At 46.0% G+C, this 57,671-nt stretch carries 49 protein-coding genes and 1 pseudogene (1 of these 50 running past the window's edge); 22 read left to right on the top strand and 28 right to left on the bottom strand.

Features of this window, described 5'->3' with window-relative positions:
- Positions 1–1,319, bottom strand: partial view of an anaerobic C4-dicarboxylate transporter gene (locus BLS03_RS10030; protein WP_093272976.1) — the 5' portion only. Its footprint begins 7 nt before the window's first position; only the first 1,319 of its 1,326 coding nucleotides appear in the window; the start codon lies at positions 1,317–1,319; its stop codon lies beyond the left edge, outside the window.
- 521 nt (positions 1,320–1,840) lie between these two features.
- On the opposite strand from BLS03_RS10030, the gene BLS03_RS10025 reads away from it, so the two are divergent.
- Positions 1,841–3,082 carry an MDR family MFS transporter gene (locus BLS03_RS10025; RefSeq protein WP_093272974.1) on the top strand — a complete coding sequence of 414 codons (1,242 nt, stop codon included), beginning with the start codon at positions 1,841–1,843 and terminating at the stop codon, positions 3,080–3,082.
- 55 nt (positions 3,083–3,137) lie between these two features.
- Here BLS03_RS10025 and BLS03_RS10020 read toward each other — a convergent pair whose 3' ends face one another.
- Positions 3,138–4,235 (bottom strand): mechanosensitive ion channel family protein, encoded by a 1,098-nt coding sequence (locus tag BLS03_RS10020; protein ID WP_093272972.1) that lies wholly within the window; start codon positions 4,233–4,235, stop codon positions 3,138–3,140.
- Positions 4,236–4,434: 199 nt separating this feature from the next.
- Here BLS03_RS10020 and BLS03_RS10015 point away from each other — a divergent pair, with 199 nt between their 5' ends.
- Positions 4,435–5,097 (top strand): potassium channel family protein, encoded by a 663-nt coding sequence (locus tag BLS03_RS10015; protein WP_093272970.1) that lies wholly within the window; start codon positions 4,435–4,437, stop codon positions 5,095–5,097.
- A complete protein-coding gene (locus tag BLS03_RS10010; RefSeq protein ID WP_093272968.1) occupies positions 5,097–6,461 on the top strand; it encodes a TrkH family potassium uptake protein in 1,365 nt (454 codons plus the stop codon). Before BLS03_RS10015 ends, BLS03_RS10010 begins: the two co-directional genes overlap by 1 nt.
- Here BLS03_RS10010 and BLS03_RS10005 read toward each other — a convergent pair.
- Positions 6,458–6,889: a DUF2850 domain-containing protein gene (locus BLS03_RS10005; RefSeq protein WP_093273260.1), complete on the bottom strand. Its 432-nt coding sequence runs from the start codon at positions 6,887–6,889 to the stop codon at positions 6,458–6,460. The two genes, BLS03_RS10010 and BLS03_RS10005, sit on opposite strands and share 4 nt — an antisense overlap.
- Before the next feature lie 446 nt (positions 6,890–7,335).
- Here BLS03_RS10005 and ppnP point away from each other — a divergent pair, with 446 nt between their 5' ends.
- Entirely contained in the window at positions 7,336–7,620 is a 285-nt protein-coding gene (ppnP, locus tag BLS03_RS10000; protein ID WP_093272965.1) for a pyrimidine/purine nucleoside phosphorylase, read from the top strand.
- 124 nt (positions 7,621–7,744) lie between these two features.
- Here the strand turns inward: ppnP and BLS03_RS09995 are convergent, their stop codons facing one another.
- On the bottom strand, positions 7,745–8,590 hold the full coding sequence (locus tag BLS03_RS09995; protein ID WP_093272963.1) for a pirin family protein: 846 nt from the start codon (positions 8,588–8,590) through the stop codon (positions 7,745–7,747).
- 198 nt (positions 8,591–8,788) lie between these two features.
- Between BLS03_RS09995 and BLS03_RS09990 the strand changes: the two genes are divergently transcribed.
- Complete coding sequence (locus BLS03_RS09990; RefSeq protein WP_093272961.1) at positions 8,789–9,067, top strand: hypothetical protein; 279 nt, start codon at positions 8,789–8,791, stop codon at positions 9,065–9,067.
- Between the two features lie 19 nt (positions 9,068–9,086).
- Here BLS03_RS09990 and BLS03_RS09985 read toward each other — a convergent pair whose 3' ends face one another.
- Positions 9,087–10,241, bottom strand: a complete 1,155-nt coding sequence (locus BLS03_RS09985; protein WP_093272959.1) for a GGDEF domain-containing protein — start codon at positions 10,239–10,241, stop codon at positions 9,087–9,089.
- 241 nt (positions 10,242–10,482) lie between these two features.
- The gene (locus BLS03_RS09980; RefSeq protein WP_093272957.1) at positions 10,483–11,373 is read right to left on the bottom strand and encodes a LysR substrate-binding domain-containing protein; all 891 of its coding nucleotides are present in this window, start codon (positions 11,371–11,373) and stop codon (positions 10,483–10,485) included.
- 91 nt (positions 11,374–11,464) lie between these two features.
- Here BLS03_RS09980 and BLS03_RS09975 point away from each other — a divergent pair, with 91 nt between their 5' ends.
- Complete coding sequence (locus BLS03_RS09975) at positions 11,465–12,412, top strand: DMT family transporter (protein ID WP_093272955.1); 948 nt, start codon at positions 11,465–11,467, stop codon at positions 12,410–12,412.
- A gap of 106 nt (positions 12,413–12,518) precedes the next feature.
- Here BLS03_RS09975 and BLS03_RS09970 read toward each other — a convergent pair whose 3' ends face one another.
- Both BLS03_RS09970 and BLS03_RS09965 read right to left on the bottom strand, forming a co-directional pair.
- A complete protein-coding gene (locus BLS03_RS09970) occupies positions 12,519–13,619 on the bottom strand; it encodes a DUF3541 domain-containing protein (RefSeq protein ID WP_093272953.1) in 1,101 nt (366 codons plus the stop codon).
- A 186-nt stretch (positions 13,620–13,805) separates the two neighbouring features.
- Entirely contained in the window at positions 13,806–14,396 is a 591-nt protein-coding gene (locus BLS03_RS09965) for an alpha-ketoglutarate-dependent dioxygenase AlkB family protein (RefSeq protein ID WP_176765570.1), read from the bottom strand.
- 191 nt (positions 14,397–14,587) lie between these two features.
- On the opposite strand from BLS03_RS09965, the gene BLS03_RS09960 reads away from it, so the two are divergent.
- Positions 14,588–15,946 (top strand): diguanylate cyclase, encoded by a 1,359-nt coding sequence (locus BLS03_RS09960; protein WP_093272949.1) that lies wholly within the window; start codon positions 14,588–14,590, stop codon positions 15,944–15,946.
- Positions 15,947–16,304: 358 nt separating this feature from the next.
- On the opposite strand, the gene BLS03_RS09955 is transcribed toward BLS03_RS09960, so the two are convergent.
- Positions 16,305–17,819: a DUF3612 domain-containing protein gene (locus BLS03_RS09955; RefSeq protein ID WP_093272947.1), complete on the bottom strand. Its 1,515-nt coding sequence runs from the start codon at positions 17,817–17,819 to the stop codon at positions 16,305–16,307.
- Positions 17,820–17,975: 156 nt separating this feature from the next.
- Here BLS03_RS09955 and BLS03_RS09950 point away from each other — a divergent pair, with 156 nt between their 5' ends.
- Positions 17,976–18,533 carry an aldolase/citrate lyase/malate synthase family protein gene (locus BLS03_RS09950; RefSeq protein WP_093272945.1) on the top strand — a complete coding sequence of 186 codons (558 nt, stop codon included), beginning with the start codon at positions 17,976–17,978 and terminating at the stop codon, positions 18,531–18,533.
- Between the two features lie 69 nt (positions 18,534–18,602).
- On the opposite strand, the gene BLS03_RS09945 is transcribed toward BLS03_RS09950, so the two are convergent.
- Entirely contained in the window at positions 18,603–18,857 is a 255-nt protein-coding gene (locus BLS03_RS09945; RefSeq protein WP_093272943.1) for a Rho-binding antiterminator, read from the bottom strand.
- A 44-nt stretch (positions 18,858–18,901) separates the two neighbouring features.
- The gene (locus BLS03_RS09940) at positions 18,902–19,315 is read right to left on the bottom strand and encodes a VOC family protein (RefSeq protein ID WP_093272941.1); all 414 of its coding nucleotides are present in this window, start codon (positions 19,313–19,315) and stop codon (positions 18,902–18,904) included.
- A gap of 521 nt (positions 19,316–19,836) precedes the next feature.
- Here BLS03_RS09940 and BLS03_RS09930 point away from each other — a divergent pair.
- On the top strand, positions 19,837–20,676 hold the full coding sequence (locus tag BLS03_RS09930) for a substrate-binding periplasmic protein (RefSeq protein WP_245696647.1): 840 nt from the start codon (positions 19,837–19,839) through the stop codon (positions 20,674–20,676).
- A 65-nt stretch (positions 20,677–20,741) separates the two neighbouring features.
- Here the strand turns inward: BLS03_RS09930 and BLS03_RS09925 are convergent, their stop codons facing one another.
- The 4 genes from BLS03_RS09925 to BLS03_RS09910 all read right to left on the bottom strand — a co-directional run bounded on the left by BLS03_RS09925 (position 20,742) and on the right by BLS03_RS09910 (position 23,861).
- Positions 20,742–21,293 (bottom strand): MSHA operon transcriptional regulator, encoded by a 552-nt coding sequence (locus tag BLS03_RS09925; protein ID WP_093272937.1) that lies wholly within the window; start codon positions 21,291–21,293, stop codon positions 20,742–20,744.
- 281 nt (positions 21,294–21,574) lie between these two features.
- Entirely contained in the window at positions 21,575–21,712 is a 138-nt protein-coding gene (locus BLS03_RS09920; RefSeq protein ID WP_245696648.1) for a DUF3012 domain-containing protein, read from the bottom strand.
- 422 nt (positions 21,713–22,134) lie between these two features.
- Entirely contained in the window at positions 22,135–22,488 is a 354-nt protein-coding gene (locus tag BLS03_RS09915) for a DUF3316 domain-containing protein (RefSeq protein WP_093272932.1), read from the bottom strand.
- A 152-nt stretch (positions 22,489–22,640) separates the two neighbouring features.
- Entirely contained in the window at positions 22,641–23,861 is a 1,221-nt protein-coding gene (locus BLS03_RS09910; RefSeq protein ID WP_093272930.1) for an MFS transporter, read from the bottom strand.
- A gap of 91 nt (positions 23,862–23,952) precedes the next feature.
- Between BLS03_RS09910 and BLS03_RS09905 the strand changes: the two genes are divergently transcribed.
- Positions 23,953–25,665, top strand: a complete 1,713-nt coding sequence (locus BLS03_RS09905; protein WP_093272928.1) for an ABC transporter substrate-binding protein — start codon at positions 23,953–23,955, stop codon at positions 25,663–25,665.
- 87 nt (positions 25,666–25,752) lie between these two features.
- On the top strand, positions 25,753–26,592 hold the full coding sequence (locus BLS03_RS09900; protein ID WP_093272926.1) for a DUF6279 family lipoprotein: 840 nt from the start codon (positions 25,753–25,755) through the stop codon (positions 26,590–26,592).
- Between the two features lie 107 nt (positions 26,593–26,699).
- Here BLS03_RS09900 and nfsA read toward each other — a convergent pair whose 3' ends face one another.
- Complete coding sequence (gene nfsA / locus BLS03_RS09895) at positions 26,700–27,422, bottom strand: oxygen-insensitive NADPH nitroreductase (protein ID WP_093272924.1); 723 nt, start codon at positions 27,420–27,422, stop codon at positions 26,700–26,702.
- A gap of 319 nt (positions 27,423–27,741) precedes the next feature.
- Here nfsA and BLS03_RS09890 point away from each other — a divergent pair, with 319 nt between their 5' ends.
- Both BLS03_RS09890 and BLS03_RS09885 read left to right on the top strand, forming a co-directional pair.
- Positions 27,742–29,478: a methyl-accepting chemotaxis protein gene (locus BLS03_RS09890; protein WP_093272923.1), complete on the top strand. Its 1,737-nt coding sequence runs from the start codon at positions 27,742–27,744 to the stop codon at positions 29,476–29,478.
- A 146-nt stretch (positions 29,479–29,624) separates the two neighbouring features.
- Positions 29,625–30,506: a LysR family transcriptional regulator gene (locus tag BLS03_RS09885; protein WP_093272921.1), complete on the top strand. Its 882-nt coding sequence runs from the start codon at positions 29,625–29,627 to the stop codon at positions 30,504–30,506.
- Between the two features lie 143 nt (positions 30,507–30,649).
- Here BLS03_RS09885 and BLS03_RS09880 read toward each other — a convergent pair whose 3' ends face one another.
- From BLS03_RS09880 to zwf, 4 genes are all read right to left on the bottom strand, one after another.
- Positions 30,650–31,747, bottom strand: a complete 1,098-nt coding sequence (locus BLS03_RS09880; protein WP_093272919.1) for an alkene reductase — start codon at positions 31,745–31,747, stop codon at positions 30,650–30,652.
- Between the two features lie 206 nt (positions 31,748–31,953).
- The gene (gene gnd / locus BLS03_RS09875) at positions 31,954–33,402 is read right to left on the bottom strand and encodes a decarboxylating NADP(+)-dependent phosphogluconate dehydrogenase (RefSeq protein ID WP_093272917.1); all 1,449 of its coding nucleotides are present in this window, start codon (positions 33,400–33,402) and stop codon (positions 31,954–31,956) included.
- Between the two features lie 23 nt (positions 33,403–33,425).
- Positions 33,426–34,145, bottom strand: coding sequence for a 6-phosphogluconolactonase (pgl, locus tag BLS03_RS09870; protein ID WP_093272916.1), 720 nt, complete (start codon positions 34,143–34,145; stop codon positions 33,426–33,428).
- Positions 34,142–35,644 (bottom strand): glucose-6-phosphate dehydrogenase, encoded by a 1,503-nt coding sequence (gene zwf, locus BLS03_RS09865; RefSeq protein WP_176765576.1) that lies wholly within the window; start codon positions 35,642–35,644, stop codon positions 34,142–34,144. The genes pgl and zwf overlap by 4 nt, the downstream gene beginning before the upstream one ends.
- A gap of 496 nt (positions 35,645–36,140) precedes the next feature.
- On the opposite strand from zwf, the gene BLS03_RS09860 reads away from it, so the two are divergent.
- Both BLS03_RS09860 and BLS03_RS09855 read left to right on the top strand, forming a co-directional pair.
- Positions 36,141–37,079: an AraC family transcriptional regulator gene (locus tag BLS03_RS09860; protein ID WP_093273256.1), complete on the top strand. Its 939-nt coding sequence runs from the start codon at positions 36,141–36,143 to the stop codon at positions 37,077–37,079.
- Between the two features lie 102 nt (positions 37,080–37,181).
- Entirely contained in the window at positions 37,182–39,374 is a 2,193-nt protein-coding gene (locus BLS03_RS09855) for a TonB-dependent siderophore receptor (RefSeq protein ID WP_093272912.1), read from the top strand.
- A 44-nt stretch (positions 39,375–39,418) separates the two neighbouring features.
- Here the strand turns inward: BLS03_RS09855 and BLS03_RS09850 are convergent, their stop codons facing one another.
- Positions 39,419–42,286 (bottom strand): HD domain-containing phosphohydrolase, encoded by a 2,868-nt coding sequence (locus tag BLS03_RS09850; protein WP_093272909.1) that lies wholly within the window; start codon positions 42,284–42,286, stop codon positions 39,419–39,421.
- 208 nt (positions 42,287–42,494) lie between these two features.
- Between BLS03_RS09850 and BLS03_RS09845 the strand changes: the two genes are divergently transcribed.
- From BLS03_RS09845 to BLS03_RS09825, 5 genes are all read left to right on the top strand, one after another.
- Positions 42,495–42,941 carry an SRPBCC family protein gene (locus BLS03_RS09845; protein ID WP_093272908.1) on the top strand — a complete coding sequence of 149 codons (447 nt, stop codon included), beginning with the start codon at positions 42,495–42,497 and terminating at the stop codon, positions 42,939–42,941.
- 50 nt (positions 42,942–42,991) lie between these two features.
- Positions 42,992–43,735: a phosphatase gene (locus BLS03_RS09840; RefSeq protein ID WP_093272905.1), complete on the top strand. Its 744-nt coding sequence runs from the start codon at positions 42,992–42,994 to the stop codon at positions 43,733–43,735.
- Positions 43,736–43,883: 148 nt separating this feature from the next.
- The gene (locus tag BLS03_RS09835; RefSeq protein WP_093272903.1) at positions 43,884–44,270 is read left to right on the top strand and encodes a cytochrome b562; all 387 of its coding nucleotides are present in this window, start codon (positions 43,884–43,886) and stop codon (positions 44,268–44,270) included.
- A 152-nt stretch (positions 44,271–44,422) separates the two neighbouring features.
- Entirely contained in the window at positions 44,423–44,707 is a 285-nt protein-coding gene (locus BLS03_RS09830; RefSeq protein WP_143015611.1) for a hypothetical protein, read from the top strand.
- 139 nt (positions 44,708–44,846) lie between these two features.
- Positions 44,847–46,265, top strand: coding sequence for a PepSY-associated TM helix domain-containing protein (locus BLS03_RS09825; RefSeq protein WP_425445108.1), 1,419 nt, complete (start codon positions 44,847–44,849; stop codon positions 46,263–46,265).
- Between the two features lie 76 nt (positions 46,266–46,341).
- Here BLS03_RS09825 and gloA2 read toward each other — a convergent pair whose 3' ends face one another.
- The 6 genes from gloA2 to BLS03_RS09795 all read right to left on the bottom strand — a co-directional run bounded on the left by gloA2 (position 46,342) and on the right by BLS03_RS09795 (position 54,666).
- Complete coding sequence (gene gloA2 / locus BLS03_RS09820) at positions 46,342–46,725, bottom strand: SMU1112c/YaeR family gloxylase I-like metalloprotein (protein ID WP_093272894.1); 384 nt, start codon at positions 46,723–46,725, stop codon at positions 46,342–46,344.
- A 104-nt stretch (positions 46,726–46,829) separates the two neighbouring features.
- Positions 46,830–48,146 (bottom strand): DUF1501 domain-containing protein, encoded by a 1,317-nt coding sequence (locus BLS03_RS09815; RefSeq protein WP_093272891.1) that lies wholly within the window; start codon positions 48,144–48,146, stop codon positions 46,830–46,832.
- A gap of 4 nt (positions 48,147–48,150) precedes the next feature.
- Positions 48,151–49,740 carry a DUF1800 domain-containing protein gene (locus tag BLS03_RS09810; RefSeq protein WP_093272888.1) on the bottom strand — a complete coding sequence of 530 codons (1,590 nt, stop codon included), beginning with the start codon at positions 49,738–49,740 and terminating at the stop codon, positions 48,151–48,153.
- Between the two features lie 434 nt (positions 49,741–50,174).
- Positions 50,175–51,506 (bottom strand): DUF1501 domain-containing protein, encoded by a 1,332-nt coding sequence (locus BLS03_RS09805; RefSeq protein ID WP_093272885.1) that lies wholly within the window; start codon positions 51,504–51,506, stop codon positions 50,175–50,177.
- Between the two features lie 4 nt (positions 51,507–51,510).
- Positions 51,511–53,352 carry a DUF1800 family protein gene (locus tag BLS03_RS09800; protein WP_093272883.1) on the bottom strand — a complete coding sequence of 614 codons (1,842 nt, stop codon included), beginning with the start codon at positions 53,350–53,352 and terminating at the stop codon, positions 51,511–51,513.
- Positions 53,353–53,733: 381 nt separating this feature from the next.
- Positions 53,734–54,666 (bottom strand): LysR family transcriptional regulator, encoded by a 933-nt coding sequence (locus BLS03_RS09795; RefSeq protein ID WP_093273254.1) that lies wholly within the window; start codon positions 54,664–54,666, stop codon positions 53,734–53,736.
- A gap of 203 nt (positions 54,667–54,869) precedes the next feature.
- On the opposite strand from BLS03_RS09795, the gene BLS03_RS09790 reads away from it, so the two are divergent.
- A complete protein-coding gene (locus BLS03_RS09790) occupies positions 54,870–56,066 on the top strand; it encodes a glycine C-acetyltransferase (protein ID WP_093272881.1) in 1,197 nt (398 codons plus the stop codon).
- Positions 56,066–57,097, top strand: a complete 1,032-nt coding sequence (tdh, locus tag BLS03_RS09785; protein ID WP_093272878.1) for an L-threonine 3-dehydrogenase — start codon at positions 56,066–56,068, stop codon at positions 57,095–57,097. The genes BLS03_RS09790 and tdh overlap by 1 nt, the downstream gene beginning before the upstream one ends.
- 369 nt (positions 57,098–57,466) lie before the next feature.
- Here the strand turns inward: tdh and BLS03_RS25820 are convergent.
- A pseudogene (locus BLS03_RS25820) lies at positions 57,467–57,671 on the bottom strand (LysR family transcriptional regulator); the annotation flags it as partial.

Here is a 57,671-nt window from a genome sequence, read left to right as displayed (position 1 = left end):
AACATTTGCGCCAGCACATATCCTAGGCAACATGAACCAATGACAGCAATCAAACCGACCGCCATAAAGGAGTGGTTAAAGTACCATTTACCAATTTTGGTGGTACCTGAGGTATCAAAGTTCACGGTCGCGATATCCGATGGGTAATTCGGAATAAAGAAGTAACCGTATACGGCAGGCATAATACCAATCAGCAGCGCAGGGTCTAAGCCCAGACTGAGTCCGACTGGCAACATCATACGCGCGGTCGCGGCTTGAGAGTTAACGACCACAGAAACAATGAATAATGCCAAAGCAAACGTCCAAGGGTAGTCGGTCACCATTTCAACGATACCGCTTTTGAATTGTGGCATCGCATATTGGAAATAGGTGTCGGACATCCAAGCGATACCATAAATCGCTATCGCGGCGACCATACCGGATTTAAACACCACGCCATTCGGCACTTTACGCGGGTCGGTTTTGGTGACCAGCAAAATAATACCGCCAAAACACAGCATCATCATTTGAATCACAACCGCCATACTGACTGGTTTTTGGCCTTCAACGATAGTACGGCTTTCAGGCAGCATCGCGACTACGACGATAGTCAGGAGCGCCAGTAAGAAGATCAAGACGGAGTTGCGAGCAGCGGTTGGCAAGTTTTCATCAAGAGATGTTGCTGTGGTGCTTTCAATACGCTCACGCCATTCTGGATCTTGCAAACGTTCTTGATAGATAGGATCGTCATTGAGTTCTTTACCGCGTTTCAGGCTGTAAAGCGCCATTAACAAAGTACCAAATAGTGTTGCTGGAATGGTGACAGACAAAATCGATACTAAGGTAATATCGTGCTGAATATTAGATAGCTGAGCGAGGTAATACACCACAGCGGCTGAAATTGGCGATGCGGTAATGCCCAGTTGCGAGGCCACTGAAGCCGAAGCCATTGGGCGCTCAGGACGAATGCCATTTTTCAGTGCGACATCACCGATGATCGGCATAATTGAATAGACTGCATGACCCGTACCGAGCAGGAATGTCATCGAGTAGGTGACAAAAGGGGCAATTAAAGTCACTCGTTTGGGGTTTTTACGCAGCAATCGTTCTGCGACTTGAAGCATGTATTTCAAGCCGCCTGCGGCTTCGAGTATCGAAGCACATGTCACAACAGCAAGAATAATCAGCATCACACTGACAGGAGGGGAGGTCGGTGGCATCTTGAACACAAAAACTTCAATTACCAAGCCGATACCCGACACAACACCAAGCCCGATACCACCATATCGTGAGCCGATGTAGAGCATTAAGAGTAGGAACAAAAACTCCAAATACAGCATATTAATAGTCCTAATGTTTATTATTAACTAACAATATTTTCCCGCTAGGTTTATAAAAAAGCTGACGTACAGTTCACACTCCAAAATGCCAACAAACTGCAAACGTTCTTATTGGTAATGGATCACAGAAAAAGCCGATTAAGTTTCTAGGTTGAAAATAAATTGTAAAGATTATGTTTGTTGGTGGTTTATGAATTTGAGTGCTTTTTGTTCTTAGGATAGCTAATGATATTAGTGTTATTTAAATCAGAGCGTTACAAACGGATTTGCACCTAATTTAAGCGATATTATCACCTGTTTTAGATGTGATTACTTGCCCATAAACTGTGAGTTTATGGCGGCTAGGTCGCTCAGCTTTAAGTACAAATTCAACGCAATTATTCATTGTTAACGGTTGATAGCTTGAATTAACTGAACGCTATCTTTTTGTATCAAAACTCATATACTCGCTAGTCTTAATAACAATAATCGTTATTAAACTTGCCAATAATTTAAACAATAAAAATAATAGGAACGAGTGAGTGAGCGAAGGAAGTTTATTTCAATGGAGTCGAATACGGCGTTTTAATTTCTCAGTGTGGACCGTTCTCATCGGTGTACTGATCGCCAGAACCAGCTATTTCATGGCGTGGCCATTTTTAGTGGTGTTTCTGTATCGTGATTATGGTGCATCGGCAACGCAAGTTGGTGGAATGCTCGCACTGTCGGCGTTGGTAGGCGCGTTTACTGGGCTTTATTCGGGGTATTTATCGGATAAGTTTGGCCGAAAATGGGTGATGGTCGCCGGCAGTGTGATTGCCGCATTTGCATACAGTGGTATCGCAATGGCCAACCAAATTTGGCAATTTTATCTGTTAATCCTTGCCACTGGGTTAATGAGGCCGATGATCGAAGCGCCCGCTAAAGCGGTATTGGGCGACAACCTCAGCGATGCCAAAGATCGTGAGCTGGCGCAGAACGTGCGCTATTTCATGCTTAATCTCGGTGGTGCGATCGGGCCCTTAATTGGGGTTACCCTTGCGCTGGCCGAGCCACAAAAGCTTTTTTATGTTGTTGGTTGTACATATTTGCTTTATTCCCTTTGGCTATTTTTTGGCATTGAACGTTCGCAGCGCGGAGCCGATAAAATCAAGCCACAGACGCCAAACTTTAGCGCGACACTGAATGTGATTCGCCAAGACGGCTTGTTCGTTAAGCTTATTATCGCCAACTTCTTTATGATGTTTGTTTATGCGCAAGTCGAGTCCTCGTTACCTCAAGTTATCGTTCGTTCTGGGGCAGAAAGCGCCGCGCAAATTATTGCCTCACTGGTGCTGATTAATACCGTGACTGTGATTGTGTTTCAATTTCCGCTCCTTAAGTGGCTGGAAAATGTGGCTTTAATGTGGCGCGCAAGACTTGGGGTGATGCTGATGGCGCTGGCTCAGTTGGGATTCGTTTTCACTCCGGAGCATTGGCCGATGGGGTGGGCGATCAGTTGTTTCGTGTTGAGTCTTGGGGAAGTGATCGCCTTCCCGACACTCAACGTGCAAATCGACCGAATGGCGCCTGAGCATCTACGTGGTTCTTATTTTGGCGCCGCAGCGTTGTATTCGTTGGGATTCGCTTTTGCGCCGCTTGTTGGTGGGTTAATGATTGAACACGCTTCACCCACTTGGCTATTCGGGCTGTGTTTCTTACTCTGTTTGCTGATGATGTGGTTATATACACAAGCGCAAAGTGCTAATCAGACAAGTGCTAAACAAGCCGCGAGCACCGCTTAGATATCATTGCTCATTAGTGGTCAAAAAAGCCCTGCGCATGCAGGGCTTTGTGGTTTTAACGGCTTGATAAAACTTCGCTCATTCCCGCATGTTCCGGCGCGAGTTTGATGGTTTGGGTCGGGTAGGCAATCGACGCGTTATGCGCATTAATGATGTCCATAATTTTTATCAGTACATCTTGCTTCACTTCGTGGTAACGAATCCAGTTAACGGTCTTGGTAAAGGTATACACCATCATATCCAGAGATGACGGTCCAAATCCGTTGAAGTTGACGATCAAGGTTTGCTTGGTGTCGATATCAGGATGGTTTTTAAGCATTTTTTTAATCTCGTGAACAATATCGCTTAGCACTTCGCTGTCGTCGTAGCGAATACCTATGGTTTCGTAAATGCGGCGATTGAGCATTCGCGAAGGGTTTTCGACCACGATGTTACTGAATACTGAGTTGGGCACATACAGGGGGCGCTTATCAAAAGTGCGAATGATGGTCATACGCCAGCCAATACGCTCAACGGTGCCTTCGATGTTTCGATCGGGCGAACGTACCCAATCGCCCACTTTAAAAGGACGGTCGAAATAGATCATCATGCCGCCAAAGAAGTTAGACAGCAGATCTTTAGCGGCTAAACCGACAATCAAACCACCGACGCCGCCAAAGGTTAACAGTCCAGATAGGCTTAAGCCAAAGGATTGCATGATCGTCAATACCGCGATGGTGACGAAGAATAATCGAATCACTTTCGATACCGCTTGAACGGTGGTCTCATCGCGTTTTTGCTGGGCAATCACATGACTTTCAACATTGGTGACTAAACGCAGCACAAACCACACACAGACAGCAATCACCAACAGTAATTTCAAGGTGCTAAGCCAATCGAGTGTGGTTTTAAAATGGCCTTCTAATAGGAAACCAAGCGAAATGATGCCTGGCCAGCCCCAGATTAAGGTACTAATGGGGGTCTTGAGCGCCTGAATGACTAAGTCATCCCAGCGCAGTTTGGTTTTTTCAGCCAGCGCTTCAAGACGTCGGTAAACCACACACCAAATTAGCCAAACAACGAAACTGGCGGCGGTGATGAATAGGACATTGCTTTCCCATTTGTCGACGAATTGCGAGGCTTCGTTAGCCAGTTGAGCGATCTCTTCTTGCATAATTGAGCGTTCTTGTAATTGAGAATAAAGGTTGGACTAAAACCCCTATACTACGTTATAAAAATCAGACAATTAAGTCTTGGCTGACAGGAATGTCCGACGATGTCGTAAAAATACTGTCAGGATCGACTCGTGGTGTTTGATTGCACTATCTCTTAAGCGCAAACTTTGCGCGTTTTAACAACCAGAAGGTAAAACCATGAAACTTGCTGATAAGCAATTTGCCGTTATTGGTCTAGGCCGCTTTGGCATGTCGGTATGTCAGGAGCTCCAAGATTCGGGCACTCAAGTATTAGCCATCGATTTAAATGAAGAACGAGTGCAAGCCGCGGCAAGTATCGTAACGCAAGGTTTGATTGCTAACTGTACCAGCGAAGAGGCAGTAGCCGAGCTGAAATTAAGCGATTATGACATGGTGATGGTTGCGATTGGTTCCGATATCAACTCAAGTATTTTAACCACCTTGGTATTGAAAGAGGCAGGGGTTAAATCGGTGTGGGTAAAAGCCAACGATAAGTTTCACGCCAAGATTTTGCAAAAAATCGGTGCCGACCACATCATCATGCCAGAGCGTGATATGGGGATTCGCGTCGCAAGAAAAATGCTGGATAGGCGAGTGCTGGAGTTTCAACCTTTAGGTTCTGGTATCGCGATGACCGAAATTGTCGTTGGCGCCAAGTTAATGACCAAACAGTTGAGCGAGTTGTCATTTTACGGCGCAGAGGGTGTGCAGATTCTTGGCTTTAAGCGAGGTTCCAGTGTTCAAGCATCACCAAGCGGCGACCAAAGGTTGGAAATTGGTGATGTTGTTATTGTGGTTGGCCCAGAGGCGACCTTAGTCTCTAAGCTGAAGTCGTTGTAATGGATATTCACAGCCCAGGGCTATTTCAACTGCCCGTTAAAGAAAAGAAAAAGCATAAAGGCTCAGAGCCTTGGGTCATTTTGGTGAGCTTTCTTGCCATGCAGATCCCAGCGGCATTGTTGCTGATGTTTCCGATGTTCTCGGTGACGGGATTGTCATTTACCGATGCGCTGTTTACGGCGACATCGGCGATAAGCGTAACAGGGCTTGGCGTGGTCGACACTGGTACTCATTTCACGTTGGCAGGTAAAATCTTGCTGATGGTGCTGATGCAGGTCGGTGGGCTTGGGCAGATGACGCTCTCAGCGGTGTTGCTTTATCTGTTTGGGGTACGCCTTAGCCTCAAACAGCAAGCTCTGGCGAAAGAAGCGCTCGGTCAAGATAGCAAAGTGAACTTGCGTAAGTTGGTATCAAAAATCATCGCGTTTGCTCTGATTGCTGAAACGATTGGTTTTGTGATTTTGGCGTATCGCTGGGTGCCTGAAATGGGTTGGAGTACTGGTTTATTCTACGCCTTGTTTCATGCTATATCGGCATTTAATAACGCTGGTTTCTCGCTGTTCTCCGATAGCATGGTGGGGTTTGTTAGCGACCCTCAAGTGATTTTCACCCTTTCAGCATTGTTTATTTTTGGTGGTCTAGGTTTTACCGTTATCGGTGATTTGGCTGCCAACTGGCGCAGAGGCTTTGGTGGTTTTCAGCTTCACACCAAAATTATGCTGGTGGCGACACCGTCTCTTTTGCTGTTTGGGACTGTGGTGTTTTGGCTACTTGAACACAAAAATCCGGCGACCATGGCGAATTTGTCGAGTACCGGGCAGTGGATGGCGGCCTTTTTTCAATCGGCCAGTGCGCGTACTGCGGGTTTTAATAGCGTCGATTTAGCGCAATTTGGCCAGCCGGCACTGCTGATTATGATCGTGCTGATGTTGATCGGTTCTGGCTCCACATCCACTGGTGGCGGGATCAAAGTGTCGACTTTTGCGGTCGCGTTTGTCGCAACGTGGGCGTTTTTGCGTCAAAAACGTTTTGTGGTGATGTTTAAACGTACCGTCAGTTGGCCAACGGTAACTAAAGCGTTGGCGATCATTGTGGTTAGCGGCGCGATTTTGACCAGTGCGATGTTTTTATTGATGCTGACCGAGAAAGCTAGCTTTGAGCAGATTCTGTTTGAAACCATCTCTGCATTTGCCACTGTTGGCGTTTCTGCGGGCTTGACTGCAGAATTGTCAGAGCCAGGGAAATACATCATGGTTGTCGTGATGTTGATTGGACGAATCGGACCGTTGACGCTTGCGTATATGCTGGCAAGGCCCGAACCGTCGTTAGTGAAGTACCCAGAAGATACGGTACTAACCGGTTAATCGTCAGAAAAGTGTTCTTGCAGCGCGGCGCGGCGATTTTTAGCTGGGCCGCCGCCCTCCATATTGACGGTATCTTCATAGCCCGATTTGACCAAGCGTTGAGTCGGGCTATTGGGTACTAAGCGCCTGAGTTGCGGTGATTCGTGAGTACCTGAAATTTCATAAATACTCACTCCACGTCCGGTTTTAACCTCAATGGTACTACCATCAAATTCAAAGTGAGTCGCGATTAAACGACCGTTGCGATACACACCGTGCTCACTGAATTTTAGCCGCTCAGTGTTATACGGTGGCGCGCCAATTTCAATCCAAGTGCCATACACGTTGCTTGGGCGCACGTAGTCTTTATAGCTGAAGTACAGAATCAAGCTAAAGCTGATCGCCAATGCGACAAATGCAATGCCAAATATTGTGCGGATGATACGCATATTTTGATCCACGGTACGACGACGTTTACGCGTCGGAATGTCTTTACTCTGGGTCACTGGGGCCATAGATACTCGTTAAATGTCGATTCTCGATTCGGGCGTGCCTACTGTTTATCGTCAGCGATAGTATCTAACCAATCTATCTTTAAACTAACGTTTAGCATATTTTTTGAAGCGACATCAATTCTTGTTCATTGCAAGGATAAGTTTGCTTATCGCTAAAAGAACGAAAGATTCATAAAGCTGATTGTATCGATTATTACCTGACTCTTTGATTGCTAAACAAAAATTCACCTCCGCCAGTGACTGAATTCGCTAATTTGGTTTGAGAGTTTGGTGATTTGTGTTTTTCTCTTGAATGCAGGTCAGTGTAATTGGTCTTGCCTAAATCAGGACATTCGGCTAAAAGAAAACGGCAATTTTTTAGTTAGACAAGGACGAAATGCATGATTGAAGAAAATACATACTTTGATGGCGGCGTGAAATCTCTCGCGTTTACTCAAGATGGCGCAAAAAGCAGTGTTGGCGTTATGGCCGCCGGAGAATATACCTTTGGTACTGGTGCTGCGGAAAAAATGACGGTAGTAAAAGGCGCACTAACGGTAAAACTGCCGGGTAGTGAAGAGTGGCAAACATTTAGCGCTGGCCAATCTTTCAATGTACCGGGCGACTCGTCTTTTGATTTACAAGTGGACGTTGCGACTGCGTATCTGTGCGAGTACTTGGCATAACAATTATCCACCCTCTGGCAGGATGAAAAAATAAAAAGCCACGCGGTAACGCGTGGCAAAAACAGCAACAAATTCACAAGGCAGTGGCGTGGAGGGTTGCTAAAAATTTTTAGTTTTAAAATGGTTAATATTGATGGAATTTGCCAGCGTTGTAGTCTTCAACAGCTTGTTCAATTTCTGCAAAAGTATTCATCACGAACGGACCGTAGTGCACCACTGGCTCATCAATCGGTTGGCCGGTAAATAGCAAAGCACCGACATTGCCACTTGATAGCTGGACGTTATCACCTGCCGAAAGTAGACCAAACTGACCCTGTTTTAGCTCACGTTCACCGACGTTAAGTGAACCGTGATACACATAAATCATCATGTTGTGATGGTTTTCTGTTGTCACATCCAGCTTTGCAGACGTTTGACTACGCCAGTCAGCAACCATAGCCGGTACACCAGTATCTTGTAGTGGACCTTTTAACGTTTGCTCATTGACATTCAAGGTACCTGCGAGGACGCGAATCAACCCTGCATCATCACTTTGATATTCAGTGATGGTTTCCGGTTGGAAGTCGTGATACTTCGCTGGCTGCATTTTATCGCTGGCAGGTTGGTTTATCCAAATCTGGAAACCGTGCAGTTGCCCTTGTTCCATGATTGGCATCTCGCTGTGTATTACGCCTCGACCGGCTGCCATCCACTGCGCGCCACCGGAACGAAGTTCTCCGACGTTACCCATATGATCTTTGTGCTGGAAGTGGCCCATCATCATATAGGTCAATGTCTCAATTCCACGGTGTGGATGAGGCGGGAAACCACCAACATAATCTTTTGATTGATCGGATTTAAGCTCATCCATCATCAAAAACGGAGAGAATCGCGCGTTATTAAAACCCGCAACACGGCTGATTTTTACCCCATCACCATCAGAAGTGGCTTGGGAAGGAATGATCTGCGTTAATTCTCGTGCTCGCGTCATGAGTGTGTCTCCGTTACTTAACTTTCCTATAGCATAGAAGAGCTGAGATCTTTTGAAGAGCGGGCGCGCCTGAGCGTGATGTTCGACTTTTTCGAACATGCGGGTGTCAGTGGCTGGCGAAAGTGAGTGAAAAGGCTAAATAATCAAACGCTCAATACCGCCTATACTTAAGTTAATAGCCAGCAAAGGAGACGAATTATGGCTGTCGTACCCAAACATGGGCAAAACCATAATAAATACGATCCTTCACAAGACTTAACCGCTGATCAGATTCACCGCTTTGGAAAGGTGGCGAATAAAGTCCAGAAGCAAAAAGAGCAACAAGAAGAACGTCCGTCTGCAATGGTGTCGGCTCGAAGGGCGGCACTAAGGCCCATTATTCGGCCCAAGCCTGATAAGCCGAATACGGCGCGTTATGCAATATGGCTGATGGTGGTCTTAGTGGTGTGTTTGTGGATTATGTATATGAGCGGTTAGAGATGTACGGTAAGTCGATTTATTGGTTTGCTGCACTGTTGACTGACTTATCTCGATAAATGTCTTGCTCAAGACTGCTGTGATCGTGAATATTTTGATAAAAACAGTATTGATTCTTACCGCTGTGCTTAGCGTAATACATGGCTTTATCCGCGCAGCGCACCAATTCAGAAAGCGTATCGGCATCTCGCATATGCAACGCAACCCCAACGCTCAAAGTTAAATCATTGATATATCCAGCTTGTGATTCTTGACTGGTTTCAAAGATAGCAGTGATGTTATCGAGAATACGAGTAAGGATCTTATGGCTTGGAACTTCACTGAGCAGCAGAATAAACTCATCCCCAGCAAAGCGTGCCAGTGAATTATTCATATCTTGGCAATAACCCGTGACTTGAGTACTGGAGGCCAAACGCTGGGCGACCTCCTTTAACACTCTGTCTCCGATGTCATGTCCGTAATTATCGTTAATCTGTTTAAAGTTATCGACATCCATGAACACCATCGCGGTGATACCGGTTGTTGCTCGTGCTTGATCAATTTTGGTTTGGGCCCAATTTTCAAAACTCCAGCGGTTGGCAAGCCCGGTTAAATGGTCGCGATACGCAAGGTCTGAAATCCCTTGCTGAGAAAGATGCTCAATGTAATCGGTCAACTTATTGCTGTAGAAATGAACAAGATTAAGCAAAGTGGTAAACACAATGAAACTGGCTAAAAATGCGGCAGAAGAAAAATCTGAATTGAACAATACCGCGCCTTTAAGCTGGCTGTAAGTGGTCACAATCGCCACGAACAGCAAACTTATCAGAGCACCATAGCGAAAATGGTTTACGAAGATGAGCATAAAGGTAATCGGGTAGAGCCAAAATAAGTCGGTGATGCTGGGCGTATGGTAGAGCAGGGAGATGGTCGTTTGAAACAACAATACGACGCTGAGAATCAAATCGGTATAGCGACTATCACGAGTTAAGCATTGATAAATATTGAAGGAAAGGATCAAAGAGCAAGTCATGTTGAGGAGAGTGAACGCAGATAAACCAATATCATGATAAGCAAATTCATGGGCGGTAAAAATCACTATGGTTACCAAGGAGCACAGGGCAATCAGCTTGTTTTTCTTTCGAGCATACAGAACTGCCACCTCTTCAATATGCCTGCCAATAAACCATGTCATTCGTTTGAAGTCCTATTTCATGAATATGCAGTTAAATAGTAGGAGATATTTATGGAAACCTTGGCATCAATAAGGTTATTTAATGTGATTGATGTCAATAATTTGTCAATGCAATGTGTTGTCTATTGCGAATCAATCAATTTAAACATACTTCATGTGGTTTGTGCGTCTTGCTTGCTCACAGATTCGTTCATTTTCGAATCGCCTTTTCGTACATCATTGCTAAGTGGGAATTTAATGACTAAATATTGGCAAATTCGGAACGAATCCACTGCCGTAGTTGCAGAATATATTCGTTTTTAAGCTTGTCTTTATGGCAGGCAAAATAAAAGCTTTGCGCCGGGTTTTCGACCGGATGACCGACCTCAATCAACAAGCCTTGCTTTATATCCTCTTTTATAAACAGTCGATGAGTGACAAATACGCCAAGCTGACGTATCGCGGCTTGCATTGCTTGTAATGAACTGGAGAAATTAAGGTTGTTGCTCGCTGGGGGGATAGCAATGTGGTGGAATTCGGCCCATATCTTCCAATCGTCTTTACGTCGCTCATTGGTTGCCATGATCGCGGGATAGCGTGCAAGGAGAGATTCAGGTGTATCTTGCGGCTCAACTAACTCCGGGCTACAAACCATGATCAATTGATCATGGGCTAAACGTTCGCAGTAGTAATCTTGCCAATCGGCTTTGGCACCATGAATGACCGCGACATCCACCCCTTCTTGTGGCAGCGAAAATGCACCAACAAGATTGGAGATACGCACGTCTAAGTTTGGGGCGTAAAGACCAAAGCGATTCATCTGCGGAATCCACCAGTGCATCGCCAGTGAGTTAATCATGTTTAAGGTGATGCGATTCGATTGTTCTTTTTGCATCATTTTCTGCGTGGCATCAACGATTTTCTCTAGGCTAGGGGCGATTTCTTTGTAATATTTTCTTCCATTAACATTGAGCTCGACGCGTCTGCCAACTCGATGAAACAGCGTTTGGCCGAGTTGGTTTTCCAGCGACTTGATCGCCTGGCTGACCGCAGAATGACTGACATTTAGCTGGTTTGCTGCTTCTGTCATACTGCCAGTTTCAGCGACGGCGACAAATGAATACAGTGATTTTAAAGGTGCGAGTTTTTTCATCTGTTAGTTTTTCTTAACGGTGGTGTAAATATTACTCGTTTTTTATTTATTTGCCAGAGCGATAGAATGCGCAGCAACAAGGGAGGAGATAATGCCAAACCAGTTGTACCCCATTTTATTTATGCTCAGTTCTACCTTCAGCCTTTCGATAAGTGGTTTATTGTCGAAATCTTTAGCCAACCAACTTGATGCTAACTTATTTGGTTTTTTGCGCTTTTTGTTACCAGCATTACTTATTCTACTGATGTTGTGTGTCCGCGGTGTGAGAAAGCCAAGCGCTGAAATGCTCAAACCTATGTGGATTCGAGCCTTGTGCATCGCCGCCTGCCAACTGTGTTTTATTTTTTCACTTAAGCACTTAACTTTGGTTGAAAGTGTGGTGCTATTTGGTACTGGCCCTTTGTTTATCCCCGTTTTAGAGCGGCTGTTTTTTGCAGAGCCGATTAAGTGGGTCACGGTGGCTTGTCTGATTGTGACGTTTTCCGGTGTGGTGATGCTATCCGGCGGTGTGGGCAATATTGAATTTCGACCAGAATTGTTTATTGGTTTGGCGGCAGGGCTATTTAATGCTGGTTCACAAATCAGTTTGTATCGAGCGAGTAAAAGTCAGCTCAACGCATTAGAAATTAATTTTTGGACCTTCTTTTATGCATCGATATTGCTGTTTCCAGTTATGGCGGTCAGTCTCTATGTGAGTGATTCAGCGTTTAACTTACAATTTGTGCAAGCAGAAGTTAACAATCCCATTCTTCTGGTAGTGATGTTGGCAACCTTGTCGCTTTTGGTCATCAACACTCAGGTGTTTCGCTCTAAGGCTTATAAGCTGGTCAGTTCCAGCTCGCAATTGGCACCGCTTATTTTCACCAATTTGTTGTTTACGGCATTATGGCAATGGCTGTTCTTCAGTGACCCATTTACCCACCATCAATTGCTTGGCTTAGCGCTGATTGTGCTCGCCAATGTGTTGAATATGCTGATTCCACAATGGCCTAATATTCGTAAAATGTTTGAACAATATCAGCATCGTACCAGTCACTAGACGATGTAAAGAAAAGGGAGCCTAGGCTCCCTTTTCTTTTCGCGTAACTCAGCGATTTTGCTGGCGGACGCGATATCACTTCATTATTCCACTTAAGTTTGCAATGTTAGTTCGCGCCATTTTTCGACACTAAACCATAGGGCAGGTTGGCAAACAGGTTGGGATCATTGCTGACCGTTGGTGATGCATGTACGCCTTGCCAGTCAAGTAGCATGATGGCAAGGACGTTACGTTGCTCACCTTGGCTGAGGTTCATTTCCCCAGTAGCTGAAGGAATCATGCCTATATCGGCACTGATTGCTTTACGTACCGCTTCGCGAGTTTTTTCGACTACGGCATCGTTGTCCAATCCGGCCAATAAGAAACTGATACCGACTTGAGCGATGACTTTCGGTGTGGCGCGCAACAAAATGGTATCGATATGTTGGCGAAAGTAGTCGTAAATCCATTGCTGGTCCCCTTCGTTGACCGACGTTTGATAGCGATGGGACATGGCCTCAATGATGTGCGTCATGGTGTAGATTTTATTGCGATATTGCTGCGCGGTCAGTGAGGCATCTTTTTCGTCAGGGTAGGTTTCGCGAAAAGTATCAATGAAGGCGTCGACCACATCTTGTTCACCTAATTCGCGCAACCAGAATACTTGCGCCGCCAATTGCGGCGCCCAAGCTTCAATCATAGGTTTGCTGGTGGCGTATTTTTTAAAGTCATATCGACGTATTACTTGGCGCAGTTTATCGTCTTCACGGTGTTGTAATCCGTATTCGTTAGCGCGCGCCATCGCGCTCAATAAATCGATACCTAAATACACATATTCCGGCATGTTTTTGCTGACGTTATAGCGTCGTTGGCTACGTTCGTCTTGAGTTTCACGCATTGGGGCGAGACGACGTTGGGCATACAAGACGATTTGTTCTGGCGTGTTGACCTTATCTGCAAAGTGATTGAGTGTGCTGGCAATGGTATTGAGTTCAGTATGAATGGTCGCGGCATAACGTTTGCCATCCAGAGTTTGGCGGTACATGCGCAAGCCATAATGGCTCTGTTTGCTAGGTTCTAAAGTAAATAATTGATTTTCATAGGTATGGCGAATAATTTCGGCCGATTGCTCAAAGGTTAACTCCGGGACTTCTTCGGTGGCTGCCACGGTATGAAAGGCCCAAAGGCCTATCCAGAGTCCACTTAAAATGCGTGTCGCTACTTTCATTCTGCTCACTTAGTGGGAAGGCATTAACCACAGTGCCCATCACTGCGGTTTAGCTATTAGCCTAGTGCTTTGGCTAAGGACTAGGTGTCAACTTGGTGTAAGAGTTTAAAAGGGCGCGATAGTTATCCCACTGCAGCCAAAGTTAACTGATAAAAGTATGGAGAACTGCAACGCAAAGAGGCCTGCCTAATCGATGATATTGCGAAAGGTCAGGTTGACTCGTGGCTGCTGGCAACGGCGAGTCTTCGGTAGGGCATGTTTCCAATGATGCTGAAGTTCGCCAGCCATAATCAGCAGAGAGCCATGGGTTAAATCTAAAGAAAATGTCTGCTTAGTTGCAATGTGTTTAAGCGTAAAACGTCGTTCTGCGCCTAAGCTTACCGACGCAATCACAGGGTTTCGCCCCAGTTCTGGCTCATTGTCTTGATGGTAACCCATTGAATCTTCGCCGTTACGATATAGGTTCGCCAATACCGAATTAAACCTGTTGTTCGCTTGAATTTCACATTGTTGCTTGAGCGCGAGAAGTGGCGCCGTCCAAGGCAAGGGATTCATTGTCAAACCGGAATATCGATAACTTTTATCGCCATACCAGGCTTGTAAACGCGGTTGCATCACCGATTTTCCGAACATCATGATGGCTTCTTGACGCCAATCTAAATGATTGAGGCAGTAATCAAATATTTCATCCGATTGTTTTAATGGCAAAAAATCACGTTGCCAAAATAATCGACCCTGTTCTAGTTCGATCCATTCACCTTGATGTGGAAAAAGCATGATATAAACCTTTGTTCATATTGGTGTTTGTGTTTTTGACCCGTACGCCATTTTATCTGCAACTTGGTAGAATTGTTCTAATATAATTGATAGATATAAAAATAATTGAATCAGCTTTTTGTGAACTCGCACGCCACTAAAGTGTGAGTAATCAACTTACGCTAGGGCCGGGCACTAAGGGGAATGCCTGAATGGGGCGATACACACGCAGGCAAATTGCCGTTGCCATTATTTTAACCATCATCACTATCATATCGATAGGGATGATTGAGCATCTTAACAGCAATCAGCGAGCATTTATTCGTGATCGAATTCAAGATGAAGCTCGTGGCGACCTCTCACATATTCGCGCTCAACTCGAAGCCGCCATTCTCTCGGATATTTATGTCCTTAGCAGCTTAACCACTCTGGTTTCGCTTTCACCAAACAATGACTTAAGTAGTTGGAAAGAAGTAGCACGTCGAATCAAGCGCAAAAGTCGTCACATCAAAGTTATTGGCCTTGCTCCTGATGATGTCGTTCGTTTTATTTATCCATTGCAGGGCAACGAAAAGGTGTTAGGTTTGGATTATCGCACCGTGCCAAAGCAGTGGGCCTCAATAGACCGAGCTCGTGAAATCGAGAACATTTTTATCTCTGGTCCGGTGTCGCTGGTGCAAGGTGGTCAGGCGCTGATTGTCCGTATTCCTATTTTTACCGATCCACCGAACAACAAGCATTACTGGGGAGTGTGCAGTGCCGTCATTTCAATGGATACGCTGTTTTTAGATGCCGGCGTTGAACTGTTTAGTTTTCGCTATAACATCGCGATAAAAGGGGTGGATAGCACCGGGAATTACGGTGAGATTTTTTATGGTGATGAACAAACCTTTAACGATGCATTTGCCACTGAAACCGTGCATTTCCCCTACGGCAGTTGGTACATTGCGGCGTCACAAAAGCAGGATGTGCTCAATCAAATGCCGTGGAACCATCGCGATTTAGTGCGCATTATGGGCTATTTGGTGTTAGCTACCATACTGCTGGCGTTCTATGCGGTGTACCGCTTATACCAAATGGCGGATGCGCGAGCGCTACATGATGAACTGACTGGGTTACCCAATCGACGTTACTTCATGTTTTCTCTAGAAAGCCTATTTAATGAGCAAGCTAAAGAGCCAGACAGTATCAGCCTATTTGCCATTCTCAATATCGACATCGATAAGTTCAAAGCCATTAATGATCGCTATGGTCATGCTGCTGGCGACAAAGTTTTGGTTGCCTGCGCCCAGCGGATTAAAGGGGCACTAAGGAGTTCCGACTTAGTGGCACGAATTGGGGGTGATGAATTTCTTGCTTTACTGCCGCGCTTTAATCAAAGCGAAGAAGTCGAGACGATTTGCGTAAAAGTTCGCGAAGCCATCAGCCAAACCCCAGTGGTTTATAAGCAGCATCTCATTGAAGTTAAAGCGAGCGTCGGTTTTGTTCGCTATCGCGACGATTTTCAAAGTGTTGAAGAGATGCTGCATTTAGCCGACCAACGTATGTATGCCGAAAAACGTGAAAAGTAATCTTCACCTTGAACGGTAAAATTGCAAAATGCATGTGGTGATTTTTGCATTTTGCAATAGAATTTTGATTTGCAAAAGTGTTATGCATGATGTTTGCGTGAAACTGGCGATTTTATCAGCAAAAAAGCGTTATTTATCTAATTAAAAAGTTGGCATACTATGTGCTTTAGTTAAAGTGACCCTTATTAAGCCGAGGGTCACCTAGCCAACTGACGTTGTTAGTGAACCAAAAATTTGTTCACAAATGTATACAGCCAATCGCGCCAATTTGCGATTGGCTTTTTTTCTTTTTACTGGTCATAAAGTTTTACTTAACCAGTTAACGCCGCCGATCTTCATGGCCTTTCCCTCGCCGATCTTAACCTTCACTGTCTTGATAACAACTTGGTTGCCTTGGACAAACAGCTCCTCGAGAACAAATTAGTCGCGCGGGCGCTTCAATGCCTTTTTCAATCCAGTGAATATTTAAAATTCGAGCAATGGTGGTGAATTCCCGTTTCATTGAGTTTGGAATCGTCGCCATACCGTGGTTTTGCACGCACAGTTGTTGCAGCTCATGAGCAAGCGCCTGTGAATCACCACCTTGCGCATCAATAGCAGGATTTAAGTCAATACCTGCGCACAGTACGCGTTGATTCCCCGCCGCATCGCCAACATTAATCGATTCACAGCAATAAATACGCGGCTGGTCACCTACATGCAAAATGGAAATTTGCGCTGAATTTTGTTGCTGAGGTGTGGCTAATTGGCGAAACACGGACCAGTGCTGACACGGATCGTTGACTTGGCGCATATTTCCCCATGGCAGAGGAATGCCATTTCCGCGGTAAACGGCTTTGAGTTTATTCGGACCATAAGCATCAAAGTAGTGCCAATGGGGGTAGGGGGACACGACGGTCATACGGCGCATAGCAACGGATGGTGAAACTCCGGCGTTTTTGTGCACTGAGATTTGGTAGCCACAGCGGTCGAGGAGTTGGCGAAAAGGCACACGAGGACATAACAACGCGCCGGCAAAAAAACTTGATTCAAAATCGCGCCAAGCTTGCAAAATATCTTGCGAGTTTAGCTCCGAGCTTGCTGAACTCGAACGTGCATCTGATAGAGCGTTATGGCCGACGGTCAGTACGCTTTGTAGCCCTTCTTTGCTGTGTAGCACGCAATGGCCAATATACACGGCCAAGTCGTATTTCAGTCGAGTGGGAAAGGCTTTGAGCGCTTCATTTAAGAAAATCGAGCCTGGTGGTTCAAAAAATGAGGTGACTAACTGTTTACCACTTACACCCAGTTCGTTAATCACATCATATGGCGTGCGCGTGACCCAGCGAATGGTCAAGCCAAGGCTGCGCGCCATGGCGAGCAAATCCTCGACCGACAGGTTGAGCTGTTTACGTCCGACTTCTTCAGCTGAACGTTCGAGATCCGGAAAGTGATTCTGATGACTTTCCTGGTGAGCGCGGATCAGTAAATGGGCGAATTCACGTCCAGTGATACCCGTTTGAGACAGCATTTCTGGAATAGCGATTTGTAAGATTTCGTTGGAAAACAGAAAGCTTGGTTCTAGCGCCATGCCACTTATGCCGCCACGCTTGCCTTTATCTGGGGTAATCGCCGACTGTTCCGGTTCATCATCTAGAAACCACGCCGGGTCTTTTTGAAATACTTGAGCAATGACATCGAGCATTTCAGCACTTGGTACACGCTTACCTCGTTCAATCATCGAAAGATACGACACTGAAGGGGCGTATTCGGTGTTGATGCGAATGCAGCGTGTTGACAGATCTTCCATGGTGAGATGGTTACGTTTTCGCAGGTTACGAATTTTGGTTCCGAGAAAGTGCGATTGGCGAATCAGGCTTTTTGACAGAGACATTTTGTAAAATTCACATTGTAAAATTTTTGTTGTGAAATTGTAGTTAAAAATTTACTAGTCTACCAAGTAAGCACAATCACAAATTTGCAGATTGGCGACATGGAACATTAGCTCTCTAATCATGAAGACCGGTTTCCCGGTGGAAAAGGAATACTTATGAATATGTTGACTCGTGGTACTGACTCTGAAAATACCATCTTTCCTAGCTTTATTATTCAAGCTCTGGCGGGCTTTGAAGCCAAAGCGGAGACTCAAGAGCAGCAGGTACAGGCAAAGCAGTTTCTTGATTGTCTGTTTCCTCTGGATTTTGGCTCGCATCAAGAGGTCAGCGCTTATCTTATCGATTACTGTCACTTGGTCGCGTATTTTGCTGATGGCCAGCATTGCGGTTTGCAAGCGCCGAAACACTTTATTGCCTACAGTGGTGAGCGAGATAAACCCAGCCAAATTGTGTTTCGCGATGGTAAAGGTAGCCATGTAGAACTCACGCTTTCTGCTACTCAACCTTCAGGGCTGAACCAAGTGTGGATTGAGGATATTCAGTTGGAGAGCTGCGCCGAGTTGCCGCAAACGCAAGATCACGTGGCGGTGATGCGTCATTGGGTCAGCTTAGTAAAGGGTGCTTGCGGCCTACCGCAGCTATGCAGCGAAACCAAAGAGTACCATGGTAAAAATCGCGAAGATTATATCCTTGATGAAAGCTTTACTCGTTAGCGCGATAAAATGCCTAACGCCACGCTCACAGGCTTATCTAACATCAGAGCGTATAATCAAATTTAACGACTATGCGGTTTGAATAAAATCAACTGTGTCGAAATGGGGATTAATCACCAGTGCTTGCATCGATCTAATGTCGGCCGTTTCGACCTGTTGCTCTCCAGTTAAGGTTTTTAATAGCATAATTTCGCGGCGCGCAGAATCATAACGGCAATCGAGGGCTTTGCCCTCAATGATTGCACCAGAAAGTAGCACAAGACGTACTGGAATGTGGTACGTACAAGCGATTTCGACGTAATCGTGGTCTTGGCAGCTTAACATTGTGAATCCTTAATAGGCATGAGCCTGCATTTTTATGACGGGTTTTAATCCGATTGGACAAAGGGTTTGAGCTCTATGATATTGCCTTGTGGGTCTTGAATATAGGTCGAACGACCAAAACCTTGCGCCCCATAGCGCTCGGAAAATTCGCTGCACTCAACGCCATGACTGAGCAGATAGTTTCGGAGTTTGGTCTCCTCAAGCGGCGCAATTTGTAGGCAGACGTGCTCGACGTTTCGACCATTTTGCTGCGGCGCATCACCACCTGCTCGTCCAAGCTCACTATCGAGCGCTACCAAGTCAATCAAAGCATTGCCTGCTCGAAGCTGCACTAAGCCAACTTCGGCGGGTAATTCACGCTCTATCGGGCAGCCTAAAATATCACAATAAAAATGTTGCATCGCAGCCATATCGCTAGTGCGAAATACCACGTGATCTAATCCTTTAATTGTCAACATGACCTTACCTTGGTGACGAAGAGAACTTGTTTTTAGTCTAACCGTAACCACAGCAAACTGGCAGTGTCGATTTACATAGATTAAGGACGTTTTTTGTGTTTCTGACCTTCGTTATCATTTACCCATAGCGGCTTTTTTGCTTTGGTTTTCGTTGCTTTGATCTTGCCTTTGTGGGGCTTAGTTTTGGCTACTGGGGCTGAATTGCAATCACCGCTTCCAAGGCTTATGCCTGCGACTTGGTACTGTAGACAATTGGTTTTAAGAGTGAACTGATCATTGGTTAAGGTAACGCCAGCAAAGGCGCAGAAGGTTGGGGCTAGCGCCAAAGTAAACACTGTTAATCGCATCGTTTTTCATCGTTAAGTTTAATAAAGAGCACATCCTAAAGTTCTTATTGAGGCATGTGTCAGTGAATATTTAGCGTGATGAAAATTTAAGGTGTGAATGTATAACGGTGGTGTTGCACTTGGTTCTCCCTCAACTAAGGTTACTCGAGAAGCAATGACAAAAGTGCAGACTATATGATCAACCCATTATTCATGACCCACAGAGTTGCTGGTATTTTCAAAGCCCGTGGTAATAAAAATGCCATCGGCATGCTGCGGCGCTGTTGTATTGGTGTCGGCTTGATGATGCTTTCACATGGCGCAGCAGGCGTCGATTTGAGCCATTTGATCCTGAATACTGCCAATTATCCGCCTGCCAATTTCGAACAAAATGGCGAAATTTCAGGTTACGCCGTTGATTTATTGTTTGCAGCGGCCAAGCAAGCGGGCTCGCCGCTTAACAAGCAGCAGCTCAATATGCAACCTTGGGCACGTTCGTATCGAGAAACGGTCACCAATAGTAATGCTTTGTTGTTTGCGACGACGCGCACCGCGCACCGAGAAAAATTGTTCCACTGGATAGGACCGATTCATGACATCAAAGTGGTGGTGCTGGCGCGTAAAGACGCGCACATCGAAGTCAACAAGCCGATTGATATGGCGAAATATCGCATTGGCGTGATTCGCGATGATGTGGGTGAGCAGGGCCTCTTGGCATTAGGTTTGCCAAGAGAGTCGCTTCAAGAAGCCACGTCGATACGGATATTGGCTCAGCAACTGCACAAGAAGCGCATTGATTTGCTCGCTTATGATCAGTCAGTTGCCCTTTGGTGGGCAAACAAAATCGGCTTAAATGCGGATGATTTTGAAGCAGTGTACACATTGAAAAGTGGTGAACTGTATTTCGCGGCGAATAAACAGATGAGCCCAGAGGTTGTTGATGCGTTGCAGCGCGGTTTAGACGCTTTAAAAGCCACTCAGGTTGAACCTGGAGTGAGTGTATACCAGCAAATCATTGATCGCTATTGGCAATAAAGCCAAGGGTGGTGAAAGTTTAAAAGAGCGAAATACCAAAACGCCAGCCAAGTGCTGGCGCATGATTAGAATACCGCTTTTTTAACAAAGTACGGATTGTCGAATTTTTTGGCCGGCCCCACTTCGGAGATCACCAAACGATTCCATAACGCTTTATCAAACTCGCCTTTAGGAATAGAGGGATAGATGGTTTCCTGCTCTTCTAAAGCGTAACGCATAAACTCTTTCTTTTTGATTTGGTTATATTTGCGAGCAACACGATTGTGTTTGCTGAGCCACTCTTGCTTATATTTCACCAATGCGGGTAGTGCCTGCTCTAGCGGGACTCGCGAGAGGTAAACCCGTTTGTAGGAGACTTTGCGATCCAGCATGGTACGCATTGCGGTCTGAATGTATTTACCATGTTGAGTTATGGAAATATCTTTTTCATCGAACAGCGCCACCGACCAACCGGCTGGAAACATGTTTTTGGACTGACGGAAATATTGATTACGTGCCTGCAATGCTTGGTGCAGCACAATATCCGACGTGCCTTTTAACGTTTTTTGCCACTGACCAATACGCACTTGAAAGGCGTTGGGCAAGCGGTAGATATTGGTAAATTTATCTTGGTCCATTGATCAATACACAAATGTTATTCGGTCTTAGACATCACGATTCACGTTCGAACTCAGGTTGTGAATTCTGGTCAAATCGACGAGATATTCGGCAATTATCGCGCTCTTCACGATAGCCTTGCTCAATATTTGGGCTTGTTGTAATGAATTCAACCATTTGGTTTGGTTACAACCCTAGCTAACCCAACGTTACTGTTATAAATGTCATTTAACGTCTGGGCGCGAAGGGCGTAAATTACCGTCTTTTATTCGATTAATAAACCTAAAATCGATGGGATGAGCTAAAAGATGCAGTGTTTGGCAAAATCGGTTGCTTGATTGGCCGTCCAATCGCCTTTCGGTTTTTCTTTCATATCTTGACACCACTCTTTGCTGCCTACCTCAGTACATCCCGCTAAAGCAAAGCCAACCAATGCCATGACAATCCAACTTCTCATTCGATATGCTCCCAAACCCTTTAGATTAATACTGTTAATTGACGCGCACTTTATCAGTATAAGTGTTAGCAATTTCAGAATAATGTGAATTTTGTTAGCAAGGTGGTTCTGGTAAAGCAAGCTGTGACCATGGTAACTGGGTGTTGGCAATTAATTTGAAGTGACTCGAAGCGATTTGGTAACTTCAGTAATGTCGCGAATTAACATGGAAATAGAACGACATTTTGACCATGAATATTGCCAGTAGTAAGGGATTTTTACGCCGATTCGTGACTTGATTGCTAGCTTTGCAGTGGCGCTGTTTTGCAAAAAAAAAACCACCTCAGTTGAGGTGGTAAAGGATGTAATGGGGGAGTTTTACTGTCTATCAGAAGATAACTTTCTATCAGAATAGTCTCTGTCGGTTAGCTATCTCCACCACGGTTGTAAGTGTAGTTGTAATCGACATCAACTATCGCACGATATTGGATTTTCCCTGATTCAAGCGCTACTTTTTGCACTTGCAGGTTCATGTCTTTGATATCGACGCTGTTTTGATCCAATTCCGGTTCGAGTATCGGCAACTCTTCGCGCAGTTGCTGAGCGGACATATTGGAGAATTTATTCATCATCTTATGCCCGGCTTGGTAGGCCATATTTTTATCTGAGTACGACTGAGTTTGGAAAGTCGTTGCAGAGTACTGTGTTTGTGGTGCTGCTAAAACTGGCGCGCTAACCGCAAGTACTGAAGCGCTACTAAGAAGAATAAATGTTTTCATAATCAACTCCTTTCGTGGTTGGCTTTCACTTTCAGACTACGCAAATTCATGTAAGAGGTCAGTTAGCCTGTGTTAAAAAAACTCCAGTTTTACGTCCAATTTTTTAACATTTGTTATCTGGTATCGGAGAAAGAACAGAAGACATCTACGGGCTAAGCGATTTTGGCAACGCGGGTAAAACATAATGTGAGCCCGGTGAGCAATTGTACAACGCAGCAGGTGATAAACACGCTCGTCAGTCCCAAATCGCTGACAAGGTAGCCAGAGGCGGCGAGACCAAATGGCATCAACAGCTTAAATAGTGACCCGGTAATGCCCGCAACTTTGCCAATGTGCTGCGATTCAAACGCTTCTTGGCGGTAGCTCCAAATGCAAATGTTGCTGTATAAGCCAATACTCGATATCCAAAACAGCGAGGCTGCCAAAGCAAAGAGATGGGAATACAGGGCTGGGAAAAGAAAACCCAAGGATTCCAATACGATTGAGCCGATAAGTAGCCGCCCTAAGCCAATTTTAGCGCGAATCTTTTCCGCGCTGAACGCGCCTAGCAGACCGCCAATACCCGAAGCGGCAACCAAGTAACTGACTTGCAGTGAGTCTAATGCCAGATCGGCTTTGGCAAAGTAAATCGCTTGAATCCAAAATACCGCGCCAGTGGTATTGATTACCATCACGGCGTAGGTAATCAAACGCATATTTTTCTCTTGATACCAGAGCTGCCAACCTTGAGCGATTTGCTTTAACACCGGCGCTTTTTGATTGCTCAATATCGCGGCGTTTTCCTGATAGGACAAACGGTGCAGGCGCCAAAAAGACAGCAATAATAGAGCGGCACAGAGTACAAATACGTGATGAATGGCAGACAGCATTAAAATCGCGCCAGACAGTACCGGACCAATGGTTTCCATGATGCTATATAACGAACTGATCCGTGCGGTCGCCAGATTTTGCATTTGTTGTGGCAAAGCGTGTTTAAGAATCGACATGCGCGCATTTTGATAACCGTAGTTAAACGCCATCATCAAAAAAGCACAGGGAAACAGCACCACAAGCGGCTTTGCCAAATGTTCAACGGCAAGATAAGCCGTAATGAGAGTCGTGAATTGACCAATCAACATCCATTGTGACCAGCGTTTTTTATCACTTTTATCGACCCAGACACCAATAAACAGCGCCAATAGCAAATTGGGCAGAAATTCCACCGCGCGCATCCAACCCATCCATTGTGAAGAGTGGGTTAAATCAAATACCAGTAGCGGTAGAGCTAAATCGTAGATTTTACCGCTGAAATCGGCAAACAGCGCGGTGCTAAACAGTACCGAAAATGCGTGATTTTTCCAGATAGAAGGGGCGGTCGAGCTTAACGTTGTCATCTTTTTTCCTTTTTCATCGCGAAAGCTTGAGGTTATTATCTCGACTAAAAGATGAAGAAAAATAGAAATATAATTTAAGGATTTCACCTTTATGAAATATTGGTTAGCACTGAAGTTTTTGGCCAAATATTGCGTGCTTGGTATTCCCACTTCGGTGTCATTGGATCAACTGAGTGAGGCGCTGTCCTGCACCAAGCGCAATGCGCAATTTGTGATTAAGCGGCTAGTGGCAGAAAACATCATCACTTGGCAAGCCGGTGTCGGTCGCGGTCATTACCCCAGTGTTACTTTGCTTAAAGATGTTCACCGTATGCTTGAGGAGCAGGCGTATCTGTGGTTGGACAGCAACAAAGTGTCTCAGGCTCTGGCGCTGGTGGAAGAGCAGCAAAAATCTCAGCTATTGAGCCAATATATGGCCCGTTATCAAACCGAGGATCACCAGCGAGATATTTTGCAGGTGCCGTTTTATCGTGGCACTCACGACCTAGATGCCATTGGTATTACTCGTCGCACCGAGCAACATATTGCGAGTTATTTGTACGCCACATTGCTTAAATGGGATGAAAAGTCTGGCCAATTGGTGGGGGATCTTGCTCATTCTTGGACGATTCAAGGGGATACTCTGACCATTACGCTGCGTAAAGGTCTGCGTTTTCATGATGGCAGCGCAATACTGGCTGGCGATGTCGTCGCACATTTTCAGCGCTTGCTAGCAAGTGAGGGGGCGAACGCCCAGTTGTATCGCTTTATCGACGGTTTTGATGCGCTGGATGATTATACTTTGCGGATTCAAAGCGCAAAGATGGCATCGCTACTGGCCAAATTAATTAGCAAAGATCCAATGGGGATCAGTAAGTTAACGGAAGAAAAAGTGCTCGGTAGTGGGCCGTTTGAGCTGGTAGAACAAACGAAGTGGTGTACGCGCTTGGCCGTTTTCCCGCATTACCACGGTCATCGCCCTTGGATTGATGGCGTTGATATCTGGAATGTGGGCGATCACGCCAAACAGTTTGAGCTGCACAGCGACATCTATAACCTTCAATATCAACATTTAACCAATCAATCCAGTGCCAGTTTGCAACAGCAGTGGGAGAAAGGGGCCGAATATTTGCTGATTAACGCCAACAGGCGCGCTTGGCTTGCGGTGTTGGCCAACCGCAATACTTTAGTTGAAGCGTTGCTTGCGCTTGGTCTGCCACCCCAAATTATTGATCAGGAAGTGGCGGGCGCAGCAAGTATGGCAGGGCAGCCCGGCTGTGTCCCTAGCGCTGATTTCGAGCGAGCCAAAGCGCTTATCGATATGCTGCCAAAGCTCGATGAACCGCTAGTGATCTTAACCTATCAACTCTACCAACACGTCGATCTTGCTAAATATTATGCGCAAATGCTCACCAAACTTGGGCTGCCTTGCCGCTATCGAGTGGAAGAGTTTCCCCAATTTGAACGTACAGAAATCCAACAACAAGCCGATATTATTATCAGTGGTGAAGTGTTAAGTGATGACATCGAGTTGTCTTTACTCAGTTGGTTGATGGGCAGTCGAGCACTGGATTCCTGTTTATTGCCCGAGCAAAAACGGCGCTTGCACCTTGCCGTGTTCAAGGCGCTTGAGGCCGATAGTGAGTCACAGCGAATCGCGCAACTGCAGGGTTGTGAAGGTTTGTTGCAGCAAGATTTTGTTTACGCGCCGCTATTTCACGTCAAGCAGCATTTGCATTTCTCATCGCGAGTCAGTGTGACAGAATTACTGGCGAATGGTTGGATTGATTTTTGTGATGTGGTGATAAAACGTGACACAAGATGATGAACTTTTAAGCAAAAATGTCATACAAAACATTGAGTATGGACGCAAATAACACAGCGGCATTAGGCGATAAGCTTGGGAGTAGCAATGAAAAAATGGCTGGGATTACTGATACTGTGTGTCGCCTTGGTTGGGTGTAGCACACAGTTTATCTATCGTAACATTGATTGGTTTGTGATTGATTACCTAGAAGATTACGTTGATCTGACCGATCAGCAAGAGCAGATGATCAGTGACAGTGTTGCTCATCTCAGTCAATGGCATCGCCAGGTCGAAATTCCCAAATATGTCGCGCACATTGATCAACTACTGACAATGGACCCTAGCCAGTTTAGCCTGGAAGAGTTTCATCGCCAGCGTCGTATTATCGCTTCATATACGCAAAACTTACTGCGTAAAGCCGAACCTGACATTGAACGCATCACCGCTTTAATGAGTGATAAGCAAGTGGATGAATTGATGAGTTCGGTACGCCAGCGCCACAGTAAATTCAAACAAAAATTTGTGCCGATGAGTGACGAGCAAATTCGCAAATACTACTACGAACAAATCAGTGACAATCTTGAAGATTGGCTAGGCGAGCTTACCGATAAACAGCGCCAATTACTCAAGGAGTGGCAAAGCGAAATGAAGGTGACCAAGCCGGAATGGATAGACCAGCAAACTCGAATGCGAATCGAATTGAAGACGCTGCTGGCAAGGCGCTTAGACCACGATTATTTCAGCCGCCAATTTGAAACCATGCTGCTTGAGCCTGAATCGTTTTTTTCCGCTGAGCTCAAAACCAAGAACGCCTATAACCAAGCGCTCAGTGCGCGTTACTTGGTGGATATCATTCGTGCCATGACGCCAAAGCAAACTGAGCATGTGCGCAGCGAGCTAAAGGACTGGAAAGAGATGGCATTGGAAGTCATCGACAGCGAGTAATGACTTTCGCATCGACAATAAAAAAGCCGCTAATGCGGCTTTTTTATTGTCAGCTCGCAACCGTCTGGATGATGAGGTTTGTGGCTGATAGATTACGGCTGCGGGCGCTACTTTTTGTTCAACCCTTTGCCATTGAGATAGCCCATGATATGTGGTCGTGACTCACCAGACAGCTTGGTGGTCACCTCTTGCGACCATGTGCTTTGCTTTTGATTACTCGAGCGATTGGCATAATAAGCGTGCATTTTGGCATCGTAGTCAGAAATTTGCTGAGCCTGAAATGGCTGGTAGCTGTTTTCATGTACGATGACGTCAGCCGGTAAACGCGGTTTGAGATCCGGCTGCTGAGCGGGATGGCCTAAACACATACCGAACAACACCGCTGTGTAAGGTGGCAGTTCAAGCAGTTCATCAACCTCTTTGGCGCAGTTACGCAGGCCACCAATATACACGCCGCCAAGCCCAAGTGATTCCGCCGCCAACAAACAGTTTTGCGCCATAATTCCCGCATCGGCAGCGCCGATTAAAGTGAGTTCGGCAAACTCGGGCTTCACTTGCGGGTTCATTTGATAATGGCGTTGGTAATCGATACAAAACACCAAAAACTCTGCCGCGCTTTCGACATAAGGCTGATTACCCGCGTATTTGGCCAGCGCTTGGCGCTTTTTCGGGTCGGTGACGCGAATAACGCTCACCACCTGTAAAAGGCTGGAAGAAGAGGCGGCGATACCGGATTGAAGAATGGCATCAAGTTGCTGCTTTTCGATAGGTTGCTCTGTGAACTGGCGAATAGAGCGATGAGACAAGATCGTGTCGATAACCGAATTCATCGTTAAAGGACTCATTTGTTAAGGTGAACCAAGTTTAAAACCATAACCATAAACCATAGCGCTGTCGATACTCTTGATATTGTTCCGTGCCAAGATTGACGTCTTCAATATAAATTACTGCCTTACAATTCTTAAGTTGTAGATTTGTCTGAGTTTATAAATTTAATAAATGAGAATGATTGGTTTTAATTGAAACGAAAGAACTACCGCCTTACTATTGAGCATTGAGAAAATAAAAGCGTTTACGTTTATTTTTATTCTTTTTTCGCTGTTATTTGCAGCGTAACTTAAAAGTCACTTTTTAAGGATGTAAAGTGTTATGGCCAATTTGTCCTTCAAAAACAAGCTATTATCGTTAATCGTTGCGATTATCTTTATTACGATTCTTGTTTCTTATTTTAGTGTAAACCACTTCATCAGCAATTATATTTACCAGTCTGATTCTAAGAGTATTACTCATAATATCAATCTGTTACATAAAAAGCTTGAAACCGAACTTGAGTCTAAATTGTCTCTCGCGAGCAGTTTGAACTTTAGTATGATGGACGTTGCGGAAACTCAAGAAAACTCTGGGTTTGCGAAAGTAGTAAAAGTGATTAACGGTTACGCATTTGACGAAACCGGTACTATGGAAGATGGTCCCGCACAGCCTTACATAGATAAAGCTGAGAACATTGGCAGCGATATGGTGGTAAGCCCTGTTCAGGATGTTGATGATAAACAGCTAGTGACTATTTCCATCAAGCGTATCGATGAATCGGTCGACTTTTTCGTTATGGATTTATCGGATCTGGTTAAAGTCATCAACGATTACGCGTTAGAAGGCAGCTACGCAGAGCTTCTGGCGGGTGATAAAGTTATTTTCTCCAATAAGCATGGTGATAACTTGATTCCAGTTGAACGTCATATGGACTTTGCGGGTCAAGATTGGCAACTGACGGGTTACATCGACCGTGACAGCATTCAAAATAACACCGACAAAATTAACTGGAAGATCACTCTTGCTTTGTTGGTGTGTGCAGCGCTGGTTATCGGCATCAGTGTGGTGTTACTGCATATTGCATTTAAGCCACTGGCTCGTTTGAATTCTCTGGTTGGCGATTTGTCACAAGGTAACGGCGATTTGACTCAGCGCTTGGCGGTAGACAGCAAAGACGAAATTGGCCAGATTTCCAACTCAATCAACCTGTTCATTGAAAAACTGCAAACCATGTTTATCGAGGTTTCGGAGTCATCGAAACAGATTGATAACGCGATTCAGGAACTGAATCAGCAATCACAATCCAATGCTAAAACGCTTGAGCGTCATACTCTAGAGACTGAGCAAGCGATCACCGCGATTGAAGAAATGAGCGCGTCGGCAAGTTCTGTCGAGCAAAGCGCTGGTGATGCAGCGACCCTGACCGAGCGCACTAACCGCAATGCAGAAGAGTCAAAACACACGGTGACTGATGCGGTGAACAGTGTTAACGCACTCGTGGATCAAGTGGTCGCGATGTCGGGCACGATTGGTGAAATGAACCGCGATACTCAAGAAATCGGCTCCGTGCTTCAAGTTATTGGTGAAATTGCTGAGCAAACCAACCTGCTGGCACTGAATGCGGCGATTGAAGCGGCGCGTGCTGGCGATCAAGGTCGTGGTTTTGCGGTCGTTGCGGACGAGGTTCGCGCTCTGGCCGCTCGTACCCAGCAAAGCACTTCGCAGATTAACGAAATCATTGAGAAACTGCGTCTCACAGCAGAAAACGTGGTTAATGATATGGAATCGACTCGCAACCGCTGTGAAAACACCGCAGAGCACACCAACAAGGTGATGGATTCGCTAAATATCGTTACTGACTCTGTGGCTGAGATCAACGATTTGAACTCGCTAATGGCAACCTCGGCGCTAGAACAGCGTCAGGTAACCGAAGAGGTGAGTCGCAACATGGTGGCGATTCAAGAGATCATTCGTCAGCTCAACGAAAACGCATCGCAAACCACCACTGTAAGCGGCGAGCTAAAAGAGACATCGCAAGATCTTTCTTCTGTAGTGAGCAGATTCAAAGTGCAGTAAATTAGCCACTTATTGTTGAGAACATAAACAAAGGGAGCATGATGCTCCCTTTTTGCTGTCTTGATTAGTAATACTAAGTTTGGCGCTGTTTCGCTCTCGAGCGGGTGTTTTTGTTATAGTCAAAAAAATTTTTTTGGAGCTTAGCGATGCTAACGCGTTCAGACGATTTAGAAATTTTGCTTACTGTGGTCGACAGCGGCGGTTTTTCCGCGGCTGCAGAAGCACTTAATATTCAAGTGGCACGAGTCTCGCGCGCAGTCAGTAAATTAGAAACTCTGCTTGGTGTGACGTTACTTAACCGCACCACAAGGCGTGTAGAACTGACTGAAGAAGGGCGGCAGTTTGTCGAACAAATTCGTAGCGGCCTAGCCATGTTGCAAAGCGCTGAGAATGATGTACGCAGCCATGGCGAAATGCCTCGCGGTAAGTTGCGAGTCGACGCTGCCAGTCCATTTATTTTTCATCAGTTGGTGCCGCTGATTGCCGACTTTCGCCGCGCGTTTCCGGAAATTGAACTTGAGTTGTCGTCCAACGAAGGGTACGTCGATTTACTTGAAAAGCGTGTTGATGTGGCAATTCGTATTGGCGGGCTGAGCGATTCAACATTGCATGCTAGGGCGTTGGGTCGCAGTGAATTGTTTATGGTGGCTTCGCCAGAATACCTCGCGCAAAGAGGCATTCCAAAGTGCAAATCGGATCTTGCCGAACATGACATTATCGGTTTTATCGGTTCCAAAGCGCTCAATGAATGGCCGCTTGACGGTGATAACTATGTTGCACCGACGCTCAAAACCAGCAACGGCGAAACGGTGCGTCAGTTGGCGCTTGCTGGCAATGGGATTACGTGTCTGTCCGCGTTTATGCTTCGCGAAGATCTGCAAATGGGCGCGCTGGTGGAGGTTTTGCAACAGTACAAAATTTCGGGCAGCAACCGCGAGCAAGTTACCGCTGTGTATTACAAATCGTCGTTAGTGGCCAAACGGATTTCGGCGTTCATCGATTTTATTCAGCCGCGGCTCACCTTATAGCATGTCAATCCGTTATAACATGTCAATTGGTTATAACATTTTAAATCGTTACAATATTTCAAATCGAGAAAATAATAACGCCACGTATTTGCGTGGCGTTATTGGGATGATCACTTCGCAGCGTGATTTTTTACGCAGGCGCGTTATTTTTGATATACAGGGTAATCGGTGAGGCCTTGTTCAGCGCCGCCAAACAGCGTGTTTGGATCGTGCTCGGCAAACGGATAGCCGTGGGCGATACGCGACGGCAAATCTGGGTTGGCGACAAATGGGCGACCAAAGCCTATCATGTCTGCCAAGCCGTCTTCGATGGCTTGATGGCCGGTTTGTGGTTTATAACGTCCAGCATAAATCAGCACATTTGAAAACGCTTCGCGTAGCGCTTTCTTAAATTCCACCGGCGTATCCGGAGCGTCATCCCAATCCACTTCGGCAATGTGCAGATAGACAATATTGTGTTTATTGAGCAGTTTTGCCGCCGCAGTGTAAGTCTCAATCGGATTGGCATCGACGGTGCCATTTAGCGTGGTTAGCGGCGCTAAACGCACGCCTACGCGGTCTGCGCCAATTGCGTCAATCAAGGTTGCGACGACTTGATCTAAAAAGCGCAGGCGGTTTTCCAAGCTGCCACCATATTCATCGGTGCGGTGATTGGACTCGGAATCGATGAATTGATTCACCAAGTAGCCATTTGCGGCGTGTAGTTCAATGCCGTCAAAACCGGCCTCAATCGCGTTAAGCGCGGCTTGGTGATACTCCTTGAGTACTTGCCCAATATCTTCGTGTGTCATGGCTCTTGGTTCAACCACGTCCACAAAACCAGGTGCGTTAGTGCCGTTATCTACGAAGACTTTGACATTCTCAGCTCTGATTGCCGAGGATGAAATTGGCTGCTCACCACCGATATTGTCAGGATGGGTCACACGACCGACATGCCACAACTGCGCAAAAATAACCCCGCCTTGTTGGTGTACCGCGTCGGTGGTTTTTTTCCAGCCTTGAATCTGCTCTTGGCTGTAAATACCTGGCGTCCAAGCGTAGCCTTTACCCATCGCTGAGATTTGAGTACCTTCCGCCACAATCAGCCCAGCGCTGGCACGCTGCGCGTAATAGGTTGCCATAATATCGTTCGCTACATCACCTGGCTGTGAGGCACGAGAGCGCGTCATTGGCGGCATGACGATACGGTTATTAAGAGTTAGAGAGCCTAACTGAATTGGATTAAGTAGCGCGTTGTTCATCGGGAGAATCCTTGTTTTGATATGCGCCCAGTGTACTCAGGAATTTATTTGCTTTTAATAGGTATAATGACAAATATCTTTTGTGAAAATAACAACAATAAACCGTAGCCGATGACACGAAAAATAGGGTGGCAAGGGGAAAGAAAGGCGATGTCTTGGCAATAAAAAAGGCGCTCAAAGCGCCTTTTATCATCATGAATCGTAACTTATACGTCGTAGGTGGTTGACGCAGTGTCGCCGCCAGTACCTGTCCAGTTGGTGTGGAAGAACTCACCACGTTCACGGTCGATACGCTCATAAGTATGCGCGCCGAAGTAGTCACGTTGTGCTTGCAGCAAGTTAGCTGGAAGACGCGCAGTGGTGTAACCGTCAAGGAAAGTTAGCGCTGAAGTGGTACAAGGCATTGGAATGCCGGTTTCCAGCGATTTAGCAGCAACTTTACGCCATGCCGCTAGGCTACCAGTTAGGATGCCTTTGAAGTAGTCATCGCTGCCTAGGAATGCCAAGTTGGCATCTTTCTCAAACGCATCACGAATGTTGCCAAGGAAAGCTGAACGAATGATACAGCCGCCGCGCCACATTAGAGCAACGTTACCATAGTTAAGATCCCAGCCGTTTTCGTTTGACGCTTCACGCATCAGCATGAAGCCTTGTGCGTAAGAGATGATCTTAGAAGCCAGCAGAGCTTGGCGTAGCGCGTCAACCCATTCTTGCTTGTCGCCTTCAACTGGAGTGATGGTTTTACCAAACAAGCTTTGTGCAGCAACACGTTGGTCTTTCAGCGCAGATAGGCAACGTGAGAATACAGATTCAGAGATAAGCGTTAGTGGAATACCAAGATCCAACGCGTTGATGCCAGTCCATTTACCGGTACCTTTTTGGCCAGCAGTATCAAGGATTTTCTCAACCAATGGCTCGCCATCTTCGTCTTTGTAGCCAAGGATGTCAGCTGTGATTTCAACTAGGTAACTATTTAGCTCAGTCTGGTTCCAATCAGCAAACACCGCTTGCATTTCATCTGCAGACATACCAAGACCGTCTTTCATGAACTGGTAAGCTTCAGTGATCAGCTGCATATCGCCGTATTCGATACCATTGTGAACCATTTTCACGAAGTGGCCTGCGCCATCGTTACCTACCCAGTCACAGCAAGGTTCACCTGCGTCAGTTTTTGCTGAGATGCCTTGGAAGATAGGTTTAACCGCTTCCCAAGCTTCTGCAGCGCCGCCAGGCATGATTGAAGGTCCAAAACGTGCACCTTCTTCACCACCAGATACACCCGTACCTATGAAGTGAATGCCTTTTTCACGCAGCGCAGCAACGCGACGGTTGGTGTCTGGGTAGTTGGTGTTACCGCCATCAATGATGATGTCGCCTTTGTCCAATAGTGGAACAAGGTTTTCGATGAAAGTGTCGACAACCGTACCAGCACGCACCATTAGCATCACTTTGCGAGGTTTCTCTAGTTTCTCAACCAACTCTTCAAGTGAGTATGCGCCAACGATGTTGGTGCCTTTCGCTGGGCCTTCTAGGAACTCGTCTACTTTCGCAGCAGTACGGTTGTGAGCAACCACTTTAAAGCCGTGGTCGTTCATGTTTAGGATAAGGTTTTGACCCATTACCGCTAGGCCAATAACACCGATATCACCTTTCATTATGTTGTTCTCCATTAACTCTTTTAGGCAATCTTACTTGCTGCGTGTGAATCTAAGTACCACTCAGTCAAGCCTTTGGCTGACTGAATCTTAGCGGCTGGGTATGGCAGCTCGCCTTCAGGGGTGGTATTAATTTCGTAAACGATCTCGGCTTTACCTTCGCCAAGAACGAGATAACTGATGCGTTTCGCCGCTTCCAAGACTTTTGCGGTTTTTGACACGCGTAACTGACCTGACTCTGGGTGGCTTGCCACTAGAGACAAGTTTGGATCTTGATAGTCGGTTTTGCCAGGGAACAGCGACGCAGTATGGCCGTCAGCACCCACACCAAGCAAAATCCAATCAAACACAGGCGTGCCGTCTTCATCGCAAGGAATCACGTCGGCCATTTCTTTAGCAAAGCGCGCGGCTTCTTGTTCTGGCTCGTTTTCACCTAAAATGCGGTGAATATTATGCGCTGGAATGTCGATTTGACTAAAGAGCAGGGCATTGGCTTCGCCGTAGTTGCTTTCTGCGTCATCGGGGGCAACACAACGTTCATCGCCCCACCAAAAGTGCAGATTGCTCCATTTGATTGAGGTTGCGTACTCTTCGCTGGCAAGCAGTTTGAACAGCATTTTTGGTGTACTACCACCAGATAAAGAAATGTGCGCTGGCTTTTTACGTTTGCTGTATGCGCGCATATCGTTAGCGAGGCTCGCCACTACTTGTTCTGGTGATTGGTAAATCTTGTGATTGATCATAGTTCGCAGTAATCCGTGTCGGTTAAGTTCTTGCAGGGGAACCGCCAAGCGCGACCATCACGTTCTAGTAACTGATCGGACTCTTTTGGTCCCCATGTACCACAAGCGTACCCAAACAGAGATTGCGGGTCTTGCTTAAAATCGAGAATCGGCTGAACGTATTGCCAACATGCTTCTACAGCGTCGCTGCGAGCGAACAAAGTTGCATCACCATTAAGCGCATCAAGCAATAAACGCTCATATGCGGTCAGCATTTGGGTTTCTTTAAGCGATGCGTAGTGGAAGTCCATTTTTACTTCCTTGGCATTAAAGCCCGCGCCCGGCTCTTTCAATCCAAAGCTAATCTGAATACCTTCGTCCGGTTGAATTCGTATGATCAATTTATTCTCTGGCGCATTTTGACCAAATACTGGGTGTGGCGTTTCTTTAAAGTGAATGACCACTTCGGTGACACGGGTTGGTAGACGTTTGCCTGTGCGCACATAAAATGGCACGCCATTCCAACGCCAGTTATTGATGTAAGCTTTGAGACCCACATAGGTTTCAGTGCGAGACTCTTCGGCAACGCCGTGCTCTTCACGGTAACCTGGTAGGAACTCGCCGCGCACGTCCGAACCTGTGTATTGGCCCATAACGAGATTGTTGCGCAGATCGTGTTCTTCAAGCGGTTTTAGGCATTGCAGCACTTTGACCACTTCGTCACGCATCGAGTCAGCGTTGATTTGCGCCGGCGGCTCCATGCCAACCATCGCAAGCACTTGCAATAAGTGGTTTTGGAACATGTCGCGAACCGCGCCAGAGTTATCGTAGTAACCACCACGCTCTTCAACACCCAAGAATTCGGCGCCAGTGATCTCAACATAAGAGATGTAGTTGCGGTTCCAAAGCGGTTCAAACATCGCATTTGAAAAGCGCAGAACCAACAGGTTTTGCACGGTTTCTTTACCCAAGTAGTGGTCAATGCGATAGATTTGATGCTCTTGGAAGTGCTCGTGAATTTCTGTATCAAGCTTACGAGCTGAGGCGAGATCATAACCAAACGGTTTTTCGATGATCAGGCGTTTCCAGCCATCGTCTTCGCTGTTCAACCCTTGGGCAGCAAGGCTTGCTGGAATAATGCTGTATAAGCTTGGCGGTGTGGCTAGATAGAAAAGGGTATTGCGCTCGGTGAAGTTGTATTGCTGTGCGAGCTCATCGAGGCGGCTTGACAGCTTAACGTATTCTTGAGTATCGGAAGTGTTTAACGCTTGGTAATGTAGATGATTAATAAAGGCATCAAGCGTTTCCGGCTCGGTTTTTTCCATTTCCTGCAGCGAACGTTTTAACTTGTCACGATAGGACTCGTCACTGTACTCAGTACGACTCACGCCCAGAATAGCAAATGACTTTGGAAGCTGTTTGTTCGCATAGAGGTGGTATAAGGCAGGGATCAACTTTCGGTAGGTTAAGTCACCCGAAGCACCAAAAATCACGATGCTGCTGTTTTCTGGTATTACCATCATCTTTCCTTTAAGAACGAGGTACTTATCAACTGCTACAGTTTTGCACTTCACATCACAAACCGTAGGGAGAACGAAACGGTAGCAGTGTCACAAATTTATGGATAATTGGTCTTAGCTATTTGTCTAATAGACAAAACCGACATCCTTGGTTCGGCAAATAAGAGACAAGTCTCAATACGGCCTCACATTGTCTATCACAATTTGACTTACATCAACTATTGAAACCGCAATCGTTTAAATTAAATTGCCGATCATCAAGGCTTGCCGTTGATGGTTTTATAAATAACACCAACTAATGGTTATTTTGAAGGCAAACCCAGCACCAAGCTGGTGCTTAGCGATTTTTTATCGGTAGCAAGGTATATCGCATTGCCGGGGCAAATTCAACGTCGCTAAGCATTTTGGGTGGTTTTAAACTGGAAGCCAGTTCGTATTTTATTCCTAAACCGAGTGTGAGAAACTGGTGCAACGCTTTCACTTTCGGACTGATTTTTTGCCACTTAAAGCCACATCATCACCAGCTAAAGCTTCCTCCTTTAGTCGAATAAGCCAAGTGCTCGAGTACATTCACGCCCATCTCGATCTGCCCCTTGCGGTCGACGACATTGCTGCGCGCAGTTGTTGGTCTCGCTGGCAGCTCCAGAGAGTGTTTCAAAATGAAATTGGTGTCAGCGTTGGACAGTACATTCGCGAGCTAAAGCTTAGCGGGGCGGCAGAACAACTGCTCGATTCAAATGCACGCAGTATCGATATTGCATTTGAGTTCGGTTTTGGCTCTGAGATAAGTTTTAGCCGCGCGTTTCGCCACATGTTTGGCATCAGTCCTAGGGCGTATCGTAAAGCGGGCCAGCGCACTGGTCTGCGTAAACCGATAGCGATTTCTCACGCCGACGACGCATGTTTTGCCCTGAATGATTTGTTTGTGGAGGTACGAGTTGAAAGCTTAGAAAGCTTTACTCTGTATGGCATCAGCTCACCGATCCAAGGCTTATTTGCCAAGCAGCCGGACTTTGCGCTTAAAGTGCCCAAACTTTGGCAGCAGATGTTGACGCAATTTGCGTTGCAGCGCGTTGACAAATTTGGCGTGATTGATGTGACCGATGATGAAAGTAGGCAAGGCAACTTAGTGTACTGGGCAGCCGTCAACTCAGAGCAAGTTGAGGCGCTGGAAGGGAAGGCGTTGGCAGAGCAAATTCGCGCTTCGTTGAGTACGCTGCAGGTACCAACGCAAACTTATGCGGTGGTTAAACATCGCGGTCCAGTCTCTGGCTTACCGCAAACCTTATTGTGGTTTTTGCTCAACTGGCTACCGCAATCGGGGTATCGCGGTATCGACGGTTTTGAGTTAGAACGTTATCGCTCTGATTATCAAGGAGATGCACAAGATTCTGTGATGGAATATTGGCTTCCCATAGAAAAAGTAAGGTTTTAACTGAGTTTTCTCTCACTTTGCACCAAATTGTTAACTTTCGCCAAAATTCACCAGTACAATGCAAATGATATTTATTATTATTTAACTTTTTTGGTGTAGCGGATGAACCCTTTTTCTTCTCCTTATCAACGCTCAGCCATCGCAGTGGCTTTGCTAACCAGTTTTTCTTGTAGCGCGCTTGCTAGCGATGCCAATTCTACCACGCAACCTGTGCAGGATGGGCAAAGTACTGAAACCATTACTGTGCTGGGCAAAGCGTACCGCAACACGGCGACTAAAACCTCGCTTGAGCCGGAAGAGACTCCTCAAGGCATTAGCGTGATTGACCGCCAACAGATAGAGCAGAGCGGTGCCAAGTCGCTTAATCAGATTTTACGTTATGCACCAGGTGTGGTGACAGAAAACAAAGGCAGCTCTGTCACCATGTATGATCAATTTCGAGTGCGTGGCTTTTTAGTCGACCAGAGCTACTACGATGGACTGGTGCTGCAATACCTCACCGGCTGGAACCTACAGCCGCAAATTGATCCTATCGCCCTTGAGCAGGTGGAAATATTTAAAGGCCCGACGTCGGTGTTGTACGGTGCCATGCCACCGGGTGGTATGGTGAATATGATTGGTAAAGCGCCGCAAAAGGAACGCGAAACCAAACTAGGCGTCACCACAGGTTCACGTAATTTGAAGCAAGCCTCGCTTGATAGCAGCGGTCAAATCGGTGACAGTGATTTTGCATATCGCGTCATTGCTTTAGCACGTAAGCAAGACTCGCAAGTTCAAGGTATGGATGAAGAGCGTTATGTATTCGCGCCATCACTTGATTGGCAACTGAGCGAACGCACGCTTTTAAATGTGAACCTGTATTATCAAAACGATCCGGCGATGGGAATCAACTCATCGTTGCCGGCATCTGGATCTGTGTATAGCAATGCCAATGGGTCGATTTCAAAATCGACCTACGCAGGGGATATTAACTGGAGCCAATTTGAGCGTGAATTTTGGTTGGCGGGCTTTAAAATTAACCATGAATTCAACGATAATTGGACTTGGCTCACCAATACTCGCTACATGGATGCGTCGCTGCAACAGAAAAATACCTATCATCAGTGTTATGTCTATGCGGGTGTTGAATACTGCGGCTTTGACGATACCACAGGCACCTTATCGCGTAATATCTACAGCACCGATGAAAACTCAACTGGTGTGACCGTCGATAATCAGCTCTCTGGGCGAGTTCAGTTTGGTGAGGTTGAACATAACCTACTGTTTGGTATTGATTATCAACGCCTAAGCGGCGATTCAACGTATAAAGAGTATTCCACATCCAACAGTAGCTTCTACAGCTTCAATATTTTCTCGCCGAATAATGATTTGCTTGACCCAAGTACATTAACCGAGACTTATAACGAGAAGACCAATATCAAAGTAGAGCAGCTTGGCTTTTATACTCAAGACCAAATCCGTTATGGCGCGTGGGTATTGCTTGCCGGTGGTCGCTGGGATCACTATAGCGCGAGTGCGGACAGTAATGTCAACGGCAATACCGATACTGATCAAAGTGAGTTCTCTTACCGTGTTGGCGCCTTATACGAATTTGATAATGGGCTTGCGCCATTTGCCAGCTTTGCCACCAGTTTTGAACCGACCGCAGGGCAAGACGTCAATGGCGATGCATATAAACCAGAAGTCAGCAATCAAATCGAAGTGGGGATGAAATATCAGTCGCAAGATATGTCGAAAACCGCATCGTTGTCGGTATATCGCATTGTCAAAAGCGATGCCTTAGTCATTAACCCAGCTGATTACCAAGACCCCGAGTTGCAAATTGGTGAGCTAACGTCGCAAGGTGTTGAACTGCAGGGTAAGTGGTTTATCACTGACAACCTGGATTTGAGTGCCTCCTACACCTTCGCTGATATGGAAATCAGTAAAGATTCCGAATATGACCTCGAAGGTACCACGCCGATTTACGTGCCAAAACATGCCGCAACCGCGTGGGCGAATTACTCGCTATTTGATGGTGCTCTTGCCGGAGCCAGTTTTGGAGCGGGCGCTCGTTATGTCGGTGAGATGCAGATGGATGCAACCAATACGCAAGGTAAAGTTCCGTCTTACACTGTGGTAGATGTATCACTGGATTACGATTTAAGTCATCTGGCGCAGTCACTGACCGGCGCGTCTGTAATGCTGCGCGGCAACAACGTGTTTGATGAGACGTATTACTCCTGTTATGACAAAACCAATTGTTGGTATGGCGCAGAGCGCAGTGTGGAGCTCAATGTGAATTACGCATTCTAGGCATAAGCCGCTCAATCGAGCGGCTTTATTTTTGCCAAAGCGCGCTAAAACTGCTGACGTAGATAGTCTTTAACGCGTTGTATATGGGCATCCCGGTCTACGCTGACATATTGCGACGCACAAAGATAAAGTTGTGCGTATTGTTGGTCGATTTTGTTTTGTAGAAACAGCAAATACAGTTTGGGATCGATATGACCTGAGGTCGCCATATCGGTCATGATGTCGAGCGATTCGGCAAGGCTCTTGGCTTTTTTATACGGCCGATCGTTTGAGGTGAGCGCTTCAAATACGTCAGCGATGGCCATCGCCCGAGCTGGAATGGAAAGTTGTTCTTCATGCAGCCCTCGTGGGTAACCCTTACCGTCCATGCGCTCGTGATGATTGCTGGCGATTTCCGGGACTTTCGTTAAGTGATCTGGGAACGGCAAGCGTTTAAGCATAGTGTAGGTTTGGATGATATGGTCGTTAATGATAAAGCGTTCTTCGGCATTCAATGTGCCGCGGCGAATCGATAAGTTGTGCAGTTCTCCGCGGTGGTATTTGTAGGGGCCGGGCTTGAGATTAAAGCACTCGCCATCTTGCTCGTCGAGGCGCTGATAATCCCATTCAACCAGATGACTTGGTTTGTCACTGAGCAAATCTTCCATCACCGGCAAGGGCTGTGATGGTCCCGCACGTTGTTGCTCCACCCAAGAGGTTCCAAGCTGGTCATCTAAAGTGCGTTTCCATTGCCGTTTGGCGATGTTGCGCAGTTTAGCCTGTGCACTGCTATCCATTTCTTCGCCACCTTTGTTGCACTCAGCGATAAACGCAAACTCCTCATCCAAACTTTGTTGAATTGCAATTAATTCTTTCTTGGCTAAGCTGGCGTCGCTTCCTTCCGCCACTTGACGCCAATAATCGCTTTCTGCTTGAACTTTCAGCAGCTCAAAACGCATGCGAACTTCATGAATCCGATCATAAATGGTTTCCAGCTTGGTCGCTTTATCGATGACATACTCTGGTGTGGTGACTTTGCCGCAGTCGTGCAGCCAAGCGGCGAGGCGCAGCTCTTCCCATTCAGCGTCTGTCATCGTAAAGCTCGGGTAGTACTGCTTATCCTGCTGTGCGGCCTGAGCAATTTTTTCGGTCAGAATCGGGATGCGTTGGCAGTGATTGCCAGTAAATGGGGATTTAGTATCGATGGCAGAAGCAATCAGTTCAATAAAGGCATTAAAAATGTCTTTTTGTTGCTGCATACGGTCGATGTTTTCTTTGGCGATTTCAGCAAAGCGGAGTAGCTCGTGTAAAAATGTGTGCTTATCGCTTTGTGGTTTGGTCAGTTTTCGCTCGTAACCAAGCAGCAGCACGCCCACCAATTGTTTTTCGCGGCTGAGCAGTGGAAACAGGTATAAGTCTGAGTTGTAAAGCATGTCTCGATATTTGCTGAGCGCGTTTTCATCGCGCTGTAAATGAACCTCTTCACCTTGCTTGAGTTTGGTCATCAGCCAAGCGGTGGAGTTGAGAAGTTCTCCAAGATCGATTTTAAACGGAATTATTGCGTGGTTTGCTACCACGTCGAAAGTTTGCTTGGTAGGAGAGTAAGTAAACAGCAAAATGGTTTCGGCTTTGGTTACTAAATAACTTTGGTGGGCAATCGTTTTGGCGAGCAAATGAAAGTCGTCATTGCTGGCAGTTTCGCGTAGCAGGCGCAATAAGTCGTGTAGCGTGTGCTCCATCAATTGAATCGACTGAGCTAAATCGGTGACTTCACGAATCAAGCTCTTTGGATAGCGAGTCTTTTTGAAATCAAAGCGCGCGATACTGCTACTCAGGTCAACCAAGGTATTCAGTGGTTTGGTTAAGCGTCTTGCTACCCACCAAACCAGCGCGAAACTTAGCAGTAGCATCACGATGGCGGCGCCAATTTGGGTGTTGCGCATTTCGACTAAGGCGCCGAGCAGCATGTTTTGTGGCATCGCTTCGGCGAGCAATAAATTTACCGTGTCGGTGAGGTGAACCGGGGTCAGTGTCACCGACCATTTCGAGCCATCAAGCTCGGCGGTTTCGTAGATAGGCTCAGAGGTTGAACGGTTGAGAATGGGTTTAAACAGGCTGGCTTCCAACGCTTGATAAAAGTTCTCGTCACTGACATTTAACATGGCATTGTGATGGGTGAGGACGCGAAATTGGTTATCAAACAGTATCAGCCGTGAGGTGTCGGAGCGTGCGATATCACTGATTTGGTTTGACATTGACTCAAGTGTGAAATCGCCACCGACAACGGCTTCCCCATTTTGGCTGCGACGTGAAAATGTCACGCCATGGGTTTTGAGAAAATAAAACAGGTACGGTTGGCTAAGGCGGATTTCACCATCGTTTTGAGCATTGATAAACCACGGACGAGTGCGCGGGTCAAATTGATTATCTTGGTTCTGAAACGAGCCGATCATGAGTAAGTTTTTGTCAAAGAAGTAGTACTGATTTTCGCCATCGACTTGAGTGTGGTGAATCATCAAATCGGTGCGCGGTGGCGCTTTAAAGTAAGCGCGGTTTTCATCACTGGCAAGATGACGAAACACGGTGAGATCACCTTGTTGATTGGCGTAAAACAGCGACGCTAAATTCGGATTGCGCCTAAAAGAGAGTTGAATCGCTTCAAGAAGGTGAGTTTCACTTAATGGTGCCTTGCGCTGACTGGTAACCGAATGCAGAGAAATGAAGTCAAGACTGGTGAGAATGGGACTGGCGTTTTGACGAAACGTAGATTCAAGTTTACGAGAGTTCTCAAAACTGAGTTCTTTAGCACTTTGGGTGAGAATCAGTTCACCGTAATGGTAACTAATAGCAATCAATACACTGCCGATGACCATAGTCACCATCAGAAATAGGTTTGTGATGTGAATACTTAACGAATAGCGCTGCTGTTTCATTTCATGACCACCAAGCAATTGTCACTTAAGTATTAGGCAAAGTGGCGGGTATGCAAAAAAATCGCAGGCTTTTTTAAGGACTTGAAGTCAGCCATAAAGCGTCGCTGCGATCTCATTTTGGTGGTTTTAAGATGCTTTTTTGCGCAATCCGGTTAGTCTGGATAAGGTTATGGAACCAGTACCACCGTAAACAGGGAGAATCGGTGACATGTTGACTCTGCAATACCAAATCGTAATCGAGGCGACACCAGCCAAGATCTGGGCCGTTCTAACGGAAATAGAACGTTATAGTCAATGGGCAACGGCGTTTTCACCGCGCTCACAATTTGAAGGAGATTGGTTTGAAGGTGAGGTAATCGCGTTTTTTGATCCTGATTTTGGCGGCACTCGAGCGCTGGTGGATCGCATCGAATTTCATAAAGTGATCGAATATCACCACACTGGCGTTTTCAGTGCGGAACATCAGATCGATATTGACACCGATATGGCGCGAAAATGGATTGGCTCGCGCGAGATGTTTGTCTTAGAGCCCAGCCCACAAGGGGTGGTTTTGCATGTGCAAGTGCAGACTGACCAAGCCTTCGTCACTATGTTTAATCAAGGTTGGCAAAAAGCACTGCCGATGATTAAGCAATTAGCCGAGACAGACGAATAGCGTCGAACTTGCTACAATGTGAGTCCGATCATATTAAATCTAAGGTTGTCATGAAATTAGCGGTCGACACTCACACCCACACATACGCCAGTGGCCACGCCTACAGTACTTTGATTGAAAACGCGCAAGCCGCCCAGCAATGCGGCTTAAGCATGTTTTGCACGACGGATCATTCGGAATCCATGCCCGGCGCGCCACATTACTGGTTTTTTTCAAACCAAAAAATCTTACCCCGTTTTTTGCACGATGTTGCGATTGTACGTGGCGTTGAAGCCAACATTCTCAACGTTCAAGGTGAGTTGGATTTGCCGTTGTCGGTGGATTGCCGCCTAGATTGGATGATCGCCAGTTTTCACGAGCCGGTATTTGCTCCAGCCGATAAACAGACGCATACCCAGGCGCTACTGAGCGTGATTGAAAACGGCCGCGCCGATGCGTTAGGTCACTTGGGGAACCCGAATTTCGACTTTGATTTTGAAACCGTGCTAAGCGCCGCAGCCAAACATCATGTTGCAATCGAAATTAACAACACTTCGCTGCGCGGAAATAGCCGAGTCGGTAGTGTTGAGCGCTGCGAAGAGATCGTTCGTATTGGCAAAGAGCTAGGCGTTTATTTCACCACGGGCAGTGATGCACATTTTCGCGATGATATCGGTAATTTATCGCTGGTGAGTGATTTGCTAGATAAAGTGGGCGTCGATAGCAGCAAAGTTATTTCCCATTCCTGCCAGCAGTTTGTCGATTTTCTTCAGTTACGTGGTCGTGCCTATATAGAAGAGTTTGCCAAGCTTTAAGCGCCGAAATGATGACTTTGGTTCGCGCGCCAGTGTGTCTTTGCACTCAATAGCGACAAGTGACTGAGAAATTGAAACACATTGTAGTTTCCATTTCTCAGTCAGCTCGTTACACTGCTTTGAAATTTGTTAAATAAGGCAATGTCAGATGAAAAAAGTGTTACTCAGTGCGCTGATTCTGGTGAGTGCATCTCAAGCTTGGGCAACGGGCATCGATTTAAAAGCGACCATGAAGCAGATGCGTTTGGAGTTCAAACAAGCGGCGTCAGCAAGTAGTGTCGATGAGATGCGGGTACCGATTGCAAAACTCGATGATTTGGTCGAGCAAGCGAAACAAGGCGTTTATCCGCCAGAAAAACAAGATATTTATCTGGAAGGGTTTAACAAGTTATCGGTTGCGATTGATGATGTCGAAAATCATCTCGATGCTGGTGATCTCGAACAAGCCAAGCAATCGCTACGGACCGTAGATGAACTGCGTGAAGAGTATCATGACAAACGTAATCCAAGTATCTGGAGTAAGTTGTTTGGCTAATCCATTCTCAATCTAAGCTTGGCTTGATGACATTAGGGCGCCACCACGCCGCCATCAAGCCCGTTCTGGTGCATCATATTATGCACACGCGGACGCGGCTATATCGCGGAATATGGTTAATCAGTGTGCTTTGTTGGGCACTGGTTTTTTTTATGCCGGTGCTCAATGCTCACAGCAGTGTACAAGATGTTTGGGAAAACCTTTGTACACTCAACGGGTTGAAACTGGTCAAAATTGACGACGGGAAACCCGACCTAAAAACCGGCAAGCCATGTCCGTTTGCACACTTTTCTAGTTTTCACTATCAAGCGGTTTCTCCGCAATTAGCAACCAGCCGTTTCCACTATATCTCGCTTAGCGACTATGGCTTTGTGGCGATATTTGAACGATTCAAACAGCCGGTATCTCGAGCGCCGCCACCTTTCCTTGTGACCTAACAACATTCAAATAAAAAAATATAAAGTCAGCTTAACGTTTCGCCGCTCCTCACTGGGTGTCGAGTCGGTGCGTTGGCTCGCCTTGCTCTTTTGATCGAGTAGGGGCTGCGAGACAAACAATAAAAGGAAATGGACCATGTTGAGTGAATCGACTCAGCTTAAAATGAATTCGACGCGAGTCGAAAAGGCGCGCTATTTTTCGGTTTGGCGTTGGCATTTCTATGCCGGTTTATACGTTATTCCGTTTATGTTGATGCTCTGTGTTACGGGGATCATCATGCTGTTTGATAGTGATATTGAGCAGCTGCGCTATGGGCAAATGTTGACGGTTGAAGCTGCGGGCGATCCGTTGCCAGTTTCCGAGCAACTTGATGCGGTGCGTGAAGCGTTTCCGGATTACTCAGTCACTCAGTTTATTCCAAGTGGTGACGCGCATTTGGCCAATCGTTTTTCGATTTCAAGCCCAAGTGGCGAGTCAGTGTTTGCGCTGGTCAATCCCTACAGCGGCGCGGTGCAAGGAACGATTGATCGCAGCCACAGCGTGTATCAGTGGGCGAATAAAATTCATTCCACACTACTTTTGGGTGACAGTGGCGATTATCTCATTGAAGTGGCGGCCAGTTTGGGTATTTTGCTGTTGGTGTCTGGCGTTTATTTATGGTGGCCTCGCAACAGCGCAAGCCGGGCTGGATTTCTGCGTCTGCGCTTTGCCAGTGGCAAGCGAGTATGGCTAAGAGATTTACACGCCAATATTGGAGGCGTGCTGTCGTTAGCGCTGCTGTTTTTTCTTATTTCTGGCCTATCTTGGACCGGATTTTGGGGCAAACAGTTGGTTCAGGCTTGGAATACGTTTCCTGCTTATTACACTTGGGGTGATAAACCCAAGTCTGAGTTAACTCACACCAGCCTCAATCATGGCGCTGAAAAAGAAATGCCGTGGAACCTCGAGCAGACGCCTCTGCCAACGTCTCATGATCACAGTAAAATGGGTCATAGTGACGGTTTTATGCCGGCTCATGGCGTCAATATCGACCAAATCGTCAATCAAGCTAAAGTACTTGGTTTTAGCCACTATCGCGTCTATTTTCCGCAATCAGCTACCGGTGTGTATACCGTGGCGGCCAACTCGATGGCAGGGGATGTCACTGATCCTCGCTTAGATCGCACCAGCCATTTTGACCAATACAATGGCCAGCTATTGGTTGAGGTGACTTGGAATGATTACAGCCCGTTTGCTAAATGGATGGCGGCGAGTGTGTCGTTGCATCAAGGCGACCTCAGCTTGCTTAATAAGATTGCCAATTTGTTCATTTGCCTCGCGTTTATGGTGTTTTGCGTTGCGGCGGTGGTGATGTGGTGGCTGCGCCGTCCGCAAGCGCGTGGCGGTTTAGGCGCACCGCCAAAGTTTGAACATCAAGGTGTGTGGAAAGTGGCGTTACTGACATTGGTTGTGTTGTGCCTAGCATTTCCCCTTGGCGGAGGGACGATAGTGTTGGTGCTTATCTTTGACTGGCTGATGGTACGGCATGTGCCGCGCGTAAAACGGGCTCTGAGTTAGGCAATATACGCTTTATTCTGATTCGGTATTTCGATTATGCATTTTAAGCACGCTTCAGGGCGTGCTTTTTTAACGCTCAAATTTGGTAAATTTCCAAGGGCAGGGCATCTGGGTCTTTAAAAAAGGTAAACATTTTGCCCGTCAACTCATCAACGCGAATCGGTTCAACATCAATATTTTGCGCTTCAAGGTAGCGTTTTACGGTTTTAACGTCATCGACCTCAAAAGCCAGATGACGAAGCCCTTGCGCTTCAGGAAAGTTTGGTCGCTGCGGTGCGCCGGGAAAACTGAACAGTTCAATCTGTTCACCATTTGGCAACGCCAAATCAAGCTTGTATGAATCGCGCTCTGCGCGGTAGGTTTCCGCGACCACTTCCAGCCCCAAAATTTGGCTATAGAAATGTTTCGATTTGGGGTAGTCGGAGCAAATAATCGCGACGTGGTGAATTCGATTAAACATAGGTTTCTCAGCTAGTTATGATAACTGCATTGTAACATTGTTCGCTGAGTTTGAGTGGTCTGAAAAATAAAAAGCCCCAACCAGTTGGTCGGGGCGTGATAGAGCTATATAAAATCAAGTAGCTGTGGTGAGAAGCTTTGCAAATTTGGGAAAACACTATCGATGTTAGAGCTTGATACGCCCATCCAATTGGCTAACGTCGCGCCAATTTGATCCACCGAAGTGGTCGGTAGCATACGGCCGCTTGAATAATCATCTTCGCCGCCATAAGTCAGCGACGGCCAAGTGCCTGTTGTACCCGGTGTGAGGTTACCACCGTTAATCACCAAATGGTTACTGCCCCAGCCATGATCCGTGCCCGAAGAATTAGGTGTAATGCGGCGACCAAAATCAGACATAGTGACGGTGGTGACATCACTGGCTAAGCCTTGGTCCTCCAGTACCGAATAGAGTGCCTCAAGTGCCTCGCTTAACACTCCCATTAAGTTCGCGTGCGAAGCTAATTGATTTGAATGGGTATCAAATCCGCCAAGAGTGACGAAAAACAGCTGGCGATTTTGCCCCAGTGTTTCGCGCGATTTAATGAATTTCACCGCTGAGTTAAACTGTGGGCTGAGGCCGTTGCCTGAAATACTCAGCGCTGATTCAGAGGGAAGTGCATAGATGCTTGCTGCGGCATCACTAAGATGAACGCTGTCACGCAAAATGCCACGAAACATCTGATGGAAAACGCTTTTATCACTGACATCTGAGTCGAGTGATGCGGCGTAAGAGTTACGGATTCGGTCAGTTTTAAATCCCAGTTCGCTCACGCCATTGGCGTTAAACGCGTTATTGGCAATATTGCCGTTGAACAGATCCGCGTGCCCGGACAAACTGTACAGTGGTGGTAGAACAAGCGACGCGTCATCGCTGACTAATTGTTCCATTAAGCGTGCTCCCCAACCGCTGTTGTCGGTTTTGGCATTGGCATTGCCTTTGAACCATTCTGCAGCTTGCGAGTTATGGGAGAACAGCATACCTGGAGCAAACTCTTTTTGATCTTTGGTAATCTGCTGGCGCAGCACCCCGCAGTTTAAAATCGCATTGACGTAGCCTTTGTCACACAGATTCTTTAGCCCGCTCATTGAAGGATGCAAACCAAATTCCACTTGTGAACCGTTACGGTCAAATCCAGTCAAGTCGACGCTTAGCAACTCGCTTTGGTTAATTGCGATGGTTTTTCGCGCTGCGGCGTAGTTTTGATAGTGTTCATCGTCGCGTGGAATGATCATATTGAAGCCATCGTTACCGCCGGCCAAATAGACACATATCAGCGCTTTATAGTCTTGTGACGTAGAAGTACCAGTAGACCAACCTATGCTTGGAAGCAGTGTTGAGGCACCTAAGCCGTATAAAAATGATCGTCTTGAAATCGCCATAGTATTAGTCCTGTACGTAAAAATCTTCTGCGCTGATGATGTATTCCATCAACTGTTCCACTGCCCACTCGTTTTTTGGTTTGCCGCCGATCGATTTAATATGAGTACGAAGTACGGCTTCTAAATTGGGGTCAATATCGCCACCAAAGAACACCAAACCAATTCGGCGAATAAACTCATCCATATCGTCACCGGCAGCTTTGTAATAGCTGTAGTTCGGCAACGTTGGCGTGCGCCATTTCGCGATGAAAGTACGCATATAGTTAAAGCTTGAGACGAAGTTTGGCCATGTCATGACTTGTAATTCCGGAGCGTACAAATCGGTGCCAATCGGTGAATGGTCTTGCGAGTAAAAGTTAAATACCGATTTCGCGCGCAGTGGCCCTTGGCCAACTCGGTAAAATGGAATATCGCTGTTAGACACACGGCCAGTCGTCAGTTGTAGATCCAATGCACGAAATAGGTTTACCACCACAATCGCAGGCTCTTTGATTTTGATTGGCGGATTATTTTCATCCTGCGCCAGTGCTTCTTTATCGAGCAGAATCGCTTCAATGACTGCGCGCAAATCGCCACGTACACCTTCTCCGTTATCGATAAAGACATTGGCGACTCGCTCAATGTATTCCGGTGATGGGTTAGAGGTAATCAGGCGTTTAATCATGTGCTTAGCAAAAAACGGCGGCGTATTGTCATGGTTAAACAGAATATCCATCACATCGCTCATGTCTTGCTCGGCAGTTTGTCCTGCCGGAATGACATGTCCCATCACCACTTTTTCGCTTTCATCGTGGTTGCTGTCTTTCGCGACCATAGGTTTGACGTACAAGCTGTCACTGCTATCTCGAACCCAACCGGTAAACGCTTTAGCAACATTGCGAATGTCTTCTTGGTCATAGGCTTCAATGGGCTCACCTGAACTGTCGGTTTGGATACTACCGTCGTTATTGAGCTGATATAAGCCGATGGTAAAGAGTTGCATGACCTCTCGAGCGTAGTTTTCATCCGGTTGAGTGCCAGTTTCACTGTTCTCCTTTTTACTGTTGATCATGGTTAAAAAGGTACCCATAGAAGGGTGCAGGGAGACTTTTTCAATTAAATCGCGAAAATTACCAAACGCGCCATAAACCAGTAGGTCATAGTAGTTGGTCATCGATTGTGGACGATCGTGAATATCGCTATAGCGAGAAATCACGAATACTTCGCTCAAGGCAAAAGCGACACGCTGCCTTAATTGGTCGTCCCCGAGTGCAGCGATTTCAAGCCATGCGTCTTCACGGGTTGATTGCAAGCCGTTACCCAATTCTAAATACAAGGCTTCATGGGAGGTGACTGGCGCTTCGAACTGTTCAGTGAGCCAGGTTTGTAAATCAAAGGCGTCGACGTTTTCCATCAGCGCGGGTGTTGGGCCAAAACTGGCCTGATTCAAGAATCGATGCAGTTGTTTGGTGGTGAGGTCTTCGATGCTTAAAGCCGCTGTGTTTTGTACCGTTTCGCCACTGCTGGTGTCGGCTAAGGCACTATCGTTACACCCAAAAAGGGCACTCACGCATAGCGCGAGAGTCGATATTTTTCTTTGTATACGTAATTTCATGGATAAACCAACCTAAATATTTGTATCGACGATATGACGAAAAGTAAACATAAGGATTATTTGTTAATAAACGATTGGCTGTAAAAGTTATGCCTTATCACTATTAACGTATGGTATTCCATCATTAATTATTCATATGAAGGGTTGAGTTTTAAAAACTTGGAAGCAAGATATTATTTAGCTGGGTAGGTTGATTGAATATAAACTTATTGATTAGTTTAATAATGATTAATATTAATTTGATTAATGGTTGTATTTATATTAATCATTAATTTGTTAATAAATAAAACACTATCTTATTTCTAATTGATTGAAAATTGGTATATTTAAGGTGATTGTATTTTCAGTGGAAATGTTTGACTGAGGGTGGTCGAAGAGATTGTCTGCGTACAAAAAAGCCCCACAAGTGGGGCTGTAATTCGATAGTTAGTGAGCTAGATAAACTCTAAATTTTGTGGATAGAAATTGCCTAGATTTGGGAATACCTTAGCAATATCAGCATTAGAAACCCCCATCCAATTTGCCAGCGTTGCGCCAATTTGGTCAACCGATGTAGTAGGCAGGAGTCGACCGCTCGAATAGTCATCGTCACTACCATAAACCAAAGAAGGCCAAGTTCCGGTTGCGCCTGGAGTAATACCGCCACCATTGACGACGAGCTGGTTATTGCCCCAACCGTGGTCAGTACCAGATGCGTTAGGCGGGATACGACGACCAAAATCGGACATGGTGACAGTGGTGACATTGGACTCTAAACCTTGGTTTTCCAACGCTTGATAGAATAGATTCAATGCTTGGCTCAGTTTTTTTAGCAGCTGTTGATGGGTTCCACTTTGGTTAGAGTGAGTATCAAAGCCATCGAGCGTAACGTAGAAAATTTGGCGGTCTTGTCCCAGAGTTTCTCGCGCTTTGATGAACTTAAGTACAGAATTAAGCTGCAGCGCCAAGTCATTCCCGGAATGGTATAAGTTAGAGTCATTGGGCAGGGCAAAAATTTTGCTTGCTCGGCTACTGTAATTGACACTGTCGTTAATAAGGTCATGAAACAGCTGATGAAATTCGCTCTTAGGGTCAATCTCTTCTTGGTTTAGTGATTGTGACGCTGATTGAACCTGATCGGTAGCGTATTCAAGTGATTCGACTTTGTTGTCTTTAAATGCGCTACTTTTGATATCACTGTTAAACAACTGGGTTGAGCCATCAAAGCTAAACAATGGCGGCAGAATTGAAGAATTTTCTGCACCGTTAAGCTGAACCATTAAACGGCCGGCCCAACCCGTACTGTCAGTAGTATTGGCATTGCCCTTAAACCACTCTTCGCGTTGGGAATTGTGCGCAAACAACATACCGGGTGCATAATCGGTTTGCTCTTTAGTCATTGGTTGGCGCAGTACACCACAGTTCAGTATGGTGTTGACATATCCTTTGTTACACAACGTCTGCAAATCACTCATCGAAGGATGTAAACCAATCTCAACCGGATTACCTTCGCTATCTGAGCCAACAATGTCAGTGGTCAGTAACTGTTCCTGTTTTATTGAGATGGTCTTTCGAGCGCTTTTGTACTCTTCGTAATGTTCATCATCACGTGGAATAAGCATGTTGAACCCGTCATTACCGCCGAGTAAGCAGACGCACACCAACGCTTTGTATCCTTGATTACTGCTGCCGCTGCTAGCTGCCCAGCCAATACCGGGCAGGAGTGTCGAGGCTCCGAGTGTGGATGCGCCTAGACCGTATAAAAATGAACGTCTTGAAATCGCCATGTTGTTAATCCTGTATGTAAAAATCTTCAGAACTGATGACAAATTCCATCAATTGCTTAAGAGTTTCTTCGTAAGTTGGTCTAGTGTTTAAAAACTCCACATGGGCGCGCAAAATCTCTTCAAGTCTTTCATCTAGCTCACCACCATAAAACACAAGTCCAATACGGCGCATTAGCTCGTCAGTGTCTTCACCCGCTTCTTGCAAATAGGAATAGTCTGGTAGCAGCGGTGTGCGCCAATCGGCAACAAACGTACGCATATAGTTGTGAGTAACGATATAAGTCGGCCAAGTCATAAACTCAAGTTCAGGCGCAGAAATATCAGTGCCGGATGGCGAATAGTCTTGTGAGTAGAAGTTAAAGACCGAGTTAGCTCGCATTGGACCTTGACCAATTCGCCAGAACGGAATGTCGCTGTTCACTACGTGCTCAGTTTCCGTTTCCATGTCTAATGCGCGCATCAAGTTGACGACGGCAACGATCGGTTCTTTGGCTTTGATAGGCATATGTTCGCTATCTTCACCAAGCGCTTCTTCGTCGGTTAGAATTGCGCGAATGACCGCTTGCATATCGCCTCGCACGCCTTCACCGTTGTCGATAAATACGTTGGCGACGCGCTCGATATATTCTGGTGATGGATTTGACGTTATTAAGCGTTTGATCATGTGCTTAGCAAAAAACGGCGCTGTATTTGGATGATTGAACAGAATATCTAATACGCTAGAGAGATCCTCTTCAGTACTTTGACCCGCAGGAATCGTTGTTCCCATAACGACTTTTTCGCTATCGTCATGGTAGCTTTCTTTCGCAACCATTGGCTTAACCAAGAGCTCATCACCACTGGCGCGCACCCAGCCAGTTAACGCCTTAGCGACATTACGAATGTCATCTTGGGTGTAGGTTTCAATCTTATTGCCATCAGAATCGGTTTTAGCGCTGCCATCGTTATTGAGCTCATATAAGCCGATGGTAAAGAGCTGCATCACTTCGCGAGCATAGTTTTCATCTGGATAAGTTCCTTGCTCTTCGTTCTCTTTCTTACTGTTCCTTAGTGTAAGATAGGTACCCATTGCAGGGTGGCGTGTAACTTTAGAGATGAGGTCGCGGAAATTCCCAAATGCACCGTAGTTGAGTACGTCGTAATAGTTTAGTTGCGACTGAGGATATTCATAAAGGGTGCCATAGCGAGATACAACAAACACTTCACTTAGTGCAAAAGCGACGCGTTGGCGAAGTTGGTCATCACCGTAATTGGCCAGTTCTAGCCAAGCATCGTCATTGGCTGCGTAGTCGTTACCACCGATTTCTTGGGCAAGCGCTTCGTGAGAGCTAACGGGCATTGCAAATTGTTCATCAAGCCAAGCATCGATATCAAAAGAGGCCGCGCCTTCCATCAATTCATGAGTCGGACCAAATGTGGCTTGATTAAAAAAACGATGTAATTGCTTATCTGAGAGTACATCAATGTTAAACGTTGCGGTGGTGACCAGCACTTCACCAGTACTATCTGAAATGGTGAAGGTCACTTTTTGGCGACCAGAGTTAAAAAATTCTAATGTTACCGAATCATCACTTTGACTTTCTACTGAGCCGGCATCATCGACGACTTCAACTTGGTCTATATACAGAGTGTCGCCATCTGGGTCTTGGGCAATGTCATCAACACTGAGTGTTAGCGAATCGCCAGCGTGAAGTGGGTCGCTTAGCTGAATGGACTTAGCTACTGGCGCGCTACCAGTGCTTAGCTCACTCGAATCGTTATCGGCCAAGGCTTGACCTGAATTACCGAGTAAAACACTCACGCAGAGTGCAAGTGTTGAAATCTTACTATTTACCTTCAATTGCATATATTAAAACCAGCTTACTTAGATGTGGCAGATATTAAATAATGTGCGTAGATGGTTTAAGTTTTATCTAAGTAAAACGTTTGTCAGGAGTAAACATTAATTTGACTGATGACTTTTGTTATTTTTATATTTTTTCTTTTTTAGTTCGGTTAGGTAGATACTAAATATGAGAAAATTAAATCGGTTAAAAATTAACTTTTGTAAAAATAATATCAACAGCAAGCAAGTATCCTGTTGATATTGAAATGATATTTTAATTGTTGGCTAATCATTGGTGGTGTGATTATATTTATTGAGAGGTTTCATTTGGCATCTGAATGTGACTTGAAGACTAATTATTTTTTGAAATAGTGCAATAAATCAAAATTTTTAACGCTTTTCTCACCGCGATTTGTAAAAGGTGTTGGGGAATAATTTTCTGTTAATAAAGTCAATAAAAACCCGTAATCGAGTCGGCATATATTGCGTTTGACGATATTGCATCGCGATCGCGCCGTGATAGTTACTTTTGATTGTCCAATCGGCGAGCACTTCTACCACCTCGCCAGATTCAAGTGCGTTTTGCACCACGAAATCATGAAAGATGCCGATACCTAAATGATTTTTCACTCCGGTCAGGCGCATTTGTGAATGGTTGACCGCGTAGCGGCCAGAAACCGTAACGGCAAAAAAAGCGTCTTCTTTTACAAAGTCCCAAATATTATCCCGTGAGGTTTCGGCTAAATATAAGCAGTCATGTTCGGCTAACTCGGTAGGGTGGCAAGGCATGCCTCGCGATTCAATATAGGCAGGGCTGGCACACAACACTAAGTTGGTTTTGCTGATCTCTTTAAGCACTAAGTTTTCATCCGGTTTGTCGGTGAGCTTAAACGCCACATCGATGCCATCGCGAAACAGGTCGATTTCCCCGTCGGCGGCGCGCAGTTTGAGTTGGATTTCTGGATATTGTTGTAAAAAGCTGGTGACGTGCGGTTGCAGTACCGAGTATAGAAACGCCTCAGGAGCGGCTACGGTAATAGAACCCCGCGGATCCAAATGTTCAGATTGCGAGACCTCAACCGCTTGCTGCGCCGCATTCATCATCACTACCGCTTGGTCATAGACTTTTTGCCCAGCTTGGGTAATCACCAGTTTACGCGTGGTGCGTTCAACCAATTTGCAGGATAATGCATGCTCTAGGCGGGTAATCAATTTACTCAGTGCCGATGGCGTGACGTTAAGACGTTTGGCTGCAGCAGTAAAACTTCCTTCGGTGACCACCAGAATATAGGAAGCCAGATCGGGGAGTAGAGCGGTCAATTTTGGGTCGAACATAATGCTGCCTAAGTTGTGATGCTGAACGGTGATTTCATTTCGCATTGTAGATCACTTATGCCTGAGATTCACAAATGATTTTCCGTTCTGAGGGATAATGCTACCTGTGGGGATGAATTACACTTGATACATTCATTCAGGATGATTGAGCAGCCCAAGTCCATATCGAAATTGCTTGATCACGACAATCAAAAGGAACGGTCATGTCCTCGGCATTTTATCAACAGCTCCAAAACCAGCTTGATGAGATCAAAGCAGAAGGTTTGTATAAATCAGAGCGAGTCATTACTTCACAGCAACAAGCGGCAGTCTCAATCTCGAGCGGTGAAGAAGTACTTAACTTCTGTGCCAACAACTACCTTGGTCTTGCTAACCATCCTGCGTTGATTGAAGCGGGTAAAGTGGGGATGGATCAGCATGGTTTCGGTATGGCGTCAGTACGCTTTATTTGCGGCACGCAAGACATTCATAAACAGCTTGAAGCCAAGTTGTCTGCCTTTTTAGGTAAAGAAGATACCATTCTTTACACTTCGTGTTTTGATGCCAATACTGGTCTGTTTGAAACCATCTTAGATAAAGAAGACGCGATCATTTCTGATGCCTTGAACCATGCCTCGATCATTGATGGCGTGCGTTTGTGTAAAGCGATGCGTTTTCGCTATGCCAACAACAACATGGCTGAGCTTGAAGAGCAGCTGATTGCCGCTGATAAAGCTGGTGCACGTAATAAGTTGATTGTGACCGACGGCGTGTTCTCAATGGACGGCGTTGTTGCCAATCTGCCTGCGATTTGCGACTTAGCGGATAAATACGACGCACTAGTGATGGTTGACGATTCTCACGCGGTCGGTTTTATGGGCAAATCTGGCGCCGGTACGCACGAATATCACGATGTGGTAGACCGCATCGACATCATTACCGGCACGCTTGGTAAAGCGATGGGCGGCGCATCTGGCGGTTATACCTCAGGTAAAAAAGAAGTGATCGATTGGCTGCGTCAACGTTCACGTCCTTATCTGTTCTCTAACTCGGTAGCACCAGCAATCGTCAACGCCTCGATTCGAGTCCTAGATTTATTGCAAGAAAGCGGCGATTTGCGTACGCGTCTTTGGGAAAACGCGGCTCACTTCCGCACTCGTATGGAAGCGGCGGGCTTTACTATGGGCGGCGCTGACCATGCCATTATTCCGATTATGCTTGGCGATGCAAAAGTTGCAGCGGAATTTGCCGAGCGCGCGTTAGCGAAAGGTATTTACGTGATTGGATTCTCTTTCCCTGTCGTACCGAAAGGCCAAGCGCGTATTCGCACCCAAATGTCGGCAGCACATAGCCGTGAACAACTGGATCAAGCCATCGATGCTTTTATTGCTGTTGGTCGTGATATGGGATTAATTAAGTAATGAAAATTAAAGCGTTATCTAAACTCAAGCCAGAACAGGGTATTTGGCTGACGGAAGTCGACAAGCCCACTATTGGTCACAACGATATTCTGATCAAAATAAAGAAGACGGCAATTTGTGGTACTGACGTTCATATCTATAACTGGGACACTTGGTCGCAAAACACCATTCCAGTGCCTATGGTCGTTGGTCATGAATACGTTGGCGAAGTAGTTGAAATCGGCCAAGAAGTGAAAGGTTTTGACATTGGCGATCGCGTATCTGGCGAAGGCCATATTACCTGTGGCCATTGTCGTAACTGCCGCGGCGGCCGCACTCACTTGTGCCGTAACACGGTTGGCGTTGGCGTAAACCGCACTGGCGCATTTGCAGAATATTTGGTAATCCCGGCCTTTAACGCTTTCAAGATCCCAGATGAGATTTCCGATGACTTAGCGTCTATCTTTGACCCATTTGGTAACGCGGTACATACGGCACTGTCATTCGACCTTGTCGGCGAAGACGTGCTGATCACCGGTGCAGGCCCAATTGGTATTATGGCGGCCGCGGTTGCAAAACATGTTGGCGCTCGTCATGTAGTGATCACCGATGTCAACGAATACCGCTTAGAGTTGGCGCGTAAGATGGGCGTGACTCGCGCAGTCAACGTTGCTGAGCAAAAATTGGAAGAGGTCATGAGCGAGCTTGGGATGACCGAAGGTTTTGATGTGGGCCTTGAAATGTCGGGTAATCAGTCCGCGTTTAGCTCGATGCTCAAAACGATGAACCACGGCGGTCGCATAGCACTGCTAGGTATTCCGCCATCAGACATGACTATTGACTGGAACCAAGTGATTTTTAAAGGTTTGGTCATCAAAGGGATTTATGGAAGGGAGATGTTCGAGACTTGGTATAAGATGGCGAGCTTGATTCAGTCAGGCCTCGATCTCACACCAATTATCACTCACCATTACAAGATTGATGATTTCCAAAAAGGCTTCGACACCATGCGTAGCGGGGCTTCCGGCAAAGTTATCCTCGATTGGGAATAAGCCAAACTCAAAATCAAAGCGCTCCGATTGGGGCGCTTTTTTATGGGGCTAACACTGTTTTTATAAACAGTAAAGTGGAAGATTTGACCCAATTTAGCCCCAGAAAAAGCCCCAATTTAGTCCTAAATTATCAGACTGGTTTGCCAATGAATGGTTATGTAATGATTTGTACATTTAATGGAATTTAGGCTTGAGTGATGATTGTTCACTTAATGTAACTAGAGCTTACAGGTCGCTCTAAATCAGTTCTGCCCCAAACTTTTTTAGGTGAAAAGTTATCGTCGGTTTTTTACACTGATTATTGGATTAGTTTTTTTCATCATAATGGGGTTAAGTTTTCATATGACTGGCTGGAGAGGTACGAGAGCATCATTCACAAGATAGACTAAGTAATAAGTTAATCAGCCAGTTTACTTTAGGCTCTTTCTCCCTGACCTTATGCCAATAGAGTTTTATTTGGTAATCCGGTATTGGGAATGGGGGATCGACATAGGCTAATTGCAAAGTATCCGCTAAGGTTTCTATGTATATTTCGGGAATTGCAAGAAAATAATCTGTATTTTTGAGTAAGTAA

The organism is Vibrio xiamenensis (assembly GCF_900100015.1).
Taxonomy (GTDB): domain Bacteria; phylum Pseudomonadota; class Gammaproteobacteria; order Enterobacterales; family Vibrionaceae; genus Vibrio; species Vibrio xiamenensis.
Note: the sequence above shows the minus strand (reverse complement) of the source record. Positions and strands in the feature narration are given on the sequence as shown.

Excerpts from the sequence above, each read along its gene's own strand:
- pgl (WP_093272916.1), bottom strand. The coding sequence starts at position 34,145 with ATGATCAATCACAAGATTTACCAATCACCAGAACAAGTAGTGGCGAGC.
- BLS03_RS09910 (WP_093272930.1), bottom strand. The coding sequence starts at position 23,861 with ATGACAACGTTAAGCTCGACCGCCCCTTCTATCTGGAAAAATCACGCA.
- BLS03_RS09925 (WP_093272937.1), bottom strand. The coding sequence starts at position 21,293 with ATGGACCAAGATAAATTTACCAATATCTACCGCTTGCCCAACGCCTTT.
- BLS03_RS09975 (WP_093272955.1), top strand. The coding sequence starts at position 11,465 with ATGCCAAACCAGTTGTACCCCATTTTATTTATGCTCAGTTCTACCTTC.
- BLS03_RS09790 (WP_093272881.1), top strand. The coding sequence starts at position 54,870 with ATGTCCTCGGCATTTTATCAACAGCTCCAAAACCAGCTTGATGAGATC.
- BLS03_RS09845 (WP_093272908.1), top strand. The coding sequence starts at position 42,495 with ATGTTGACTCTGCAATACCAAATCGTAATCGAGGCGACACCAGCCAAG.
- BLS03_RS09890 (WP_093272923.1), top strand. The coding sequence starts at position 27,742 with ATGGCCAATTTGTCCTTCAAAAACAAGCTATTATCGTTAATCGTTGCG.
- BLS03_RS09840 (WP_093272905.1), top strand. The coding sequence starts at position 42,992 with ATGAAATTAGCGGTCGACACTCACACCCACACATACGCCAGTGGCCAC.
- ppnP (WP_093272965.1), top strand. The coding sequence starts at position 7,336 with ATGATTGAAGAAAATACATACTTTGATGGCGGCGTGAAATCTCTCGCG.
- BLS03_RS09950 (WP_093272945.1), top strand. The coding sequence starts at position 17,976 with ATGAATATGTTGACTCGTGGTACTGACTCTGAAAATACCATCTTTCCT.
- BLS03_RS09795 (WP_093273254.1), bottom strand. The coding sequence starts at position 54,666 with ATGTTCGACCCAAAATTGACCGCTCTACTCCCCGATCTGGCTTCCTAT.
- BLS03_RS09985 (WP_093272959.1), bottom strand. The coding sequence starts at position 10,241 with ATGACATGGTTTATTGGCAGGCATATTGAAGAGGTGGCAGTTCTGTAT.
- gloA2 (WP_093272894.1), bottom strand. The coding sequence starts at position 46,725 with ATGTTTAATCGAATTCACCACGTCGCGATTATTTGCTCCGACTACCCC.
- BLS03_RS10005 (WP_093273260.1), bottom strand. The coding sequence starts at position 6,889 with ATGCGTATCATCCGCACAATATTTGGCATTGCATTTGTCGCATTGGCG.
- BLS03_RS09980 (WP_093272957.1), bottom strand. The coding sequence starts at position 11,373 with ATGAAAAAACTCGCACCTTTAAAATCACTGTATTCATTTGTCGCCGTC.
- BLS03_RS09830 (WP_143015611.1), top strand. The coding sequence starts at position 44,423 with ATGCCGGTGCTCAATGCTCACAGCAGTGTACAAGATGTTTGGGAAAAC.
- BLS03_RS09965 (WP_176765570.1), bottom strand. The coding sequence starts at position 14,396 with ATGCTTTTTCCACATCAAGGTGAATGGATCGAACTAGAACAGGGTCGA.
- BLS03_RS09810 (WP_093272888.1), bottom strand. The coding sequence starts at position 49,740 with ATGAAATTACGTATACAAAGAAAAATATCGACTCTCGCGCTATGCGTG.
- nfsA (WP_093272924.1), bottom strand. The coding sequence starts at position 27,422 with ATGAATTCGGTTATCGACACGATCTTGTCTCATCGCTCTATTCGCCAG.
- BLS03_RS09990 (WP_093272961.1), top strand. The coding sequence starts at position 8,789 with ATGGCTGTCGTACCCAAACATGGGCAAAACCATAATAAATACGATCCT.
- gnd (WP_093272917.1), bottom strand. The coding sequence starts at position 33,402 with ATGAAAGGTGATATCGGTGTTATTGGCCTAGCGGTAATGGGTCAAAAC.
- BLS03_RS09815 (WP_093272891.1), bottom strand. The coding sequence starts at position 48,146 with ATGGCGATTTCAAGACGATCATTTTTATACGGCTTAGGTGCCTCAACA.
- BLS03_RS10010 (WP_093272968.1), top strand. The coding sequence starts at position 5,097 with ATGGATATTCACAGCCCAGGGCTATTTCAACTGCCCGTTAAAGAAAAG.
- BLS03_RS10015 (WP_093272970.1), top strand. The coding sequence starts at position 4,435 with ATGAAACTTGCTGATAAGCAATTTGCCGTTATTGGTCTAGGCCGCTTT.
- BLS03_RS09905 (WP_093272928.1), top strand. The coding sequence starts at position 23,953 with ATGAAATATTGGTTAGCACTGAAGTTTTTGGCCAAATATTGCGTGCTT.
- BLS03_RS09835 (WP_093272903.1), top strand. The coding sequence starts at position 43,884 with ATGAAAAAAGTGTTACTCAGTGCGCTGATTCTGGTGAGTGCATCTCAA.
- BLS03_RS10020 (WP_093272972.1), bottom strand. The coding sequence starts at position 4,235 with ATGCAAGAAGAGATCGCTCAACTGGCTAACGAAGCCTCGCAATTCGTC.
- BLS03_RS09960 (WP_093272949.1), top strand. The coding sequence starts at position 14,588 with ATGGGGCGATACACACGCAGGCAAATTGCCGTTGCCATTATTTTAACC.
- BLS03_RS09940 (WP_093272941.1), bottom strand. The coding sequence starts at position 19,315 with ATGTTGACAATTAAAGGATTAGATCACGTGGTATTTCGCACTAGCGAT.
- BLS03_RS09945 (WP_093272943.1), bottom strand. The coding sequence starts at position 18,857 with ATGTTAAGCTGCCAAGACCACGATTACGTCGAAATCGCTTGTACGTAC.
- tdh (WP_093272878.1), top strand. The coding sequence starts at position 56,066 with ATGAAAATTAAAGCGTTATCTAAACTCAAGCCAGAACAGGGTATTTGG.
- BLS03_RS09880 (WP_093272919.1), bottom strand. The coding sequence starts at position 31,747 with ATGAACAACGCGCTACTTAATCCAATTCAGTTAGGCTCTCTAACTCTT.
- BLS03_RS09995 (WP_093272963.1), bottom strand. The coding sequence starts at position 8,590 with ATGACGCGAGCACGAGAATTAACGCAGATCATTCCTTCCCAAGCCACT.
- BLS03_RS09805 (WP_093272885.1), bottom strand. The coding sequence starts at position 51,506 with ATGGCGATTTCAAGACGTTCATTTTTATACGGTCTAGGCGCATCCACA.
- zwf (WP_176765576.1), bottom strand. The coding sequence starts at position 35,644 with ATGGTAATACCAGAAAACAGCAGCATCGTGATTTTTGGTGCTTCGGGT.
- BLS03_RS09915 (WP_093272932.1), bottom strand. The coding sequence starts at position 22,488 with ATGAAAACATTTATTCTTCTTAGTAGCGCTTCAGTACTTGCGGTTAGC.
- BLS03_RS09855 (WP_093272912.1), top strand. The coding sequence starts at position 37,182 with ATGAACCCTTTTTCTTCTCCTTATCAACGCTCAGCCATCGCAGTGGCT.
- BLS03_RS09850 (WP_093272909.1), bottom strand. The coding sequence starts at position 42,286 with ATGAAACAGCAGCGCTATTCGTTAAGTATTCACATCACAAACCTATTT.
- BLS03_RS09885 (WP_093272921.1), top strand. The coding sequence starts at position 29,625 with ATGCTAACGCGTTCAGACGATTTAGAAATTTTGCTTACTGTGGTCGAC.
- BLS03_RS09970 (WP_093272953.1), bottom strand. The coding sequence starts at position 13,619 with ATGAAAGTAGCGACACGCATTTTAAGTGGACTCTGGATAGGCCTTTGG.
- BLS03_RS09800 (WP_093272883.1), bottom strand. The coding sequence starts at position 53,352 with ATGCAATTGAAGGTAAATAGTAAGATTTCAACACTTGCACTCTGCGTG.
- BLS03_RS09955 (WP_093272947.1), bottom strand. The coding sequence starts at position 17,819 with ATGTCTCTGTCAAAAAGCCTGATTCGCCAATCGCACTTTCTCGGAACC.
- BLS03_RS09930 (WP_245696647.1), top strand. The coding sequence starts at position 19,837 with ATGATCAACCCATTATTCATGACCCACAGAGTTGCTGGTATTTTCAAA.
- BLS03_RS09900 (WP_093272926.1), top strand. The coding sequence starts at position 25,753 with ATGAAAAAATGGCTGGGATTACTGATACTGTGTGTCGCCTTGGTTGGG.
- BLS03_RS09920 (WP_245696648.1), bottom strand. The coding sequence starts at position 21,712 with ATGGCATTGGTTGGCTTTGCTTTAGCGGGATGTACTGAGGTAGGCAGC.